At 64.0% G+C, this 53,318-nt stretch carries 63 protein-coding genes and 1 tRNA gene (2 of these 64 only partly in view); 34 read left to right on the top strand and 30 right to left on the bottom strand.

Annotated features, from left to right (window positions below; genetic code table 11):
- Nucleotides 1-655: the 3' portion of an amino acid ABC transporter ATP-binding protein gene (locus tag HSRCO_RS11370; RefSeq protein WP_259517760.1), read on the top strand. The gene continues 110 nt to the left of window position 1, outside the view; only the last 655 of its 765 coding nucleotides appear in the window; its start codon lies off the left edge, out of view; its stop codon occupies nt 653-655.
- A 47-nt stretch (nt 656-702) separates the two neighbouring features.
- The gene (locus tag HSRCO_RS11365) at nt 703-1,392 is read left to right on the top strand and encodes a TOBE domain-containing protein (protein ID WP_259517759.1); all 690 of its coding nucleotides are present in this window, start codon (nt 703-705) and stop codon (nt 1,390-1,392) included.
- A gap of 431 nt (nt 1,393-1,823) precedes the next feature.
- Here HSRCO_RS11365 and HSRCO_RS11360 read toward each other — a convergent pair whose 3' ends face one another.
- The gene (locus HSRCO_RS11360) at nt 1,824-1,991 is read right to left on the bottom strand and encodes a hypothetical protein (RefSeq protein ID WP_259517758.1); all 168 of its coding nucleotides are present in this window, start codon (nt 1,989-1,991) and stop codon (nt 1,824-1,826) included.
- A 246-nt stretch (nt 1,992-2,237) separates the two neighbouring features.
- Here HSRCO_RS11360 and HSRCO_RS11355 point away from each other — a divergent pair, with 246 nt between their 5' ends.
- The 4 genes from HSRCO_RS11355 to HSRCO_RS11340 all read left to right on the top strand — a co-directional run bounded on the left by HSRCO_RS11355 (nt 2,238) and on the right by HSRCO_RS11340 (nt 4,059).
- Complete coding sequence (locus HSRCO_RS11355; protein WP_259517757.1) at nt 2,238-2,771, top strand: cob(I)yrinic acid a,c-diamide adenosyltransferase; 534 nt, start codon at nt 2,238-2,240, stop codon at nt 2,769-2,771.
- A gap of 313 nt (nt 2,772-3,084) precedes the next feature.
- A complete protein-coding gene (locus HSRCO_RS11350) occupies nt 3,085-3,342 on the top strand; it encodes a hypothetical protein (protein ID WP_259517756.1) in 258 nt (85 codons plus the stop codon).
- Between the two features lie 38 nt (nt 3,343-3,380).
- Nucleotides 3,381-3,455 (top strand) — tRNA-Val (locus tag HSRCO_RS11345).
- 304 nt (nt 3,456-3,759) lie between these two features.
- Nucleotides 3,760-4,059, top strand: a complete 300-nt coding sequence (locus HSRCO_RS11340) for a winged helix-turn-helix domain-containing protein (protein WP_259517755.1) — start codon at nt 3,760-3,762, stop codon at nt 4,057-4,059.
- A 1-nt stretch (nt 4,060) separates the two neighbouring features.
- On the opposite strand, the gene HSRCO_RS11335 is transcribed toward HSRCO_RS11340, so the two are convergent.
- On the bottom strand, nt 4,061-4,693 hold the full coding sequence (locus HSRCO_RS11335) for a helix-turn-helix domain-containing protein (protein ID WP_259517754.1): 633 nt from the start codon (nt 4,691-4,693) through the stop codon (nt 4,061-4,063).
- Between the two features lie 141 nt (nt 4,694-4,834).
- Between HSRCO_RS11335 and HSRCO_RS11330 the strand changes: the two genes are divergently transcribed.
- Nucleotides 4,835-5,266: an SRPBCC family protein gene (locus HSRCO_RS11330; protein WP_259517753.1), complete on the top strand. Its 432-nt coding sequence runs from the start codon at nt 4,835-4,837 to the stop codon at nt 5,264-5,266.
- Here the strand turns inward: HSRCO_RS11330 and HSRCO_RS11325 are convergent.
- From HSRCO_RS11325 to sucC, 13 genes are all read right to left on the bottom strand, one after another.
- Nucleotides 5,263-6,042 carry a HEAT repeat domain-containing protein gene (locus HSRCO_RS11325; RefSeq protein WP_259517752.1) on the bottom strand — a complete coding sequence of 260 codons (780 nt, stop codon included), beginning with the start codon at nt 6,040-6,042 and terminating at the stop codon, nt 5,263-5,265. The two genes, HSRCO_RS11330 and HSRCO_RS11325, sit on opposite strands and share 4 nt — an antisense overlap.
- The gene (locus HSRCO_RS11320) at nt 6,039-6,908 is read right to left on the bottom strand and encodes a phosphate ABC transporter permease (RefSeq protein WP_259517751.1); all 870 of its coding nucleotides are present in this window, start codon (nt 6,906-6,908) and stop codon (nt 6,039-6,041) included. The genes HSRCO_RS11325 and HSRCO_RS11320 overlap by 4 nt, the downstream gene beginning before the upstream one ends.
- Entirely contained in the window at nt 6,905-7,564 is a 660-nt protein-coding gene (locus tag HSRCO_RS11315) for a molecular chaperone TorD family protein (RefSeq protein WP_259517750.1), read from the bottom strand. Before HSRCO_RS11315 ends, HSRCO_RS11320 begins: the two co-directional genes overlap by 4 nt.
- Nucleotides 7,561-8,385 carry an ethylbenzene dehydrogenase-related protein gene (locus HSRCO_RS11310; protein WP_259517749.1) on the bottom strand — a complete coding sequence of 275 codons (825 nt, stop codon included), beginning with the start codon at nt 8,383-8,385 and terminating at the stop codon, nt 7,561-7,563. The genes HSRCO_RS11315 and HSRCO_RS11310 overlap by 4 nt, the downstream gene beginning before the upstream one ends.
- A gap of 171 nt (nt 8,386-8,556) precedes the next feature.
- Nucleotides 8,557-9,600 (bottom strand): 4Fe-4S dicluster domain-containing protein, encoded by a 1,044-nt coding sequence (locus tag HSRCO_RS11305; RefSeq protein WP_259517748.1) that lies wholly within the window; start codon nt 9,598-9,600, stop codon nt 8,557-8,559.
- Entirely contained in the window at nt 9,600-12,458 is a 2,859-nt protein-coding gene (locus HSRCO_RS11300) for a molybdopterin-dependent oxidoreductase (protein ID WP_259517747.1), read from the bottom strand. The genes HSRCO_RS11305 and HSRCO_RS11300 overlap by 1 nt, the downstream gene beginning before the upstream one ends.
- A complete protein-coding gene (locus HSRCO_RS11295) occupies nt 12,455-12,640 on the bottom strand; it encodes a hypothetical protein (protein WP_259517746.1) in 186 nt (61 codons plus the stop codon). The genes HSRCO_RS11300 and HSRCO_RS11295 overlap by 4 nt, the downstream gene beginning before the upstream one ends.
- On the bottom strand, nt 12,633-13,952 hold the full coding sequence (locus HSRCO_RS11290) for a cytochrome bc complex cytochrome b subunit (RefSeq protein ID WP_259517745.1): 1,320 nt from the start codon (nt 13,950-13,952) through the stop codon (nt 12,633-12,635). Before HSRCO_RS11290 ends, HSRCO_RS11295 begins: the two co-directional genes overlap by 8 nt.
- A 2-nt stretch (nt 13,953-13,954) precedes the next feature.
- A complete protein-coding gene (locus tag HSRCO_RS11285; RefSeq protein ID WP_259517744.1) occupies nt 13,955-14,548 on the bottom strand; it encodes a ubiquinol-cytochrome c reductase iron-sulfur subunit in 594 nt (197 codons plus the stop codon).
- On the bottom strand, nt 14,541-15,110 hold the full coding sequence (locus HSRCO_RS11280) for a hypothetical protein (protein WP_259517743.1): 570 nt from the start codon (nt 15,108-15,110) through the stop codon (nt 14,541-14,543). Before HSRCO_RS11280 ends, HSRCO_RS11285 begins: the two co-directional genes overlap by 8 nt.
- A 257-nt stretch (nt 15,111-15,367) precedes the next feature.
- Nucleotides 15,368-16,015, bottom strand: a complete 648-nt coding sequence (locus HSRCO_RS14555) for a helix-turn-helix domain-containing protein (RefSeq protein WP_310795436.1) — start codon at nt 16,013-16,015, stop codon at nt 15,368-15,370.
- 402 nt (nt 16,016-16,417) lie between these two features.
- On the bottom strand, nt 16,418-17,287 hold the full coding sequence (gene sucD, locus HSRCO_RS11270; RefSeq protein WP_259517742.1) for a succinate--CoA ligase subunit alpha: 870 nt from the start codon (nt 17,285-17,287) through the stop codon (nt 16,418-16,420).
- A complete protein-coding gene (gene sucC, locus HSRCO_RS11265) occupies nt 17,284-18,429 on the bottom strand; it encodes an ADP-forming succinate--CoA ligase subunit beta (protein WP_259517741.1) in 1,146 nt (381 codons plus the stop codon). The genes sucD and sucC overlap by 4 nt, the downstream gene beginning before the upstream one ends.
- 213 nt (nt 18,430-18,642) lie before the next feature.
- On the opposite strand from sucC, the gene HSRCO_RS11260 reads away from it, so the two are divergent.
- The 5 genes from HSRCO_RS11260 (at nt 18,643) to HSRCO_RS11240 (ending at nt 24,734) form a co-directional block, all read left to right on the top strand.
- Nucleotides 18,643-20,040, top strand: coding sequence for a sodium-dependent transporter (locus HSRCO_RS11260; RefSeq protein WP_259517740.1), 1,398 nt, complete (start codon nt 18,643-18,645; stop codon nt 20,038-20,040).
- Between the two features lie 61 nt (nt 20,041-20,101).
- Nucleotides 20,102-21,646 carry an acyl-CoA carboxylase subunit beta gene (locus HSRCO_RS11255; protein ID WP_396266432.1) on the top strand — a complete coding sequence of 515 codons (1,545 nt, stop codon included), beginning with the start codon at nt 20,102-20,104 and terminating at the stop codon, nt 21,644-21,646.
- The gene (locus HSRCO_RS11250) at nt 21,627-21,884 is read left to right on the top strand and encodes an acc operon protein (RefSeq protein ID WP_259517739.1); all 258 of its coding nucleotides are present in this window, start codon (nt 21,627-21,629) and stop codon (nt 21,882-21,884) included. Before HSRCO_RS11255 ends, HSRCO_RS11250 begins: the two co-directional genes overlap by 20 nt.
- Nucleotides 21,885-21,959: 75 nt before the next feature.
- On the top strand, nt 21,960-23,744 hold the full coding sequence (locus HSRCO_RS11245; protein WP_259517738.1) for an acetyl-CoA carboxylase biotin carboxylase subunit: 1,785 nt from the start codon (nt 21,960-21,962) through the stop codon (nt 23,742-23,744).
- Nucleotides 23,745-23,795: 51 nt separating this feature from the next.
- Nucleotides 23,796-24,734, top strand: a complete 939-nt coding sequence (locus tag HSRCO_RS11240) for a biotin--[acetyl-CoA-carboxylase] ligase (RefSeq protein ID WP_259517737.1) — start codon at nt 23,796-23,798, stop codon at nt 24,732-24,734.
- Between the two features lie 20 nt (nt 24,735-24,754).
- On the opposite strand, the gene HSRCO_RS11235 is transcribed toward HSRCO_RS11240, so the two are convergent.
- Genes HSRCO_RS11235 through HSRCO_RS11225 form a run of 3 tightly spaced genes read right to left on the bottom strand, consistent with a single transcriptional unit; the run spans nt 24,755 to nt 27,527 of the window.
- Nucleotides 24,755-25,198 carry a universal stress protein gene (locus HSRCO_RS11235; RefSeq protein ID WP_259517736.1) on the bottom strand — a complete coding sequence of 148 codons (444 nt, stop codon included), beginning with the start codon at nt 25,196-25,198 and terminating at the stop codon, nt 24,755-24,757.
- A 30-nt stretch (nt 25,199-25,228) separates the two neighbouring features.
- Complete coding sequence (locus HSRCO_RS11230) at nt 25,229-26,257, bottom strand: amidohydrolase family protein (protein WP_259517735.1); 1,029 nt, start codon at nt 26,255-26,257, stop codon at nt 25,229-25,231.
- A 25-nt stretch (nt 26,258-26,282) separates the two neighbouring features.
- Nucleotides 26,283-27,527: an HD domain-containing protein gene (locus HSRCO_RS11225; RefSeq protein WP_259517734.1), complete on the bottom strand. Its 1,245-nt coding sequence runs from the start codon at nt 27,525-27,527 to the stop codon at nt 26,283-26,285.
- A gap of 76 nt (nt 27,528-27,603) precedes the next feature.
- Between HSRCO_RS11225 and HSRCO_RS11220 the strand changes: the two genes are divergently transcribed.
- Genes HSRCO_RS11220 through HSRCO_RS11200 form a run of 5 tightly spaced genes read left to right on the top strand, consistent with a single transcriptional unit; the run spans nt 27,604 to nt 31,511 of the window.
- A complete protein-coding gene (locus HSRCO_RS11220; protein WP_259517733.1) occupies nt 27,604-28,350 on the top strand; it encodes a hypothetical protein in 747 nt (248 codons plus the stop codon).
- Nucleotides 28,351-28,382: 32 nt separating this feature from the next.
- Nucleotides 28,383-29,375, top strand: coding sequence for a 2-phospho-L-lactate transferase (gene cofD / locus HSRCO_RS11215; protein ID WP_259517732.1), 993 nt, complete (start codon nt 28,383-28,385; stop codon nt 29,373-29,375).
- Complete coding sequence (locus HSRCO_RS11210) at nt 29,375-30,109, top strand: tRNA-dihydrouridine synthase (RefSeq protein ID WP_259517731.1); 735 nt, start codon at nt 29,375-29,377, stop codon at nt 30,107-30,109. The genes cofD and HSRCO_RS11210 overlap by 1 nt, the downstream gene beginning before the upstream one ends.
- Nucleotides 30,106-30,951 carry a triphosphoribosyl-dephospho-CoA synthase gene (locus HSRCO_RS11205; RefSeq protein ID WP_259517730.1) on the top strand — a complete coding sequence of 282 codons (846 nt, stop codon included), beginning with the start codon at nt 30,106-30,108 and terminating at the stop codon, nt 30,949-30,951. The genes HSRCO_RS11210 and HSRCO_RS11205 overlap by 4 nt, the downstream gene beginning before the upstream one ends.
- Nucleotides 30,948-31,511: a DUF447 domain-containing protein gene (locus HSRCO_RS11200; protein ID WP_259517729.1), complete on the top strand. Its 564-nt coding sequence runs from the start codon at nt 30,948-30,950 to the stop codon at nt 31,509-31,511. The genes HSRCO_RS11205 and HSRCO_RS11200 overlap by 4 nt, the downstream gene beginning before the upstream one ends.
- 211 nt (nt 31,512-31,722) lie before the next feature.
- Here HSRCO_RS11200 and HSRCO_RS11195 read toward each other — a convergent pair whose 3' ends face one another.
- On the bottom strand, nt 31,723-32,370 hold the full coding sequence (locus HSRCO_RS11195) for a helix-turn-helix domain-containing protein (protein WP_259517728.1): 648 nt from the start codon (nt 32,368-32,370) through the stop codon (nt 31,723-31,725).
- Between the two features lie 234 nt (nt 32,371-32,604).
- Between HSRCO_RS11195 and HSRCO_RS11190 the strand changes: the two genes are divergently transcribed.
- The 4 genes from HSRCO_RS11190 (at nt 32,605) to HSRCO_RS11175 (ending at nt 34,551) form a co-directional block, all read left to right on the top strand.
- Nucleotides 32,605-32,799, top strand: a complete 195-nt coding sequence (locus tag HSRCO_RS11190; RefSeq protein WP_259517727.1) for a hypothetical protein — start codon at nt 32,605-32,607, stop codon at nt 32,797-32,799.
- A gap of 81 nt (nt 32,800-32,880) precedes the next feature.
- Nucleotides 32,881-33,060 (top strand): 30S ribosomal protein S17e, encoded by a 180-nt coding sequence (locus tag HSRCO_RS11185; protein WP_259517726.1) that lies wholly within the window; start codon nt 32,881-32,883, stop codon nt 33,058-33,060.
- A gap of 53 nt (nt 33,061-33,113) precedes the next feature.
- A complete protein-coding gene (asd, locus tag HSRCO_RS11180; protein WP_259517725.1) occupies nt 33,114-34,145 on the top strand; it encodes an aspartate-semialdehyde dehydrogenase in 1,032 nt (343 codons plus the stop codon).
- A gap of 58 nt (nt 34,146-34,203) precedes the next feature.
- Nucleotides 34,204-34,551 carry a DsrE family protein gene (locus HSRCO_RS11175; protein ID WP_259517724.1) on the top strand — a complete coding sequence of 116 codons (348 nt, stop codon included), beginning with the start codon at nt 34,204-34,206 and terminating at the stop codon, nt 34,549-34,551.
- A gap of 8 nt (nt 34,552-34,559) precedes the next feature.
- Here HSRCO_RS11175 and HSRCO_RS11170 read toward each other — a convergent pair whose 3' ends face one another.
- The gene (locus tag HSRCO_RS11170; protein ID WP_259517723.1) at nt 34,560-35,519 is read right to left on the bottom strand and encodes a D-2-hydroxyacid dehydrogenase; all 960 of its coding nucleotides are present in this window, start codon (nt 35,517-35,519) and stop codon (nt 34,560-34,562) included.
- A gap of 132 nt (nt 35,520-35,651) precedes the next feature.
- Here HSRCO_RS11170 and HSRCO_RS11165 point away from each other — a divergent pair, with 132 nt between their 5' ends.
- The 4 genes from HSRCO_RS11165 to HSRCO_RS11150 all read left to right on the top strand — a co-directional run bounded on the left by HSRCO_RS11165 (nt 35,652) and on the right by HSRCO_RS11150 (nt 38,279).
- Nucleotides 35,652-35,897 (top strand): hypothetical protein, encoded by a 246-nt coding sequence (locus HSRCO_RS11165; protein ID WP_259517722.1) that lies wholly within the window; start codon nt 35,652-35,654, stop codon nt 35,895-35,897.
- 750 nt (nt 35,898-36,647) lie between these two features.
- Nucleotides 36,648-37,118, top strand: a complete 471-nt coding sequence (locus HSRCO_RS11160; protein WP_259517721.1) for a type II toxin-antitoxin system death-on-curing family toxin — start codon at nt 36,648-36,650, stop codon at nt 37,116-37,118.
- 43 nt (nt 37,119-37,161) lie between these two features.
- Nucleotides 37,162-37,302 carry a hypothetical protein gene (locus tag HSRCO_RS11155; protein WP_259517720.1) on the top strand — a complete coding sequence of 47 codons (141 nt, stop codon included), beginning with the start codon at nt 37,162-37,164 and terminating at the stop codon, nt 37,300-37,302.
- A 746-nt stretch (nt 37,303-38,048) separates the two neighbouring features.
- Nucleotides 38,049-38,279 (top strand): ribbon-helix-helix domain-containing protein, encoded by a 231-nt coding sequence (locus HSRCO_RS11150; RefSeq protein WP_310795454.1) that lies wholly within the window; start codon nt 38,049-38,051, stop codon nt 38,277-38,279.
- A gap of 658 nt (nt 38,280-38,937) precedes the next feature.
- Here the strand turns inward: HSRCO_RS11150 and HSRCO_RS11140 are convergent.
- Genes HSRCO_RS11140 through HSRCO_RS11130 form a run of 3 tightly spaced genes read right to left on the bottom strand, consistent with a single transcriptional unit; the run spans nt 38,938 to nt 42,067 of the window.
- Nucleotides 38,938-40,107 carry an ABC transporter substrate-binding protein gene (locus HSRCO_RS11140; RefSeq protein WP_259517718.1) on the bottom strand — a complete coding sequence of 390 codons (1,170 nt, stop codon included), beginning with the start codon at nt 40,105-40,107 and terminating at the stop codon, nt 38,938-38,940.
- A gap of 5 nt (nt 40,108-40,112) precedes the next feature.
- Complete coding sequence (locus HSRCO_RS11135) at nt 40,113-40,922, bottom strand: ABC transporter ATP-binding protein (RefSeq protein WP_259517717.1); 810 nt, start codon at nt 40,920-40,922, stop codon at nt 40,113-40,115.
- Nucleotides 40,922-42,067: an iron ABC transporter permease gene (locus HSRCO_RS11130; RefSeq protein WP_259517716.1), complete on the bottom strand. Its 1,146-nt coding sequence runs from the start codon at nt 42,065-42,067 to the stop codon at nt 40,922-40,924. The genes HSRCO_RS11135 and HSRCO_RS11130 overlap by 1 nt, the downstream gene beginning before the upstream one ends.
- Nucleotides 42,068-42,204: 137 nt before the next feature.
- Here HSRCO_RS11130 and HSRCO_RS11125 point away from each other — a divergent pair, with 137 nt between their 5' ends.
- The 3 genes from HSRCO_RS11125 to HSRCO_RS11115 all read left to right on the top strand — a co-directional run bounded on the left by HSRCO_RS11125 (nt 42,205) and on the right by HSRCO_RS11115 (nt 44,703).
- Nucleotides 42,205-42,948 carry a hypothetical protein gene (locus HSRCO_RS11125; RefSeq protein WP_259517715.1) on the top strand — a complete coding sequence of 248 codons (744 nt, stop codon included), beginning with the start codon at nt 42,205-42,207 and terminating at the stop codon, nt 42,946-42,948.
- Between the two features lie 587 nt (nt 42,949-43,535).
- Nucleotides 43,536-43,853 (top strand): RPA12/RPB9/RPC11 RNA polymerase family protein, encoded by a 318-nt coding sequence (locus HSRCO_RS11120; protein WP_259517714.1) that lies wholly within the window; start codon nt 43,536-43,538, stop codon nt 43,851-43,853.
- A 139-nt stretch (nt 43,854-43,992) separates the two neighbouring features.
- A complete protein-coding gene (locus tag HSRCO_RS11115; RefSeq protein ID WP_259517713.1) occupies nt 43,993-44,703 on the top strand; it encodes an iron-containing alcohol dehydrogenase in 711 nt (236 codons plus the stop codon).
- 26 nt (nt 44,704-44,729) lie between these two features.
- On the opposite strand, the gene HSRCO_RS11110 is transcribed toward HSRCO_RS11115, so the two are convergent.
- Nucleotides 44,730-45,059 (bottom strand): helix-turn-helix domain-containing protein, encoded by a 330-nt coding sequence (locus HSRCO_RS11110; RefSeq protein ID WP_259517712.1) that lies wholly within the window; start codon nt 45,057-45,059, stop codon nt 44,730-44,732.
- 135 nt (nt 45,060-45,194) lie between these two features.
- On the opposite strand from HSRCO_RS11110, the gene HSRCO_RS11105 reads away from it, so the two are divergent.
- The 4 genes from HSRCO_RS11105 to hisD all read left to right on the top strand — a co-directional run bounded on the left by HSRCO_RS11105 (nt 45,195) and on the right by hisD (nt 47,810).
- The gene (locus tag HSRCO_RS11105; RefSeq protein WP_259517711.1) at nt 45,195-45,866 is read left to right on the top strand and encodes a helix-turn-helix domain-containing protein; all 672 of its coding nucleotides are present in this window, start codon (nt 45,195-45,197) and stop codon (nt 45,864-45,866) included.
- A gap of 62 nt (nt 45,867-45,928) precedes the next feature.
- Entirely contained in the window at nt 45,929-46,279 is a 351-nt protein-coding gene (locus tag HSRCO_RS11100; RefSeq protein WP_259517710.1) for a HalOD1 output domain-containing protein, read from the top strand.
- Entirely contained in the window at nt 46,279-46,461 is a 183-nt protein-coding gene (locus HSRCO_RS11095) for a hypothetical protein (protein ID WP_259517709.1), read from the top strand. Before HSRCO_RS11100 ends, HSRCO_RS11095 begins: the two co-directional genes overlap by 1 nt.
- Nucleotides 46,462-46,541: 80 nt before the next feature.
- Nucleotides 46,542-47,810, top strand: a complete 1,269-nt coding sequence (gene hisD / locus HSRCO_RS11090) for a histidinol dehydrogenase (protein WP_259519800.1) — start codon at nt 46,542-46,544, stop codon at nt 47,808-47,810.
- A 6-nt stretch (nt 47,811-47,816) separates the two neighbouring features.
- Here hisD and HSRCO_RS11085 read toward each other — a convergent pair whose 3' ends face one another.
- Genes HSRCO_RS11085 through HSRCO_RS11070 form a run of 4 tightly spaced genes read right to left on the bottom strand, consistent with a single transcriptional unit; the run spans nt 47,817 to nt 50,329 of the window.
- On the bottom strand, nt 47,817-48,020 hold the full coding sequence (locus tag HSRCO_RS11085; protein ID WP_259517708.1) for a dodecin: 204 nt from the start codon (nt 48,018-48,020) through the stop codon (nt 47,817-47,819).
- Between the two features lie 31 nt (nt 48,021-48,051).
- On the bottom strand, nt 48,052-48,708 hold the full coding sequence (locus HSRCO_RS11080) for a hypothetical protein (RefSeq protein ID WP_259517707.1): 657 nt from the start codon (nt 48,706-48,708) through the stop codon (nt 48,052-48,054).
- The gene (locus HSRCO_RS11075; protein ID WP_259517706.1) at nt 48,708-49,352 is read right to left on the bottom strand and encodes a hypothetical protein; all 645 of its coding nucleotides are present in this window, start codon (nt 49,350-49,352) and stop codon (nt 48,708-48,710) included. The genes HSRCO_RS11080 and HSRCO_RS11075 overlap by 1 nt, the downstream gene beginning before the upstream one ends.
- Before the next feature lie 23 nt (nt 49,353-49,375).
- Nucleotides 49,376-50,329: a metal-dependent hydrolase gene (locus HSRCO_RS11070; RefSeq protein WP_259517705.1), complete on the bottom strand. Its 954-nt coding sequence runs from the start codon at nt 50,327-50,329 to the stop codon at nt 49,376-49,378.
- 96 nt (nt 50,330-50,425) lie between these two features.
- Here HSRCO_RS11070 and HSRCO_RS11065 point away from each other — a divergent pair, with 96 nt between their 5' ends.
- The gene (locus HSRCO_RS11065; RefSeq protein ID WP_259517704.1) at nt 50,426-51,604 is read left to right on the top strand and encodes an alanine--glyoxylate aminotransferase family protein; all 1,179 of its coding nucleotides are present in this window, start codon (nt 50,426-50,428) and stop codon (nt 51,602-51,604) included.
- Nucleotides 51,605-51,622: 18 nt separating this feature from the next.
- Here the strand turns inward: HSRCO_RS11065 and HSRCO_RS11060 are convergent, their stop codons facing one another.
- Complete coding sequence (locus HSRCO_RS11060; RefSeq protein WP_259517703.1) at nt 51,623-51,931, bottom strand: hypothetical protein; 309 nt, start codon at nt 51,929-51,931, stop codon at nt 51,623-51,625.
- A gap of 55 nt (nt 51,932-51,986) precedes the next feature.
- Nucleotides 51,987-52,226 (bottom strand): DUF5816 domain-containing protein, encoded by a 240-nt coding sequence (locus tag HSRCO_RS11055; RefSeq protein WP_259517702.1) that lies wholly within the window; start codon nt 52,224-52,226, stop codon nt 51,987-51,989.
- Nucleotides 52,227-52,331: 105 nt separating this feature from the next.
- Here HSRCO_RS11055 and HSRCO_RS11050 point away from each other — a divergent pair, with 105 nt between their 5' ends.
- Nucleotides 52,332-53,318, top strand: partial view of a bifunctional UDP-sugar hydrolase/5'-nucleotidase gene (locus HSRCO_RS11050; RefSeq protein WP_259517701.1) — the 5' portion only. It continues 387 nt past the right edge of the window; 987 of the gene's 1,374 nt are visible here — the first part of the coding sequence; it begins with the start codon at nt 52,332-52,334; the stop codon falls past the right edge of the window.

Here is a 53,318-nt window from a genome sequence, read left to right as displayed (position 1 = left end):
TGTTGGGAAGACCACTGTACTGAACCTCCTTTCGCTCACGACTCGACCCGACGACGGAACGGTCCTATTCGACGATGTTGACGTCTGGCAGACGGATGAGTCGGCTCGACTCGAACTACGACGGCAAATCGGGATGGTCTTCCAGGATGCGAGTCTGTTCGACGCCAGCGTCGCCAGAAACGTGGAGTACGGCCTTCGGGTACGACGGCCATGGTCTGATCGCTTACGGGACGAATTGCGATCGATCGGCGGAGACTTCGAACCGCCCGAAGCGGTGGTAGACGCACTGGACATCGTCGGCCTGGGGGACAGGGTCGACCAGCACGCTTCGTCACTCTCCGGTGGCGAGGCCCAGCGGGTATCGTTTGCGCGTGCGATGGCGTACGACCCCGACGTCCTCCTACTCGACGAACCGACGTCCGATCTGGACCCGCGGAACACCGCAATCATCGAGGAGGCGATGACGGAGGCGAGTGACCGCGGTATGGGCGTCGTCGTCGCGACCCACGACATGCACCAGGCGGAACGGGTTGCCGACCGGGTCGCGGTACTGCTCGATGGTGACTTCAGCGAAGTCGGACCGACAGATCGAGTGTTCGAGAATCCCGACTCCGATCGAACCCGGAAGTTTATCGATGGTGAGTTGATATACTAAACCGACATGAGCGCTCCCGATCCGGGGCGGTCCGTCGGACCCCATCAATGACTGTCGAGGATAGTTTCGAACCATTGCTGTCAGATGGCGAGACGACGGTCACCGAACGAGACGTTCGTATGCTCCGTGCCATCGATCGTACTGGATCGATGTCCCAGGCCGCTGAGGAACTTGGGCGGTCCTACCCCCATCTGCAACGGCGAGTCGTGGAACTCGAAGCGGTGTTCGGCGACCTGACGAGCCGAAGTCGTGGCGGCCGGGGCGGGGGCGGGACCGCGTTGACGGAGGAGGCTCGAACCCTCATTCGTCGATTCGAGCGATTGCGATCGGAACTCGGCGGCGTGACTGCTGTCGCGGAATCGGTCATCTCCGGAACGGTCGTCGAACGCCACGGCGAACTGGCCATCGTCGATACCGATGCAGGCACTCTCACCGTCCGCGCACCTGCGAGGGCCGAGCGAGTCGAAATCGCCATCCGGGCCGACGCCGTCGTGCTGGTGGATTCGGATTCCCCTTCCGAGACCCGAACCAGCCTTCGAAACCAGCTCACGGGAACGATCAGTTCGATCGACCGTCGAGAGACCACTGCGACTGTCACCGTGGACGTCGGTTCGGGGGTCGAGATCGATGCCGTCGTCACGACCGAGAGCGTCGACCGTCTCGGCCTCGAGGTCGGGGCCCCAGTCGTCGCGGCCTTCAAATCGACGGCAGCTCGCGCGACGCCAGCCGACGTGTAATCGAACATTTACTTTCGCCGGTTCCTCGTCAACTGTCGGGCAACTGCCAATGCCCTATTTTTCGTCATCTCTCGGCTGCGGACGTCCGTTTGCCGTGCTCTGCTCACTTTCTGATTTCGGGTTTGCTATCGCGGCATGTGATTTATTTGCGCGTGGTTGAGCACTGCTTCTCCTCTGGAATACCTCTCGATACTGCCGGGACCGGATTCAGGAGTCGGACCGCAAGGAGTCGTCACTTCGTCGAATTCGGATGTGGGAATCTGCTCAGCGATAGGGTGGTGTGAGAATCGACGTCGATGGTCAGTGAGTGGAATCGGACCTATCTGAGAACGATCGACACCTAGAGTCGACAACGTTCGAACGAAGGGGGAATCTCGTGCTTGAACACAGTCACTCGAGATGGCACGCGGAGAATGTGCAGTGCCCGGGAATCAGGCCGTCGCCGTCGAATCGATGCCGTTGATCTTGATGAGCTGGTAGTCACACTCCGTGCAGTACCACTTCGTCTTCTCGCCGAGGTGGACCATCGTGCTCGCCGATTTCTTGAAGGTCCGATCCGCAGCGCAGTCCGGGCAGTAGTGTTCCATGTCGCTGGCCATACGAGGGAGTGTTTCATCGAAGACATTGAAGATTCGGGTTTCCCCGCCGGTCATTTATATAGTGAATCGTATTCTGCGATACGAAAAATTCGTCCACGTGATTGGTTTCCTCGGATTCGGGTGGAAAAATACCTGCACTGGCCGATTTCGGCTGTATACGGGGCTCTACAGACGTCCAAATTGGTCGACGCTGTTGGGACTTGGACCTTGCCAACATCTATGTCGACGAGAACCGCAGTGTGGGATATGACCATCTACACGGGCCGTGGCGACGAGGGAATGACGGATCTGGCCGACATGTCCCGCGTCCCGAAGACGAGCCCGCGAATCGAGGCCTATGGGACGGTGGACGAACTCAACGGACTCGTGGGGACGATTCGACCCACTGGGTACCAGGACCTCGACGAGCGTCTCGTCTCGGTCCAGAACCACTTGCATATCGTGCAGGCGGACCTCTCGAATCCCGACCCCGGGGACGATGCGCCGGTAGTCACCGAGGAACACGTCGAACGACTGGAGGACTGGATCGACGAGGCCCAGGCCGAGGTCGGACCGCTCCAGCGCTTTATCATCCCGAGTGGCGGGAACGCGGGCGCGCCACTCCATCACGCCCGTGCGGTCTGTCGACGAGCGGAACGACGGGTGATCGAGGCGGCCGAAGACGAGACTCTCAACGAATCTATCGTGGTCTACCTCAACCGACTCTCCGACGCACTGTTCGTGTTCGGTCGGGTGGCGAACCATCGCGACGGCATCGAGGAACTGGAGCCTCGCTACTGAAACGGTAAAGAGCGGGAGCATCCACGAAACGGGCGACCTGAGGGGGGTGGGACGGTGGGTGTCGCCCCGAATGCTGGACGTGGGGTGGGTGGGTGAGTCAGTCGTTCCGGGTGTCGAACGACCGCTTCGTGGGGCCTCGATCGGTGGGTGACCAAATCTCGGTGACCACTGATGGGGCAGGCGACTTCGGACGTCGCCTGGCTTTAGGTATGCCTAAACAATAGTTAGACGTTCCGGTGCCGGCAGAATCCCCCGGTGGGATTCTGTCCCTTCGGACACAACAGTTATCTCCGCGGGCGGCGTTGGGAGGCGTATGAACAAACACTTCGAAGATAGCCGGTATTACCTCGGGCGAGCAGTCGAGACGGCGGCACGGGGCGTTCGCGAGGAACTGGACCCCGTCGAGGAGCGGGTCCGGGCGATGATCGGTCGAGAGAAGGAACCCGAAGCTGGACGCCTCCAGACCGTGCAGGCGGACCTTCTGAATTTGGAGCGGCGTGCTGAGGGTGAGGCCCGCGAGGCGATCGGGACCGCGCGACGGCAGATCTCGGGATTCCGCAGCGCTCAATAGGCAAGTCTTAAGTTTTCGCTGCCGGTAAATCGGGCTACGGGCCGGTGGTCTAGTCCGGTTATGACGGCTCCTTCACACGGAGCAGGTCGGCGGTTCGAATCCGCCCCGGCCCATTTTTCGAGCGGCCTGCGAGAAAAATGGGTAGCGGTTCGAATCAGGGAGCAGATCTTCGATTTGCGACCGTGGTTCGAATCCGCCCCGGCCCATTTTTCGAGCGGCTTGCGAGAAAAATGGGTAGCGGATTCGAGCCCTACCACAAGCGACCGAAGGGAGCGAAGTGATTTCGGTTCGAATCCGCCCCCGGTTCATATTCACGACAGCAATGCGACGAGCGTCGCGAACCAGCGCCGCCCGCACCGTCGCTGGGAGGGAACAACCTAAACTCCGGGGGGACGTATTACTCGACAATCGCCCACGATGAAGCTCGCACTCCCAACAGATCTCGAAATACTTGAGGCCCTGGTGGACGGGAAACGAAATACCGCCGCCAACCTCTCGTACGAACTCGAGAAAGACCGCTCGTATATCAACACACGGCTCCCTGTCCTGGCCGATTACGGGTTGCTGGAGCGGATAGGCCCGGCCCCCAACAGTGGCCTCTACGAGATTACCGAGAAAGGTATGGTCGTCGCGGAACACGGCGACAAATACGAACACGGGGACGTCGACTTCGATTCGTTCGTCGAGGACCGACTCGACGGTCGAAACGAGACGTGAGCTATCGGCCGTCGTCGATCTGAAACTCTTTGACGATCTTACCCTCGGCGCGGTGGAGCGTCTCACTGCACGTTGATTTCGCGAGTCCGACGTCTTCCGCGAGTTCGGTCAACGTACACTCGCGTGGGGTGTCGTAGTAGCCCAGTTCGATGGCGCGATCGACGAGTGATTCCTGGCGCTCGGTGAGTAACTGCTCGGTCTGGAGGTGATAGTGTATCTCCTCGACGGTGAACTGGATCCCGAAGGCGTCGAGCTGGTCGCCGAGTTCGGAGAGCCGGTCCTGGGAGGTTGTGACCTCCCACACCGCTTTCCCGTCAACGATGTCGAAGGGCATCTCGAGGGGGATGCCGGAACTCATGATGGGGAACAACAACAGCGGGTCGGTCGTCTCGAACTGGACGAGTGCGGTGTCCTCGTGACGTTTGAGGAGGTTCAACTGTTCGACCTCGGTGGTCTCGTCCACGGCCTGGACGACCTCGGATAGCGTCGATGCGGTGATCTCCACGAGTCCGACGCCCGTGTCCTCGCCGGGGATCGCCGAGAGGATACGGAATCGCGCATCGGGGTACTCCCGGGAGATGGCACCGATCCAGACGGTCCCGGGGACGGTGATGGTGAGCGTCGCGCGAGGCATCGAGAGTACCGAATATATTCGGGGAACGGGTTTGAGTGTTCCGAGACCGAAGGGGTGGGCGGTACCGTTCCGGGTCGGTTCGACACCGGGAGCGAACGTATTCGGGGACGCGTTCATCGTACGGGATGCTGTGGTTGGCGTATGGCACGAGTGCGCGAGTCACGGACATTCGCGGTTCCGCCAGCAGAACTTAGCGGGCTCATCGAGCGCGACCTCGAGTCGTTTGTCGGTGCCAGCGGTGTCGATTCGGTTTCGATGACTGGCGACCGCATCGCGCTCGCCAGCCGTCTCGGTCTGGCGTCCATCGAGTTGGTCGTTCGGATCGACAGGGAGGCGGACGCGGTCCTCGCGTTCGACGCCGTTGACGGGATGTTCGAACGGATGCGGACGGAGTACACGGTCGAGGCGACCGACCCCGGATCGCGGCTCGTCGCCTGGACGGAGTTCACGCTCGGGGGCGTCATCGGCACGGCGCTGGACGAGACGCTCGTCTCGATGCAGCGCAACCGCGAGTTCGAATATCAGTTCGATTACCTCGAAACGCTGCTCGACGCCGAGGCGGTCGGCCCCTAGCGGTCGGGGACCTGGTTCAGCATGTGATCGCCGGCCATTTCCGTACCGGACGAGCCTTCCACAAGCGAGTCGACGTCCTCGCCGCGGGCGCCCAGCGAGCGCGCGGCCGTCTGCTTGACGATGTCCACCTCGTCTTCGTCCTCGAGGACCGCCTTCAGGGCCGTTTCGACAATCGGATCGTCGTCGAACGTGCCCAGGAGTTTCGTCGCCCACTCGCGCACGCGGTCGTCGGGGTCCTCTACCGCTGCGACGAGGTCGTCGCGGACATCGTCACCGCGGATCCGCGTGAGCGAGATGAGTGCGTTCCGACGCACACCGACGGCCTCGTCGTCGAGCAATCGTTCGAAGGTGTCCTCGTGGGCCGCCCGATCTAGTCTGTCGAGGGCGACGGCGGCCTCCGCGCGAACCCACTGGTCCGCGTCCGATTCGAGGAGGTCTCTGGCGACTGCTGGGTCGCCGTCCTGCTTCGCTATGGCCTCGATGGCGAACTGCCGGACTTCGTCGTCCGGGTCGGTCCGGGCGAGCGCCTCCAACTGGCGGACGACGACGGGTGGACAGTCCCGTTCGGCGAGCGCGAGGGTCGCCCGACGGCGCGTCGGCGCGTCTGCGGCGGTGAGTTGCGCCTGGAGGTCGTCGATGGAGTCGTCCTCGACGGGCGTCACGTCCGCCGCAGTGTAGTCCTCCTTTCGTGCGGTCCCGAGGGTGATGTCACGGATTTCTTCGACGCCGTCCGCGCCCTTCGCCGCTCGTCGTTCAGGTTGGTTGCCGTCAGTCATGGGTCCGTCCGAGTTCGGAGGAGTAGTGCGAGTCCGAGGAGCAATGCGAGACCCCGGGGCACCGTTGCGGGGACGCCAGCCGTCAGGAGCAACAGTCCCGCCAGGGCCGTCTCGATGGTTCGTCGCTCGATGCCGGTCGCAACGAGGGTGGTGCCACCGACCGCGGCGACGGTGAGGACCGGTAGCGAGACGCCGACGATGGCTCCCCCGACGAGACTCGTAGCGCCGGTAACGAACGGTGCAGAGAGGCCGAAGCCTGCCACGGCGGCCCCCGCGAGTGCGCCGACGAAGACCGAGCGGTAAGTCCACTCGACGAACACCGGTGCCCCGGCGATGGCGAGCAGTGTCGCGGCCGACCCGAGCCGTCTGGTGGTCGCGGGTTCGAAACCGAGACTGCCGGCCATCGAGAGCGCGACGCCGGCGACGAAGACGACACCGACCAGCGTCTCGGCGACCTCGTCGGGGGAGAACGGTCGGCGGGCACGAGCGACGACTAGCAGCCCAGTGGTCACCACGAGGACGACTGACGCCGGGAGGGTGGCCGGTCGAGCGACCGCGCTCAGCAGGCCGAAGACGCCAGCGAAGGCAAGCGCGACCCGTCTGAGGTCGTCGTCCGTGGTGACGCCGACGATGACCGCTGCAACGGCCGGCCCCACCAACGCCAGTGTCGCGATCGGGTCGTACAGCGTGCTATACGGGAGTCGGGGCGCGGACGGCGCGTTGATACCGACCCGGACGAGGAGTATGGCTGCCGTCGGCAACAGGGCGAGCAGTCCGGCGAGCCGTCGTCCCCGCTCGGGGTCCGTCCCGAGGATAGTCTCCGTGGGAGGGGCGGATACCCGGACACGGGTCGGTGCGTTCGTCACGCCCGGGACACCTCCACGTCGAGTCGGGAGTCCAGGTCGGCCAGGTCCGCCGCGACGAAGCCGTTCGTGAACTCGACGAGGTCGTCGTAGATGCCGGTTTCCACCTCGTCGTCCATGGCCTCACCGATCTCCTCCACGAGTGGGGCGAGGTGCCGGTCCAGGAAGTCACGGCGCGCGCGGCGGACCGCGTCGTCGCCCTTCATCGCCGCGAGCCGTGACAGATAGCCGGCGAACTCCAGTTCGAGCTGGAGGTGGTCGTGGTGTTCCCGTCTGGACTCGTCGACCTCGACCCCAAAGTAGTCGTACGCACGGGCCAGGTCGAGGTTGATCTCCTCCCATTGGCCCTCGCTTTCGTATTCGGATTCGTACAGTGCCACCGGCGGATCGGGGTAGCCGATGGCAAAGATATCGTTGAACCGTGCACACAGCAGTTCGTAGTCGTCCGCCGTGACGAGCGGGGGTGCCGCGACGTCGAGGTCCGCGTGCTCTATCAACCGGTCGATGTCGGCGGCCAGCGTCCCGTCCGAGAGCCCCTCGTACGTCTGCTCGGTGGGCTCCTCGAAGAGGCTGGCGAGCGTCCCGTAGACGGTGCCACGGGCTGCCGCGACCGGGTCGTCGATGGATTCCGATGTGGTCGGTCGATCCGGGTCAGTCATGATTCTCTGGAACTCCTGACGGCCATTACCGTGACGACCAGCGCGACGGCGATAGCGATGCCAGCGATGGCCCACAGCAGATACTGGTAGGACGGACCGGTGTCAGTGGGGCCGAACGGGTAGGTGAACCACTCGCTCACCGCGTGATGACCGGACCGTTCGCCGTTCGCCCCGTCCCAGACGGCGAAGGCGACGTCGACGTCGGAGCCGGTGTCGAGGGCGGCCCTGTTCTCATCGTCGACGGCCAGCGAGCGGTGCATCACCACGGTCCAGGTGCCGTCCTCGTGGACGGCCTCCGTCTCGACGGTGCTCTCGCTCATCTCCGTGATGGACCCCTGTCCACCGGCGAGTAGCTCTTCGGTCCCCCCGTCGGCGCTCCAAAACCAGACGTTGACGGGCGTTTCCTGGCTACCGAGTGCGATGTCGGGTTCCGATTCGGCGTCGACCGGGATCTGCATCGCGACACCGTCGGCGAAGGCCTGGATTTCGTCGGCGCTGGTGTTCTCCGTCGCGTCGTCCCACTCCATCCGGACGTACAGCTCCGAGTCGGTTCGTGCCGCCTGGACGTCCACGGCGTCGGTGGCCACGCTACCGGCATTCGGGAGGCCAGAAGGCGCACTCGCCATCGGGACCTCGGTGCCTTCGGCATCCTCCCACGTGTCCGCCGTGGGCGAGGCAAGCGTGTCGCCCTCGCCGGGCATGTCGGTGACCGGGACCTGGTTGGCCGGGACGCCGCCCGCTATCGAGGGGAGGGCGACGGCGGCCACCACGAGAGTGATCGCCAGAACGCCCACGGCCGCGACCGTCTTCCGATGGCTCATTCGTCGAACACCTCCCAGAGCGGAGCGCTGGTAAGCTCGACGAATTCGCTCACGCTCATTCGTCGAACGAGTCCGGACCTACGGTCCGGCCGGCTCGACGAAATCGATTCGCTCATTCGTCGAACACCTCCAGAACGCGTTCTGGAGAGCTCGACGAATTCCACGCACGGCTCATTCGTCGAACACCTCCAACCGATACTGCTGGGCCGGATTCTCGCTCGTCAACATTTCCATCAATTCGCTGTCGCCGCCACGGTTAACCTTGGCGCGCTCTCGCTCGATGGTATCCATGGCGTCGTGAATTCCGTCGCCGAAGAGGTCTTCGAGGTACGACATGGGGATCCGATCGAACTCCGTCGTCTCGCCCTCCGCGTCGATCTGCGGCGGCGCGAACGGCGGGATGTAGTAGATGTTCGGGTCGGTCTGGTACTCCGGATGGAGCGGCAGTGCCACCTCGTACTGTTCGACGAGTTTGTAGATGGGCCCCTCGCGGTCGTCCAGGTACCCGACCATCCGGAGTTGGGTGGTACACTCCTCCGCACAGACGGGCGCTTTCGTCTCGCCATCCGGTCCTTCGCCTTCGATGCGGGGGTAACAGAAGATGCACTTCTCGGAGGTCTTCTTCACCGCGTTGTAGTAGACCTTCTTGTAGGGACAGCCCTCCACGCAGTAGCGATAGCCACGACAGCGGTCCTGGTCGACGAGGACCACGCCGTCTTCGGAACGCTTGTACAGCGCCTTCCGCGGGCACGCCTCCACGCAGGTCGGGTGCGTGCAGTGGTTGCAGATGCGGGGTATGTAGAAGTACTGGGAGTTCGGATGTTTCCCAGCACCCTGATCCTCGTCCCAATTCGGTCCCCACTCGGGATCCTCTCCTTGCGGACGCAAGGCCTCGGTACTCGGCGAGAAGAGGGCCTCGTCGTAGTTGAACTCCCAGGGCCGACCGTAGTCCTCTTTGGGCGGTAATTCGCCATTGTTCAGTTCGGACCGGGATTCGGATTGCCACCCCCCGCCTTTCTGTTCCCAATCTCTGGGATACCCCTTGCCGGGCTTGGTCTCGACGTTGTTCCAGTACATGTACTCGGTCCCCTCTCGTTCCGTCCACGTCGTCTTACAGCCCACCGTACACGTCTGGCAGCCGATACACTTGTTCAGGTCCATGACCATCGCGACCTGATGGTCGATCCCTTCTGCGAGGCTAGTACTCTGGCTCATCACCGCTCACCCCCTTCGGCCAGCTCGATCTGCACGCGTGCGTCGCTGTTGACGCCGGTGGGACCCCAGAAGTTGGGGAAGAAGTGGAGGTGCTCGCCCGTGTCTTCTGGATACTGGACGATCTGGGTCGTCTTCAGATCCATGGACGTGACGCTGTTGAAGTTCCCCTGATCCGGGAACTGGTAGTCCTCCCAGGAGAAGTTCATCCTGACGCTGCCGCGCTGACTGCTGGGGTAGTATTTCGCCATTGCGTGGATCTCCGCGAGGTCGTTGTAGATGCGGACCGTGTCGCCGTCCTCGATGTCCCGTGACTCGGCGTCGTCGGGGTGAATATACAACACCGGTTCGCCGCGGTTCAGACGGAGCATGTACTTGTCGTCCCGCCAGGTCGAGTGCATCGACCACCGGCCATGCGGTGTGAGATACCGGAGTGGGTACTCGTCCGCTTTCTCTTCTCCGAGCGGTTCCTTGTAGGTGGGTAGCTCTTCGCCGTCCTCGAGATACCAGTCGTGATCGATGTAGTACTGCTGGCGTCCCGAGAACGTCGGCCACGGCTCCTTGTCCTGCACGAAATCCTTCCACGGCGCGAAGGCCTCGCCCTCGTTGAGGTCCGACGTCCAGTGCCCGCCGTTGGCGAGGAACCGCTGGGGCTGCTCGACCGTGTCGTCGAAGGTGATCTGCTCGTCACTATCCGGCGGGTTCGTCTCGCCCGAGTTGCGGAGGATAAACTCCGCGGCGGCTTTCCCGTTCTCCAGGGCGCCCGCTTCGTCGTCGAGCCAATCCTTGACGTAATCGTCGTACACCGACGCCGGTTGGATCGTGCGGTCGAACGACCGGTCCTCGATCGGGCCGACGCCGCGTTCGCGAGCCAGTTCCTGAATGCGCGCTGCGAGATCGCGGAAGACCTCCCAGTCCGGTTTGGACTCCCCGAGCGGTTCGATCGCGGGGGTGAACGGATGGATCCACGTGTGCATGTCCGTCATCGAGAGGTCGTGTTTCTCGTAATGGGAGGCCGCTGGAAGGACGTAATCGGCGTTTTTCGCCGTGGTATCCATCCGGAAGTTGATGTCGACGACGAGATCGAGTTTCTCCCAGAGAACGTCGCGAACCGGCTTGTTGCCCTTCGCCTGGTTGTAGAAGTTTCCACGCCAGACGAAGAAGATACTCGGGGAGGGTCGGCTACCGTCCGAGCGCTCCTCGGGATACATTGGCATCCACTCTTTCTCGAGTGACTCCTCGATTCGCGACTCCAGTTTCGGATCGCTCTCGGTGATGCCGGAGTGGTAGTACGTCCAGAGCGTCGTCGGCATTCCACGGGGGCCAGTACCGGTCTTGTCGAGGTGCGGGAAACAGAGGTGTTTCCAGCCGTTGACCGTCCAGATTTTCTCCTGGCCGACGTAGTGGTCGACGTTGGTCCCGTTCCGACCCATGTTTCCGGTCAACGTCGCGACGAGCTGGATCGACCGATTACCGAGGTCGTTGTGGAACCAGTCGTTGACGCCTTTCCCGTGGATGATCTTGCCCTTCTCGACGTCAGCAAATTCACGGGCGATCCGCTGCATCGTCTCGACGCCCACGCCCGTAATCTCGTAGACGTCGTCTGGCTCGTAGTCCGAGAGCTGCTCTCGAAGGCGCTCCCAGACGGTCCGGACGCGGACGCTGCCGTCGGTCGTATCGACCGTCTGGTCGACGGATAGCTGGGGATCGAAATCCAGTTCGATCGAGGAGTCGGGGTCGAACTCGCCCGCTCGAACCCCCAGCGAGCCGGGCGCCGTACGGATGGCCCCCGCCTCGTCGAGCATGACCATCGTCTTCTCGTTGCCGGAGAGGCCGGTGACCTCCGACGCCCGGAGGAATTTGCCCGTATCCTCGCGGACGAGAAGCGGCATGTCTGATTGCTCTTTGACGTGGGCTTCGTCGTAGAGCCCCTCTTCGATAATCGTCCGCGCCATCCCCAGCGCCAGTGCCGCGTCCGTCCCGGGGTCCGGGCTGATGAACTCGTCCGTGTGGATGGCGGTCTGTGAGTAGTCGCTGAAGACCCCGACCGTCTTCGCTCCGTCGTACCGGGACTCCAGAAACATCTTCGCGTCCGGAATCCGGGTGACGTTGATGTTCGACCCCCACGCGATGATGTAATCGGCGTTGTACCAGTCCGCACTCTCGGAGTTGTCGGTCTGGAACCCGTACGTCTGGGGCTGCCCCGGTGGCAGATCCGAGTACCAGTCGTAGAACGAGTGGCTGACGCCACCGAGCAGATTGATCATCCGGGTCCCGGACGCGAACGATACGGGGCTCATCGCGGGGATCGGCGTGAACCCACTGATGCCGTCGTAATCACCGGCTTCGACCGTATCGAGCACTTCTTCGGCGATCTCGTCGAGGGCCTGGTCCCAGGAGATGCGCTTCCATTTCCCCTCGCCGCGTTCGCCCGTCCGTTTAAGCGGATATTTCACCCGCTGGGCACCGTGGACGTAGTCCTTGTAACACGCGCCCTTGTTGCAGCCGCGCGGGTTGGGGTCCGGGAGATCCTGGTTGATCCGTGGATAGTCGGCGGCCTGCTCTTCGCGCCACACCTGGCCGTTTTTGACGTACACGTTCCAAGAGCAGCTGCCGGTACAGTTCACGCTGTGCGTGCTTCTGGCGATCGAGTCCCAGTCCCACTGATCGCGGTAGAGATCCTCCCACTCGCGGTAGGGGTAGTCTCCGATGGGGTCGTCGACCACCTGGAGGCGGTTCATCTGTGCGGCCTGGCTCGCCGCACCCAGGCCGCTCGCGCCGACCGCTGCGGTCGCGCCGAGCCCCTTCAAGAAGTCGCGACGTCTCGAGTCGATGTCTGTGGATTGCTGTTGTTCGCTCATCGAGTTTCCTCCGTGACGAAGACGGTGCTGACGCCGAGAACCGCGCCCGCGAGTGCGAGCGTGGCGCCCGGAGCCGATGCGATGCCCAGTTCGAGTGCCCCGACGAGCAGGGCGACGCCAGCGAGTTTCGTCGCTACGTCCAGGAACCGATACGTTCGACCGGCGAGGGCGACGTCAGTCACCCCGCCCACCTCCTCGGGCCGGGGCGCCGGACGCCAGGATGTAGGTTCCCACGCCGGCCAGAATCGGGACCACGACCACGAGGACCGTGAGAATCGGCGTGACTGCGCCGGTGCTCACCCCGAGTGCGCTCGCCAGCAGGTTGTTCATACCCGCCAGCGAGGCGACGAGGATCATGACGACGCCGGCGACGCCGACGGCCGTCGGGAACGGTCGCGACAGCGGATCGGCGCTGAAGTGTCGTTCCCCGTCGGTCCGGTCGAGGAACGGCCAGAGTATCAGCAGGCCGAAGACGAGACCGGAGAGGAACACGCCGCCCCAGAACTCGGTGTTGAACTCCACGCCGGCGACGTGGAACGTGAACCACGAGGGGATGATCTTCAAAAAGCCGTACAGCCACATCAGGAACCAGTCCGGCATGACGATGGCAGGGGTCCCAGCGGGGTCGTTCGGGCCGTAGGCCGCGACGTTGTGGACCGGCAGGAATCCGGCGAGCAACGCGAGCGTGGCCGCGGTGAGGAAGAAGACCACCATCGAGACCGCCGCCTGGTTCGGGACCAGCGGCAGGCCGATGACCACGGAATCGTCGTCCTCGTCGACGCCCGCCAGTTCCGCGTCCTCGGTCGAGCGTCGCCCCTCTGTATGTTTCTGTTTCACCAGGACGAGCATGTGGGCCGCGAGCAGGCCCGCGATGGCAAGCGGGATGACCACGACGTGCAAGAAGAACAGCCGGGGGATGGTGCCGCTAGCGGGGAACTCCCCGGCGAAGACGAGCTGGGCCAGGAAGTCGCCGACGAGCGGGACCGCGAGGGCGATGTTGTAGCCGATGCCCGTGGCGGTGGTCGCGAACTCGTCGTAGGGGAGCGAGTACCCCGTGTAACTCGCGAGCATCGCGAGGATCGCCAGCAAACTCCCGATCACCCAGTTGATCTCCCGAGGGTTGCGGTACGCGCCGGTGAAGAAGACCCGGAGCATGTGCAAGCCCAGCGAGGCGATGAACAACTGCGCGCCCCAGTGGTGAAGCCGTCGGACGAACATGCCAAATGGGACGCCGTAGGTGATGTGGAGCACGCTGACGAACGCCGCCGGCATCTCGTCGCCCTGGAACTGGGAGACCGCACCCTGGTAGGTGACCTCGGCAGAACTCGGTTCGTAGAACGCCCCGAGAAAGATGCCCGTCAGGACGATGATGACGAACGAGAACAGGGCCACCTCGCCCAGCAGGAACGAGTCGTCCGCCGGGAAGGCCTTCCCGAGCATCCGCCGTTCGCCATCGATCTTGAGTCGGTCGGTGAGCCAGTCTGTTGCGCCCATCGTCACTCACCCCCAGGGCCGATCGGTCCCTCGAAGTTGTCCGTAGCCATGAGATAGCCGTCGCTCGAGAGCGTGATCGGTAACTGGGGGAGCGGTCGTGGTGCCGGCCCACCCGTGACCGCCGCCCCGCTTCGCGGATCGAACTCCGCGAAGTGACAGGGACAGACGAGCGTCCCGTTCTCCGCTTCGGAAACCATACAGCCCGCGTGCGTACAGACCTTCGAATAGGCCGCGTAGCCGCTGACGGTGAACGCCAGTTCGGTTGGCGGGGCGTATGCGTTCTCCTCGTATCGCACGAGCAACGTGGGTGCGTCGCTAGCGCCGGGATTCGTCTCCGGGAAGACGGTGGTCCGGGTACCGAACTCCAGGGCGTCCTCGGTGACGCGGTCGCCGTTCTCGTCGACCAGGTAGGTTCCGTCGGTGTAGATCTCTCCCGTGAACCCGCGCTCGGCGACCTGGGTGAGCCCGCTGAGCGGGACCGCCAGCCCGCCGATGGCCGACACCCCGCCGAGCCCGATGGCCGCCCTGGCGACGTCCCGTCGCTCCCAGCGGCCGAGGAACAGGTCCTCCCGTCGCTCGTCGTCGTTCTCAGTCATGGTATCGGTCCTCCGCGACGTGGACGTGTGGCAGGAACCAGGCGTAGTACGCGGCCGTCATTCCCGCGAGTGCGAGGAAGATGCCCCCGACGTAGAGGCCCACGTACTGGGTGCGCGCGAGCGTGAAGAACTCCACGACCACGAGCACTGACAGGACCACGGTGAGCGCCGACAGCGCCAGGATGGCGAACACCCCCTCGTCGCTCTCCGCCGAACCGACGTACTCCGCCACCCAGCGATGCTCGGTCTGGAACCAGTCGAGTGCGCCCCCGTCGGCAACCGCTCTGGGGCCGCCGCTGGGTCGCACCAGCCGATCCATGAACCGGTGGAACCCCGCCAGGACGGCCATCAACGCCCCCAGCGCCAGCCAGATCACGACGCCGACCTGTGCCGGCGTCATCGCCTCCGGCGTATCGACGATGGACTGGAGTGGTCGCATGTCGGTCTGCTCGGTGTCGATACCTACCTCCTCGGCGTGCTCGACCGTCTGGATCGCGGTGAACCAGGTGGGGAGCAAGACGACGAGCACGATCAGGAGGATGCCTATCGTCCGTGTTCGCATGGTTCTCGTTGCATAGTTCGGGAGTACGGGTGGTATCCGCGGCTGCGATGCGCCTGCCGGTGCTCGACTGCACCGTTCTCGCGACGGTCGACCCGCCAGCGACCGTGAACCGAATCGATCTCTTCACTCACGTTCGAAGAAGTGTCGAACAGCCGGGTATGGCTGATTCTGCATATTACAGACTTTTATGCCTGGTCCGAAAAGCGCCGCTCTGACTGGTGGAAATCGCCATTCTGGGAATGAGGGACCACCGGCGCTCAGCGGTCCGTGACCAGCGCCGTGACGAGCTTCGTCTCTACCGCGGTGAGTCGCTGGGAGATGGCCGAGCGAGTCACGCCCAGCCTGTCGGCGAGGTCGGCGAGCGAGACGGAACGCGGTGTCGCGTAGTAGCCCATCTCGACAGCCGTCTGCACCGCCTCGCGTTGCTTCTCGGTGAGGGTGACGGGCTCCATCGCTTCGTGGCGCCACTCCTCGGCGCCCATCGGTCGGTTCGCGGTCGTGAGCCGTCGGAGGCGGACGTGGGCCGCCTTCTCGCGAACCTGTGTCATCACTTCGGCGAGTGTCTCTCGCGAATCGGCGTACGCCCCGATAGCGAGTGAGCCGTCGTCGACCGCGATCACTTCGGGGACGCACCCGGGTCGACAGAACGACGGACAGATACACTCCGCGTCGACGTCGGTCGTGTACGTCTTGACCTCCTCGGTGACGTCGCCACCCGCCGTCGACAGCGACACGTGACAGCTGTCGTTGACCAGCTGGACCGACCCGGAGACGCCCGTCTTTTCAGGTCCGGCGAGGGGACACTCGGCGTCCCCGTCAACTTCGACCCCTATTTCGATCCACAGCGTCGGCCCTTCGCCGCCCTCGATAGCGGCCGAGACGGGGACCGGACGGTCCGTGGACATGGAGATGGTAGTACGTGTGATCGTGTCAAAAGTGTTGTCTAGGTTTCACGATTCTGGGAATCGGTCGAATCGACCCGGGCGCTTTCTGCGGTCTCCCGTCCTCGACCGATCGGTGTTGTGGGACGGTTCTTTTCCCACAACCGTCAGATTCCGTCGATTCGACCATCGACGTCCGCATCGGACCCCGTCCGATGGCCGTCTCAGTCCCCTCGACGCGGATCGATTCCGCCACCGTGCCGGGGTCGACTGTGCGCTCGGCCACACTGTCGGCTACGAGACGGCTCTCCGTCCCCCTTGTCCCGAATATGTTCGCGCAGCCGGGCGCTCGCTGGTGGACCGACGAACGCACGGAGAATGGAGTGGTTCGAACCCGCTACTCGTGGGGGTGGACAGTTCCGGTGCTCAGAGCAGGTCGGCGACGTGTTCGGCGACCTCTTCGGGCGTGTCGCCCACCGGGACGCCGGCGTCGTTCAGCGCGTCGATCTTGCTCTGGGCGGTGCCGGTGCCGGATCCGGAGACGATGGCGCCAGCGTGGCCCATGCGTTTGCCCGGCGGGGCCGTGCGGCCGGCGATGAAGCCGACGACGGGGGTGTCCATCTCCTCGTCGATGAAGGCCGCGGCCTCCTCCTCGTCCTCGCCACCGATCTCGCCGGTCATGACGACGACCTCGGTCTCCGGGTCGTTCTCGAACGCGCGCAGCGCGTCGATGAAGTCCGTCCCGATGATGGGGTCGCCACCGATACCGATGGCAGTCGTCTGGCCGATACCCTCGCTGGTGAGGTTATCGACGATCTGGTAGGTAAGCGTCCCCGAACGGGAGACGAGCCCGACGTTCCCCGGTTCGAAGATGTTCCCGGGCAGGATGCCGAGTTTACTCTCACCGGGCGTGATGATGCCCGGGCAGTTCGGGCCGATCAGTCGGGTGTCGACCTCGCTCAGGCGCTTGTAGACCTTCGCCATGTCCTGGGTGGGGATGCCCTCGGTGATGGCGACGACCAGGTCCAGGTCGGTGTCGAGCGCCTCGAAAATGGCGTCCGCGGCGAACGCCGGCGGGACGAAGACGACGGAGGCATCCGCGTCCTCCTCCCGGACGGCCTCGTCGACGGTGTCGTAGACGGGGATGCCGTTCACTTCCTGGCCACCCTTGCCGGGGACGGCACCGGCGACCACGTTCGATCCGTACTCGACCATCTGTTCCGTGTGGAACTTGCCCTCGCCGCCGGTGATTCCCTGCACCACGACACGGGTGTCGTCGTCGACGAATACACTCATGCTTCCACCTCCGCTGCGTTCTCGACCGACCGTTTGACCGCGTCCTCCAGTGTCTCTTCGACCGTGACCAGTTCGTCGTTGAGGATCTCGCGACCCTCCTCGGCGTTCGTGCCCGCGAGGCGGACGACGACCGGTTTCGGGATCTCGTCGAACTGATCGAGGGCCTCGTTGATGCCCTTGGCGACCTCGTCGCCCCGGGTGATGCCACCGAAGATGTTGAACACGATGGCGTCGACGTTCGGGTCGGCGAAGACCATGTCGAGCGCGTTCGCGACGCGTTCGGCCTTCGCACCACCGCCGATGTCGAGGAAGTTGGCGGGTTCGCCGCCGTAGTAGTCGACCAGGTCGAGCGTCGTCATCACGAGACCGGCGCCGTTCCCGATGATGCCGACGTTACCGTCGAGTCTGACGTAGTCGAAGCCGTACTCGCTGGCCTTTCGCTCGAGGTCGTCCTCGTAGGACTCCTCTTCGAGTTCCGCGAGTTCCGGCTGGCGGAACAGCGCGTCGTCGTCGATGTTCATGACCGCGTCGGCGGCGACGACGTCGCCGTCTGCCGTGACCATCAGCGGGTTGACCTCGATGTCGCTCGCGTCGCGGTCCTCCCAGAGCTGGTAGAGCGTCTGGAGGACGCCGGCGACGTCGAGGGCGACCTCGTCGGGAACGCCCGCGTCGTAGACGGCCTTCCGAGCCTGGTAGGGATGCATCCCGAACGACGGGTCCACGTGGACCCGGGCGATCGCTTCGGGGCTTTCCTCGGCCACTTCCTCGATGTTGACGCCGCCCTTCGAGGAGACCATGGCGACGGGTTTGCCCTCGCCACGGTCCATGGTGACACCCACGTAGAGTTCGTCGGTGAAGTCGACCGCTTCCTCGACGAGCACCTTATCGACCGTGTAGCCCTTGAGGTCCATCCCGAGGATGTCCTCGGCAGCGGCGCGTGCCTCCTCTGCGTCGTCTGCGAGTTTGATACCGCCTGCCTTGCCACGTCCACCGACGTGTACCTGTGCCTTTACCGCGACCGGATAGCCGAGGTCCGATGCCATCTCGACGACCTCGTCGACGGAGGTGGCGAGCGCCGATCCGGGCGTGGGGATGCCCGCGTCGGCGAAGACATCCTTGGCCTGGTACTCGTGTAACTTCATGCAGTCAAAGCACGGTACTGGCGGCGCTTAAACCCCGCTCATTTAGTGTGCACAATTGCCGTTCGCTCGTGGGACCCGATGGAACGGGCCTCGCAGATTGCTCCCGATTGTGTACGTGGATTACGACGTGTCAGGATCCCTGTAGTAATATTTCGTCGCATCGAACGCCGGTCTTCGACAGGGTTTTAGCCCAGTCAGACCCAGTGCGAATTAATGACACGCGAGTCCTGGAACACCCGTGTCGGGTTTATCCTCGCCGCGGTCGGGAGCGCGGTGGGACTCGGCAACATCTGGCGATTTCCCTGGATGACCGCCGACAACGGTGGGAGTGCGTTCCTCGTCGTGTACCTGCTCATCGTGGTGTTCGTCGGGGTCCCGGGCCTGCTCGGCGTACTGGTCATCGGTCGTCGCTCGAAACGAAACCCGGTCGGCGCACTCGAATCGCTCTCGGGGTCACGGCGGTGGGGGTACGTCGGCCTGTTCGCGGTGCTGACCTCGATGTTCCTGTTGACCTTCTATAGCGTCGTCGGGGGCTGGACACTCAGGTACACGGTCGAGAGTCTGAGTGGCGCGTACTTCGCCGACCCGGCGGCGTACTTCACTGCGGTGAGTTTCGGCCCACCAGCCGTCGCCTACCACGTGGTGTTTCTGGGACTGACTGCGGCGATCGTCTTCGCCGGGGTCCGCGACGGCATCGAACTCGCCACGAAGCTGATGATCCCCGCCATCGTGGTGCTCCTCGGTGGGCTCGCCGCCTGGGCGATGTCCCTGGACGGGGCGGCTGCCGGACTCGACTTCTACCTCTCCTTCGACCTCGCGTACCTGCGGGCCAACTTCATCGACGTCCTCGGCGCCGCGGCGGGGCAGGCGTTGTTCACGCTCTCGGTCGGTGCCGGGACGATGATCACGTACGCCTCCTACATCTCGGAGGACCGCTCGCTCCCCTTCGACGGAATGAGCATCGCCGTCCTCAACACCACCGTCGGCTTCATCGCCGGTCTCGTCGTCTTCCCGCTCTTGTTCACCCTGGGGGTCGATCCTGGCTCCGGTGGCGCGGGTGCCGTCTTCATCAGTCTCGCCGGTGGGTTCGCTCGTCTGCCCTTCGGCGAGGGAATCGCCCTCGTCTTCTTCGGCGTGCTGGCCCTCGCCGCGCTCTCCAGTTCCATCTCGATGCTCGAGGTACCGGTCTCCTATCTCGTCGACGAACACGAGATAACCCGTCGACAGGCGACCGGTTCGTTGTTCGCGATCTTTCTGGTGACGGGGTCGGTGAGTGCGATGCGTCCCGCCATCTTCGGATTCATCGCCGACACCCTCGTCGACCTGATGCTGACCGCGGGCCTCCTCGGGTTCCTGTTGTTTGCCGGGTGGGTGCTCGGCCGGGACGCCATCGCGGAGTTCGAGATGGGGGCGGGCACCATCGGGCGGGCGGTGAGTCGCCCCTGGCTGTCGGCCATCGCCGTCGTGTTGCCACTGTTCCTCGGATTCACGCTCATCTCGGGGATCCTCGGTGCGGTCGGCATCACCGTGGAGGCGATCCTGGTGCTGGCGGTCACCGCCCTCCTCGGTGGGGCCACCTTCATCGGGCTCAAACGACCGGATTCGGCCTGAGTCCCCAACTCGGAATCCTTTTGCGGATGCTCGCTGAAAGGTGTCAGTAATTGCCATGACGATGGAAGAGCGCATCGAGGAACTGCGCGAGCTGCGTGAGCGGGCACGGCTGGGGGGCGGAGAGGAGCGGATCGCGTCTCAGCACGAGCGCGGGAAGAAGACTGCCCGCGAGCGCATCGAGTACCTTCTCGACGACGGGACGTTCAACGAGTTCGACCAGTTGCGGACCCACCGGTCGCACAACTTCGGGATGGAGGAGCGACAGATCCCCGGGGACGGAGTGGTCACGGGATACGGCGAGGTCAACGGCCGGACCGTCTTCGTCTACTCCCACGACTTCACGGTCTTCGGTGGCTCGCTCGGCGAGGTGTTCGCCGAGAAGGTCCAGAAGGTCAACGAGAAGGCGATGGAGGTGGGCGCGCCGGTCGTCGGCATCAACGATTCGGCGGGGGCCCGTATCCAGGAGGGCGTCTCCTCGCTCGCCGGGTACGGCGAGATATTCCGCCAGAACACGGAGGCCAGTGGCGTCGTCCCGCAGATATCGGCCATCATGGGTCCCTGCGCGGGTGGGGCGGTCTACTCGCCCGCCATCACGGACTTCGTGTTCATGGTCCAGGACACCTCGCACATGTTCATCACCGGACCGGACGTCATCGAGACGGTCACCGGCGAGGAGGTCTCTCACGACGAACTCGGCGGGGCGACGACCCACTCGGCGACCTCCGGGGTCGCCCACTTCGCGGAACCCTCCGAGGAGGCGGCCCTCGACGACATCAAGCGGCTGCTCTCGTACATCCCCCAGAACAACATGGCCGACCCGCCCCGGGTCGAGCCGTGGGACGACCCCGAGCGCGAGGACGAGGCGCTCCGCTCCACCGTTCCCGACCAGCCACAGAAACCATACGACATGGTCGACGTGATCGACCACGTGGTCGACGAGGACTCGTACTTCGAGGTCCAGCCCGACTTCGCCCGGAACGTCACCATCGGCTTCGCGCGACTCGACGGCCGGTCGGTCGGCGTCGTCGCGAACCAGCCCCGGGTCAACGCCGGCACACTCGACATCGACGCCTCCGATAAGGCCTCCCGGTTCGTGCGCTTTTGTGACTCGTTCAACATCCCAATCGTCACCTTCGTGGACGTCCCCGGGTTCATGCCCGGGACCGACCAGGAACACCAGGGTATCATCCGGCACGGCGCCAAACTCCTCTACGCGTATTCCGAGGCGACGGTCCCGCTGCTCACCGTCATCACGCGCAAGGCCTACGGTGGCGCCTACGACGTCATGGCCTCGAAGCATCTCGGCGCAGACGTCAACTATGCGTGGCCCACCGCGGAGATCGCGGTCATGGGGCCGAAGGGCGCGGTCAACGTCCTCTATCGGGAGGAACTCGCCGAGGCCGAGGACCCGGAGAGCCTCCGAGAGGACCTCATCGAGGAGTACCGCGAGGAGTTCGCCAATCCCTACACCGCGGCCGACATGGGGTTCCTCGACGACGTCATCGAGCCACAGACGACCCGACCCCGCCTGATCGAGGACCTGGCGATGCTCGAGAGCAAGCGCGACTCACTTCCGGAGAAAAAACATGGAAACCTCCCGCTTTGATATCGCGATCCCGGACGCGGCAGACACCGAGGAAGCGGCAGCCATCGCTGCGGCGATCGGCGCCCACCTGAACGACCGGGCCCGGGCGGCGGCCGCGACCGACGAGACGCCCTCCTGGCACGGCCGAGAGTGGGCGTTCGCCGGCAAACTCGAGCGGACGACCGCCTGTTCTCGACGCGTTCCGAAGACGGCCCCGACGGACCCCTGGAGTGCGGCCGGGCGGTCGGATCGATTCTGAGGGGCCGTCTCCGCCCGTGAGACCTCGTACCGAACCGACAAAGTGAGTAGGGGGGTTCCCCAAAATATTTGCAAAATGTTCGATACCGTTCTCGTCGCCAACCGAGGGGAGATCGCGGTGCGTGTCATGCGGGCCGCGACGGAACTCGGGGCGGACACGGTCGCGGTGTACAGCGAGGCGGACAAACACGGCGGCCACGTCCAGTACGCGGACGAGGCGTACAACGTCGGTCCCGCGCGGGCCGCGGACTCGTACCTCGATCAGGAGGCCATCATCGAGGCCGCCAGGCGCGCGGGCGCTGACGCCATTCACCCTGGATACGGATTCCTCGCGGAGAACGCCTCGTTCGCCGAGCGCGTCGAGGAGACCGAGGGGATCACCTGGGTCGGCCCGTCGTCGGCGTCGATGCGGGATCTCGGCGAGAAGACGAAGGCCCGCCAGATCATGTCCGCGGCCGACGTTCCGATCGTGCCAGGGACGACGGAACCGGTCAGCGAGGCCGAGGAGGTCGAGGCCTTTGCCGCAGAACACGGCTACCCCATCGCGATCAAGGCAGAGGGGGGTGGCGGCGGCCGCGGGATGAAGATCGTCGAGTCCGCCGACGGGATTGCGGACAAACTCGATTCGGCCATCCGCGAGGGCGAGGCGTACTTCGACAACCCCTCGGTGTACGTCGAGCGGTTTCTCGAAGCACCGAAGCACATCGAGGTGCAGATCATCGCCGACCAGGCTGGCAACGTCCGCCACCTCGGGGAACGGGACTGCTCGCTGCAGCGCCGCCAGCAGAAGATCATCGAGGAGGGGCCGAGTCCGGTGCTGGACGACGACCTCCGCGAGCGTATCGGAGCGGCGGCCCGCCGCGGCGTCCGCGAGGCGTCCTACGAGAACGCCGGGACGGTCGAGTTCCTCGTCGAGGACGGCGAGTTCTACTTCCTCGAGGTGAACACCCGCATCCAGGTCGAACACACCGTCACGGAGGAAATAACCGGCATCGACATCGTCAAGTGGCAACTACGGGTCGCGGCCGGCGAGGAACTGGCCTTCGAGCAGGACGACGTCGAGGTCGACGGCCACGCCTTCGAGTTCCGCATCAACGCGGAGAACGCCGCGAAGGAGTTCGCCCCCGCCAGCGGGGGCACCCTCGCGACGTACGACCCCCCGGGTGGGATCGGCGTCCGGATCGACGACGCCCTGCGGCAGGGCGACGAACTCGTGACCGATTACGACTCGATGATCGCGAAACTCGTCGTCAGCGGGGAGGACCGCGAGGAGGCCATCGCCCGCAGCAAGCGTGCGCTCGCCGAGTTCGACGTCGAGGGCATCACGACGGTCATCCCCTTCCATCGACTGATGCTCACCGACGAACGCTTCGTCGCGGGGACGCACACGACGAACTACCTCGACGAGGAGTTCGACACCGAGCGCATCCAGGCTGCTCAGGAGCGCTGGGGCCACGAGCCAGCCGAGGCCGGTGAGACGGCCGAGACGATCGAACGGGAGTTCACGGTCGAGGTCGACGGCAAACGGTTCGAGGTCGACCTCGAGGAGCGTGGCGCGGCGGAGTTCGCCGTCCAGTCGGGCGGGCAGGCGAGTCCACCGAAGCCCGCGGGTGGCGAAAACGAGGATACCGGCGTCGCGGCCGCCGACGGCGAGGTCATCACGGCGGACATGCAGGGGACCATCCTCTCGGTCGACGTCGAGGAGGGTGCGGAGGTCCAGGCAGGCGACGTGCTCTGCGTGCTCGAGGCGATGAAGATGGAAAACGACGTCGTCGCCTCCCGGGGCGGGACGGTCTCGCAGGTCCTCGTGGAACCGGACCAGTCCGTCGACATGGGCGACACCCTCCTGGTCATCGACTGACCGGGCCGTCGTGGCGAATGGTTCTTTGCCGACGGGAGGCTACCCGCTCACATGCAGGCGACCAGGCGGGCGATTCTCTCGGAACTCGCGGACGGTCCCGTCACGGGTCCCGCTCTCGCTGACCGACTGGACGTGTCCCGCGCTGCCGTCTGGAAGCACGTCGAAGCCCTCCGCGAGGACGGCTTCACGATCCGCGGTACTGAGACGGGGTACGAACTGGCGTCGATCCCGGAGTACGGCGATGCTGCGGTCGAATTCGGTCTCGATGCCCCCTTCGACGTGGAGTACCACGAGCAGGTGGACAGCACGAACGCCATCGCTCGCGAACGGGCCGCAGACGGGGCCACCGACCTCGTCGTCCTCGCCGACGAACAAACCGGTGGCCGTGGGCGCCGCGCTCGGGCCTGGGACTCGCCGAGTGGTGGCGTCTGGATGAGCATCGTCGTCACCCCCGATATCCCGCCCGCGAGGGTCCCACTACTCACCCTCGCCGGTGCCGTCGCGGTGACCGAGGCCGTCCGGGACCGCGGGGTCGACGCGGCGATCAAGTGGCCGAACGACGTGGTCGTGCCGGGCGACGGCGAGCGCGGCGGGCGGAAACTCTGTGGCATCCTGACGGAGATGGCCGGTGAGTCGGGGCAGGTCTCGTGGGTCGCTGTCGGCATCGGCCTCAACGCGAATATCGATCAGGCATCGGTGCCCCCCGACGCGACCAGCATCGCGGCGGAAGTCGGTCCGGTCGACCGTCGATCGCTCGTCCAGGATATCCTCGAGCGGTTCTCTGTCCTCTCCGAGCGGCCGTCAGAGACGCTCGACGCCTGGGTGGCGTCCACCGACACCCTCGGACAGCACGTCCGGATCGAGACCGCAACGGCGTCGTTCGAGGGGGAGGCCATCGACGTCACCGAGACCGGCGCGCTCGTCGTGCGAACCGATGGCGAAAAACGAGTCGTTCACGCTGGCGACTGTGAACACCTGCGGCCGGCCTGAGAACCTGTCCGAGTCGGCCCCTACTCCTCGTCGACACGCACCGTCAGTACGGGCACCGTCGACGACCGGACCACGCGTTCGGCGACGCTGCCGAGGAGGAGACGGTCGATTCCGCCCCGACCGTGGGTGCCCATCACCACGAGGTCGCAGTTGGACTGCTCGGCGTAGCGAACGATCTCACGGGCCGGCGATCCATCTAGCTGGACACGCTCGACGGGAACGCCACGCTCGTTCGCGGCCCCTTCGACCGCGTCGAGCGCCGCGTCGCCTTCGCGTTCGAGCATCTCGGAGACCCCCTCGACCGACGACTCCGTCGGGATGCTGGCGAAACTCGCGGTGTTGACCACGTAGAGGGCGTGTATCGTCGCGTCGTGTGCCGCTGCCAGGTCCACCGCCTCGACCACCGCCCGCTCGGTCGCGTCGGAGCCGTCGGTCGGGACGAGGATGCGGTCGTAGAGGCCCATCGACTGTGCTCTCCTACTGGGCCCCCATCCTTAACTGTTGGCAGGAAGCACGACCCGGTCCACATCGGCGACACCGGCTCGGCGGACGACCGCTCGCACCGGGTCGCGGTAGCCGACGAGGTTGTGAGAATCTCCATCGAGGACCAGGAGTCTCGCCGGGGCGCCCGGTTCGATGGCGCCGCCATCGAGACCGGCCACCGCCGCACCGTTGACGGTCGCCATCCGGAGGACCGTCTCGTCCGAGACGTCACAGCACTTCGTTGCGAACTCCATCTCGCGGAACATCGAGGGGCCGTTGAGCATGACGTTGTCCGTTCCCAGTGCGACGGTCGTGCTGTCGACCAGGTCCGCCAGTGGCGGCAACCCGACCCCCGTGACCAGGTTCGATCGCGGGCAGGCCACGATGGGAACGCCGGCGTCCGCCACGCGGTCGAGATGCAAGTCGGTAGCGTGGACCATGTGGACCAGATGGTCCGGGTTCAGGTCGAGAGCCGGATTGACGTCGGTGGCATCGCGTTCACCGGCGTGAATGCCGAACGGCTTGCCCGCCCTCCGTGTGGCGTTCCTGATGGCACTGAATTCGGCGTCACGGGCGCCGCTCGCCCCGAATCCGTCCGCGACCTCGAGGACTGCTTCGTCGTCCCGCCCGAAGGCCACGGCTTCGATGTCCAGGCCGGCGGCCGCCTCGCGGAGGGCCTCGACGCCGGCGACCCCGCCCTCGCGGAAGTCGAGGAAGGCGCCCGTTCCGGCCCGCTCCATGTACTCGAGCGAGTGGTGCATGGCCGCTATCTTCTCCGCTTCGTCCGCCGCCCGGAGGAGCTGGTGCTTGAGTCCGTCGGGCGGAGCGACGAGTTCATCCAGTGAGAGGTCACGGCCCGCCCCCTTCGCGACGGAGTCGCCGACGTGGGTGTGTGCGTTGACGAAGGCGGGGAGGACGATGTCCTCACCCGGGTCGGTCGACGTCTCCTCGACGGCGACGATGATCCCGTCCTCGACCACCACGCGACCCTGGATGGGGTCGAGGTCCGGGCCACGGAGGACGGTCCCACTGAGTTCCATACCCAACACCAGCAACCGGTACCTCTTAATCCTGCCCGAAGTCCCCCAGGGTCGCGTACCGTCCGGGCGAGTCGTTCTCGGCGATGAGCGCGCCGTCGGTCTCGAGTCCGAGGACGGCCTCGGCCGCGCGCCCGACGCGACTGGTCTCCCGTTCGGGGGCGTAGACGCCGAGTCGCCACTGCTCGCGCTGGGTCATCTGGATCGCCCGGACGAGCGTGGACTGCTCGTCGAGACGGCGAACGTCCCCGTTGACGAGGACCCTGCTCGTCGATTCCCTCATCGATGGACGGCCCTGGACGTCCACGATTACGTGCCCCGGTTCCACACCCGCACGCTCGGCGATGTCCCTCTCGTAGCCCGCGATGGTCTCTGGGTCGGCGTCGAAGAGGTCGTCGTCGAACGGGTCGCCGACGTCGCCCATCTCGGCCCAGACGGCCCGCTTGTACAGGCGCCGGTCGGCGAGCCGTCGTCCGAGATCGGCCGACCCGTCGTGTGTCCGGAGGGCGACCTGCAGTTCCGGGTCGTCCATCCGCCGGATCGTCTCGGCATCGTACTCGCCCGTCTCGATGAGCGACTCCGTCGCGCGCCGGAGCATCGCCTTCGAGATGCGGGCGACGTGATGGTTGTAGACGGTGGGGTTCATCAACGCGCGAGCGACCAGGAGGCTTTCGGCGCTCTGGACGTTGCCTTCCTCGAGGACCAGGTGCCCGTCGACGAACCGGAGCGCGCGAACCAGCCGCTGGTGATCGATAGTCCCGTACGGAACCCCCGTGTGGTGGGCATCGCGCACCAGGTAGTCCATCCGGTCGACGTCGAGTTCGCCGGCGACGAGCTGGCCGAGAAGTCCCTCCCCGTCGATCAACTCGACGACCCGGTCGGGGGCGATCTCGTGGGCGTCGAGCGCTCGTGCGACCGCCCCGGTCGTAACGATGTCGTCGACGTCGTCGTGGTAGCGACCGGTCCGGCGGTGGATGAGGTCCTCGACGTTGTGACTGAACGGCCCGTGGCCCACGTCGTGGAGGATGGCCGCGGCACGGACAGTCTCGGCGCGCCTGCCGTGGATATCCAGGTGCTCGAGAGCCAGCGCCGCCAGGTGGTAGACGCCGAGGCTGTGTTCGAACCGGGTGTGGTTCGCCGACGGGTAGACCAGCGACGCCGTGCCCAGCTGTTTCACGCGTCGCAGTCGCTGGACCGGCGGCGTGTCCATCAACGCGGCCGCCACGCCCGTGACCTCGATGTGGTCGTGGACGCTGTCCTTGACGGTGGTCATCGACAGGACATTGCCCGGCTTCCCATAAAAACCGTCGTTCGTAAGGAGTATCCCTCCGGGTCCGAACCGGTTGTGTATGCACGCACGGACACGTTCGATCGCGATCCTCGCCCTGCTCGTGGTGACCGCGGGGTGTCTGGGGGCACCCGGTGTCGGCGATTCGCCTGGCACGGGTATCGACGCCGCTCCCGACGGTGACACCATGGCGACGGCTCACCAGGACGGACTGGCAGCAGCCGGTTCGTACACCTACACGGCCGAAGCGGGCGCCACGGTCGATGGTCGGAGCGCCGGTAGCTCCACCCTCTCGGCGGCCGTCGATCTGAACGCCGATCGCACCCTGGTCGAGACGGACACCGCCCTCGGGCCGGCGACGACGTACGTCGAATCCGGCACCGCATACCAACGGGTCGGCGCCGAGGAGCCCCAGTACCGAACGCTCGACGTCAACGCGAGCGCGGGCGAGGTCGTCTCGACCGACGTCGCCCCCGTCATCGCCAACCACACGTTCGAGGCCAACGGGACCGGAACGGTGAACGGCCAGCAGGTGCGCACGTTCGAAGCCCGGGCGACTGGTTCGAACGCCACGCTTCCGACCGACCTCGGTGCGGGGATTACCGTCGAATCAGTGACGGTGGTCCTCTCGGTTCGTGAGGACGGAGTGATCGTCGAGCAGCGGACGCAGGCCGAGTTAGCGCTCGACGGCGGCGAGACCGATGGAACGTACACCAGGACGGTCACGTACACGGACGTCGGCGACACCGACGTCGCCGCGCCGGACTGGGTCGACGACGCCCGCGAGGCGGGCAGTGCCGACGCATAAGCGTTTACCCACTCCGGCACACACTGGCCAGCATGACCGTCTTTCTCGCCGGCGGCACCGGGACGCCGAAACTCCTCTCCGGTGCCGAGGACGTCATCGCCCCCGCGGACACGACGGTCGTCGGGAACACCGGCGACGACGTCGAACTCGGCGGCCTGTTCGTCTGCCCGGACATCGACACCGTCCTCTACGAACGGGCCGAGGAACTCGATCGCGACCGCTGGTGGGGTATCGCCGACGATCCGACGACCACCCACGACGAGATCGTCCGCCTCTCGGCTGCGGTCGATATCCCCGCCACGCCGCGCTACCTCCCCGACGACCGCCAGACCGACGGTCGCGACATCGCCCGCTGGCGGCGCTTCTCCGCGGCCGGGGAGTTCATGCACATCGGCGACCGCGACCGTGCCGTCCACCTGTTGCGCACCAGTCTCCTCGACGAGGGCCGGACGCTCACCGAGGTGACCCGCACCCTCGCCGACGCCTTCGGCCTCCTGGTCGAGGTGGTGCCGATGAGCGACGATCCGGTGGCGACCATCGTCCACACCGCAGCGGGTCCGATGCACTTCCAGGAGTTCTGGGTGGCCCGCGGCGGCGAGCCGGCCATCGAATCGGTCGAGTTCCGGGGCAGCGAGGCCGCCCAGGCCACGGCGACCGTTCTCGAGGCGATCCGGGAGGGACCGGTCGTCGTCGGCCCCTCGAACCCGGTGACGAGTATCGGCCCGATGCTCGCCCTCGACGGGATCGAGGCCGCGCTCCACGAGACCAGCGTCGTCGCGGTCTCGCCCTTCGTCGAGGACAAGGTCTTCTCGGGCCCCGCTAGGGACCTGATGGAAGCTGTCGGGTACGAACCGAGCACTGCCGGCGTCGCCGACGCGTATCCCTTCGCCGACGCCTTCGTCCTCGACGATGCGGACGGAACGGACCTCGACCGGCCGGTCGTCAGGACGGACACGACGATGGACGACCGGGCTGCTGCCGAGCGGGTCGCTCGCGCGGTCGGGACCGCACTGGAGGGGATTTGATGTTCGAGCCCCGTCTCGCGCTGGCGAGCCTGAGCGGCGAATCGGACGCCCAGTGGGCCAGGGCCGGCGTCCCGTACGCCGGTGGGGCGTTCCTCGGCGGGCTGTCGCTCGACGAACCGACGCGCGAGGCCGCAGAGACGATGGTCGCCGACCGGGACCGCGATGAGTTCCTGCCGGCGGCCCCCCTCGAGTTCATGCGCGAGCAACTCGACGCGCTCGTCGACGTACCGATTCGACCGGGATTCAACGTCCGGGCCGTCGGGCCGGGTGCGATTCGGCCTGCCGCCCGGATCTGCGCCGAGCGGGGTGCCATCCTGGAGATCAATGCGCACTGTCGCCAGGAGGAGATGTGTGCGGCTGGTGCCGGTGAGACGCTCCTCGGGCACCCGGAACGACTGGCGGCGCAGGTCGACGCGGCCGCCGACGAAGGGGCGACGGTGAGCGCCAAGGTCCGTGCGGAGGTTCCCGACGTCGACCTCCCCGCTCTCGCCGCTCGGCTCGAGGCGGCCGGTCTCGACGCTATCCACGTCGATGCCATGGACTCCGAGGCCGTCATCGCGGAGGTCGTCGACGCCACAGACGCGTTCGTCATCGCGAACAACGGGGTTCGTGACGAGCGGACGACGCGCGAGTATCTCGCCTACGGCGCGGATGCGGTCAGCGTCGGTCGGCCGAGCGACGACCCCGCCGTGCTCGAACGCGTCAGCGGGACGGTGCGGGAGTGGTTCGCGTGAGCCCGCGGACGCCGGCACAGAATGCCGAACTGGCGCTTCTGCTCGAGGTCGCCGGCACGCCGAAGCCGGGGAACGTCGACCGACATCGCGACTTCGAGGACCTCCGGTTCGAGCACTTCCTGGCGGGGGCGGTCGGTGCCAGGCCGGGGCTGGCGGCCGCTGCGGCGGGCGACCCGGTGGGGGACGCATTCGAACGCGCGGTGGCGGGGATGGCCGAACAGGAGGGCGGCAACACCCAGTTCGGCGCCCTCCTCTTGCTCGTGCCGCTCGTCGCGGCGACCGATGGGGCCGGGCCGCCGACCCGCGCGGCCGTCTCCCGGGTGTGCTCGGAAACGACCGTCGCGGACGCCGCAGCCTTCTACCGGGCCTTCGACCACGTGGACGTGTTCGTCGGTGATCCGCCACCCGACGCGCCGGAGCTCGATGTCCGACGGGGGAGTGACGCGGTCCCGGACGTCGAAGCTCGCGAGGAAACGCTCGAAGCGATCATGGAGCGTTCCGCTCCTGGAGACGGGGTGGCACGAGAGTGGGTGCGTGGATTCGACAGGACGTTCGAGACCGCCGACCGTCTGCTGGCGGCCGATGGACATATCCTGGATCGGACTGCGGATGCGTTTCTCGAACTGCTCTCGGAGGAACCGGACACGCTCGTCGCGACGCAACACGGAGACGCTGTCGCCCGTGACGTCTCGGAGCAGGCGGCGGACCTGCTCGACGCGTCGCGCGCAGACGTGGAAGCCTTCGCCGACGACCTTGTCGAGCGTGGCGTGAACCCGGGAACGACCGCCGACGTCACCGCGGCCGGTCTGTACGTGGCTCTCCAGGGGGGTCTGTCCGTATGACGGACTGGCCCGTCGACTTCGACGGCATCGCGGAGACGGTGACGCTCACTCCCGACCCCGACGACCGGTGGAACGTCGCGGCACTCGGTGTACGCGCCGGGGACCCGGCGACCGCTCGCACCTGGGGGGAGACGATCACCCGACAGAACTTCGAGCGAACGGGGACTGGCGTCGTCACGTTCGTCGAGGACCCCGTCCTCTTCGTGGAAGCGGCGTTGACCGAGCGGAAGGCCGAGGGACGCGATATCGACGGTGTGGCGGCGTGGGTCGAGGTTTCCGTCGACGAGCGTGAACGGGGTACCTCTGGCGGGACGACCTGGGTCGACTGGGCGCTGGCCCCAATCGATGGGGAAGTCGTCCGTCGCTCAGTGCCGGTGACGAATCGCGGGTTCAATGCCGTCGTCGAGATGACCGTGGCCGCCTCGCGACTCGGCGTGCCGGTCTACGATGCGGAAACTCTCAGAACGCGACTCGCGTACTTCGAGGAGGTCGTGGCGACCTGCGGAGGCGAACGCGAAGAGCAGGCACTCGAGAAACTTCGCGACGTCGCCGACTGGTAGGTCGATCGAGTGAACCGAGCCGTTTTCGGCGAGAGAACGCGCTTCGAGGTAAGTGGGTCACCACTCGCCTCTCCCCCCACCCTCCCCGTCTCTTTGCTTCTCGGTCGTGTCAGGGGCTCAGGTCGTGGAGCAGGAACTGCTCCATCGGTATATACTCACACTATTATATAATGGTTGTACATGCCGGCAGTCGTCGCCGGATACCGGCCCCTCACCGCTCCGAGAGAAGGAGCGTGTTCTCGACCAGGTTGATGATGGCGCGACGGAGGCGTTCGGTCATCGCCTGATCGGAGATGTCGAATTCTGCCGCCAGTTCCTGCGTCGATATCTCTCTCGGAATAGAATAGTATCCGGCCTCGACGGCCCGCGAGAGCGCCGTGCGCTGCATGGTGGTGAGTCCATACCACGGGCCAGCGTCCGGGTCGGTCGGATTGTACAATCCCAAGACCTCGATGGCAATTCCATGATCGATGCAGTAATCTTGGAACGTCGAGAGCGCGTCGTGGGAGGGGAACCTGAGTTCGAATCGCCAGTTTCGTTCGATTCCCCTCGCCTCCAGGATCGTGGCCTTGGTCGCCATGATCCCCCCGAAGAAGGCGTCGTCCGAGGCGTCCCAGTCCAGCGCGTAGATCGTCTCTTCACCGTTCGCACTCACAACCTGGATGTCCGACACTGTCCGATGCTCGCTAACAGCGCTCTCGAAGGACTCGCGTGCGCCCTGGACGCGGAAGAACGGGACCGATCGCCCGCCGAGTGGGACCAGGGTCTCCAGCACGATGTTCGTGTCCCCCTCCATCGTGAGGATCCGTCCCAGTTCGAACTCGTGGGACGGGATGGAGAGTTCGACGATGACATTCATATCCCTGTTGAGAAGACAAAGACGGTTAAACCCTCCCGGGTCGGCCGCTCGCCGTTGCATGGTGTATCATGCTAATCGGCACAACTTTCTGTAGTGGGGTCGACGGTGTTGATAGAACGACGCGTCCGCGCGGGAAAAATCCCCTCCGAGCGGACGACCCGACGTGCCACTTCCGAGCGGACGACACGGCCTGCCGCTGGAGGGTGATCGGGTAGACACGCCACATCGATCCCCATGAGCCACGATACATCCGACCCACTCGACGACACGATAGAGAGCGTCGCGGAATTCGAGGCGGCGCTCCACCAGTTACTGATACTCGCAGACCAGAACGACGTCGACCCAGTCGGCGCGTGGGAGTATCGCAACGGCCAGTCGGTGCCGGACTGGGAGGTCGTGGTGTCGGAACTGGCGAAGCAGGACGACTAGCGGTGACTGTGGGCTTCACTCTCCTGGGAGTTGCATAGACGGAACGAATGGTTTTAACCCGAGCAGGGCAAACTCGCCCGCATGGCCATCAAGCCCGACTACGTCAAGAAGACGGGGACCATCCTTATGGACCGATACCCCGACGCGTTCCAGGCGGACGACTTCGAGCACAACAAGGAGAGCGTGACCGAACTCACCAACATCGAATCCAAGTCGGTCCGTAACCGCATCGCCGGCTACGTCACCCGCAAGCTCAACTGACAATTCCTTCCCGCAACCGAAGGCCTTACTCCCTCTACCGCCCAGGGTCGAGTATGATTCGCGTAGGCATACTCGGTGCTACCGGTGCAGTCGGCCAGCGATTCGTCCAGCTCCTCGACGGACATCCGGCGTTCGAACTGGCGGCGGTTACCGCCAGCGAAGACAGTGCCGGGTCGTCGTACCGCGACGCGGCGAAGTGGCGGGTCAGCACCCCTATTCCGGACGACGTCGCGGAGATGACCGTGACGTCCACGGACCCCGACGAGGTCCCCGACGACGTCGACCTCCTCTTCTCATCGTTGCCCTCCGGCGCGGCCGAGGTCGTCGAACCCGAGTTCCTCGAAGCCGGCTACGTGGTGTCCTCGAACTCCTCGAACGCGCGCCTCGACGACGACGTTCCCCTCGTCATCCCTGAGATCAATCCGGACCATCTCGACCTCATCGAGGTCCAGCGCGACAACCGCGGCTGGGATGGCGCGCTCATCAAGAACCCGAACTGTTCGACTATCACGATGGTACCGGCACTGGCCGCCCTCGACCAGTTCGGCCTCGAACGTGTCCACGTCTCCACCCTGCAGGCGGTCTCCGGTGCGGGCTACTCCGGCGTGACCTCGATGGAGATCATCGACAACGCCATCCCCCACATCGGTGGCGAGGAGGAGAAGATGGAGACGGAGTCCCGGAAGCTCCTCGGCAGCGTGGGCGAGGACGGCGTGGACTGGCACGACGCGAGCGTCTCGGCGTCGTGTAATCGCATCGCGACCATCGACGGCCACCTGGAGAACGTCTTCGTCGAGACCGAGGCCGACCCGACCATCGACGAGGTGGCCGAAGCGTTTCGGGCGGCACCGTCCCAGGACCTGCCGTCCGCCCCTGACCCGCTCATTCACGTCTTCGAGGATCCCGACCGGCCCCAGCCCCGGCTGGACCGGATGGTCGGCGACGGGATGGCCATCGCCGTCGGCGGCATCCAGACGACCGATTCCGGCATCCAGTTCAACGTCCTCTCACACAACACCATCCGCGGTGCGGCCGGGGCGAGTGTCTTGAACGGCGAACTGCTGGCGGACCGCGGCTGGCTCTGAACCCCGGATCGCAGTAATCATCCACAACTTTTTTACTGGTAATCACGTCCAGAACGCTATGACAGAACAATCCGAACTCGTCGTCCTCTGGACGAGCGGCGACAAGGAGGTCGCCGAGAACATGGTGTTCATGTACACGCTCAACTCGGCGGTGAACGACTGGTGGGAGGACGTCAGACTCCTCGTCTGGGGGGCTTCCACCGGGCTGTTGCGCGACGATCGAGACCTGCAGTACTGGATCGACCAGCTTCACGACGCCGGCGTCCACGTCGAGGCGTGCAAGTCATGTGCGGAGAACTACGGCGCTGTCGAGGCGCTCGAGGACCTCGATATCGAGGTCTACTACATCGGTGAGACGCTAACGACGTACTTCAAGGACGACGACCGCTACGTGATGACGGTCTAACCCGCCACTCAGACGACCTGGTTCTCGAGTTCGTCGTACGAGCCCGTCTCCTCGATCCGTTCCAGATTGCGCGTCAGGATGTCGGCCAGCCGATCGAAGTACTTCGGGGTGTGGCCCGCGTTGTGAGGCGTGATGAGCACGTTGTCGAATCCCCAGAGTTCGTGGTTTTCGGGCAGGGGCTCGGGGTCGGTCACGTCCAGGGCCGCCCCACGGATGCCGTTCGACTGGATGGCGTCGACGAGGGCATCCGTGTCGACGATGGGTCCACGCCCGACGTTGACCAGCACCGAGTCAGCGGGCATCGTTCGGAAGGCGTTCGCATCGACCAGCCCCTCGGTGAGATCGGTGAGGGGGGCAGCCAGGACCACGTAGTCGCTTCGGCTGAAGGCGGCATGGACGTCGTCCTCGTCGTAACTCAAGACCTCGTCGGTCGGTCCGCCCTTTTGCGGCGAGTGACGGATGCCCAGGGTCTCGACGTCGAAGGGCTCCAGGCGATCCGCGATCGTCTGTCCGATGGCCCCGAGGCCGACGATGGAGACTGTACTGCCCTGGAACTCGCGACCGGGGTACGAGCGCCATTCCCGGCGTTCTTTCTGTCGCCACGCGAGGTGGAACTTCCGCGTGAACGAAAGGATGGCTCCGAGTACCCATTCGGCCATGTTCGGGCCGTGGACGCCGGAGGCGTTCGTCACGCGCACGCCGTGGTCTTCGAGTGCGTCCATCGGCAGGTGGTCGGTGCCCGCGAACGCGCAGGCGAACAGTTGCAGGTTCTCGGCCTCCTCCAGCACGTCGGGATCGATCTGGTACCCGGCGGCGACCGGTACCTCCTTCAGGAGTTCGCGCTCCTCTCGGGGCGTGGTGGCAACGGCGATCTCGTACGTCGGCAGCCGTTCTCGGAGGATGGCCGCGTAGTCCATGGCGTCCTGTCCGTGAATCTTCTGCCGCAAGACGGCGATATCTGGGCTCATGGACTGGAGTACCAGCACCACTCCCTTGAGTGCACCTCTCTCGAGACGGACTGCGAGGCCACGGTTTGCGGGGTCATCACCGTTGTCGCCGGTTCGCCAAGGGTTTTTGCCCGGGGACGGATAGAGCGGGATATGTGTGAATCGGGGACGCTGTCCTGTACGGGCAAACTCGCGAGAGTCGTCCTCGACAACCGTGGCCCGCTGTCCCCGAGCGAGATCGCCGCCGAGGCGAACATCAGCGTTCCGGAGGCGAGAAAGGCGGTCGAGGAACTCGAGACGACCGGATTCGCGAAACCGGTCTGTGGTCTCTGTGCCAGCCAGGAGGAGGTCTATACGCTGACCGAGACCGGCGAGGCCTTCGAGGACGAGTCCGAGTGACGGGCCGTCACCCTTAATCACGCTGCACTGCTATTCCGACCTGCGTACCGCAGTCCCCGCCAGAGCACGTCCACGAGGACGCGATGATTCGCGGAGAACCCCGGTACGCGACAGACTGGGGCTTTGCCCCCGCCCGGCACGAGGGTTTCCCGGCCGACACGGCACGCCGCCAGGGATGAGGCCGGTCGTTAGTGTTCCGGGCGTACACTTCGACCTTTTACGCTGCGCGCTGGCGAAGCCAGCGCTCGGTAAAAGCTCGGCCATCGCCAGAACGCCCAGCGTTCTGGCTGTTCAGCCAGAAATCGACGATTTCTGGCGACAAAAGCCCGTCACGACCCCCTTCGGGAGTCGCTCGGGCCAGCGCGCAAAGCGCGCTGTGAACCGGCGACCGTCCCGCGAACGAAGTGAGCGGGACTCAGCGAGGGCTCTGCTCTCGCGCGATTCCGGGCTCTCCGAGCCGTCCTCAGAACGGCGCCGCCGTTCTGATGTCGAGGCGAATCGAAGATTCGCCGACCATTGGAGAGCGTTGCTCTCCAAGAGGCTGCACAAGAGCTCCGCTCTTGTGAACGCTCGGTCGCCGGATGCTCGTCCCTGATTTTTGTCCCACCCAGATTTTATATCGGACGTGTTATCGAGAGAACATTCCTTCGACAGTGTTCTGTTGTCGATAGATCTGAGGTGAGGTAACCCCAGACCCTCGTTCATTCACAGAGAGAAAACGATAGGGTACTTGGTTGTGAACTCCCGATAATGACCGACCCGCTTTGGTATCCGTCGGTCGAAGACGTCCTCGATATCCACGAGGACATCGTCTCGGAGTATCCAGACACCAGCTCAGGGGTCCAGAATCGCGGAGATATCGAATTCGCACTGGAGTACGTCAGTGAGGGAAGTTTCGGGTCGGTTCCAGAGACGATTCACGAGAAGACGTTCCATCTGCTTCGGCTCCTCGTCGCCAACCACCCATTCGTGGACGGCAACAAGCGTACTGCACTCAACACGACGTCGGTGTTCTATCTGCTCAATGGGTATCGATTCGAATATGACGACGAGATTAGAAAGATACTGAAACGGCTTGGGACGGACGAGACTACAGTCGATGAGGGTCACGTGCTTGACTATCTCCGAACGCATACGACGGAGGTTAATTTGGACGAAGTGGTCGAACAGTGGCGCGGCGATCTCGTCGAGTTCGGATTCGATCAACTGTCCGACGAGTGATCGGACCCGAACGATTAACCGGTCTCGTGGTCAAGAGAGAAATATGGCGACGGAAGAGAAGACTGGGGAACGAACGGCGCTCGACGACGTGATGGACGACATTCGTCGAGAGCTCGTATTACGTGTCGCCAAAGTAGATCGAGACGAACACCGCGAAATATTCGACGCGCTCGAACACGAATAACGATCTCAGAGTTCTCTGCTTTCGATTCGTAAGGACGAGCGTTTCACTTCCATCGAGCCTACTAGTAGAATCTCCCCCGGTAGTGTTCCGGGCGTACACAACGACCTTTTGCAGCGCTCGCTCCGCTCGCTTGCAAAAGCTCGGCCAAAAGGCCGGCCAAAAGCCGTCCTCGCTCCCGTTAGTCGCTCGTCGGCCTCGCGCTCACGTACGTTCGCGCGAGTGAATCGGCGTCTTTGCGAGCGATAGCGAGCAAAGGCTCGGGAGACGACCAAAGGGAAGTCTCCCGGCGACCGTCCCGCGAACGAAGTGAGCGCGACTCAGTGAGAGCTTCGCCCTCACGCGATACCGAGTCCTTCGAGCCGTCCTCAGAACGGCGCCGCCGTTCTGATGTCGAGGCGAATCGAAGATTCGCCGACCATTGGAGAGCGTTGCTCTCCAAGAGGCTGCACGAGAGCTCTGCTCTCGTGAACGCTCGGTCGCCGAACACTGGGTCGTGATACCTTCACAGAACCTACTAGTAGAAACTCACTCTTTAGCATCGGAACCCATCGCTCGACAACCTCGTCGCGGTTGACTAACTCTGCTTCGCCGTCGCGTGTGTGTGCGTTCGCTCGCGGATACCACTGAAAACCGAAGAACTCGGCGACCATCGTCCGTCGGTTCGACCGAAGGCACTCACGTGATACAAGCGTATCACATAATATGAGCATTGACAGTGACGCCGGCGGTGACGGAGAGATGGATAAATTAACGTCCGAGTACCGACGTCGCTGCTGTCACAAATTGACGAGGTCTGGGAGGAACGGGGCTACGCGAACAAGTCCGAGTTCATTCGAGACGCCCTTCGAGACGCCGTCAATCCCCCCCACGCAACTCTCCGAGGAAGCGCTGGAGCATCTGGCCGAGAGCCGCGAACAGCGAGAGCAGGGCGAGACGGTGTCGCAGGACGATGTGAAGGATCGGCTGGGCATCGATGACTGAGGTCGAGTGGACGCCGAAAGCCCTCGATTTGCTGGACGGACTCGAATCAACCGCACAGAAGCGACTGGTGAAAAGCTCGACGAGGCGAGAGACTGGACCTCACATCGTCTCGAAAAGCTCACTGGGTATCCGTACTACAAGCTTCGTGCCGGCGACTACCGCGCAATCATCACGTGGGATCGTGCGGACGACGTCCACGTTGTCGAAGCGGTCGGTCACCGGCGGAATATCTACAACCGCCACCTCCCTCCCTGATCACCCACGACTGAAGTTGGAAGTTTTTCTAATCGAATCACGGTGACGGCACAAGGTAGATCCGCTGTATCATTCCCGTCGATTTTGTCAGAAGTCGGGCAGTTGATGTGGGTGCTGCTGAATACATCGCGCGAATTCAGCATGATGGTTTGCCTCAATTGACGAAGATACCAACAGAGTCGAGAGACACCGGCTTTCGATGAATGTAGAGGCCTCCTTGACAGTCATTTACTTTGGAGATAAAAGAGGCTTAAGTCGTTCGCACACTGCACCATGTCGGTTTCGACACCCTTGGTTGCTGATTTCGATTTAGCAACGACAGAAGGGGCAGTTTCTTAATGGAGTCAAATGAGCCTGCAATGGGTTCAGTCCATACAGTTCAAATCCCGATTATAACGCTTAGAAATTACCCTTCACGGCGTCTGCGACCGCTTTCCGGTCGAACAGTTCCTCCGAGCCAGTGAAGGTATCCGGGTAGAGCTGTTTCGCCAGGATTTCGATCTGGAAGAGGTTCATAATCGGACCCTGATCGACGAATCCTCCCCGATAGACACGATCGTTTTGCACGGCCGAGAGCTGACGGCCGACCGAGTGCTTTTCCATCGGAGCGATCCGTTCTTCTTCGAACTCTTCGCGGGTGAAATCTCGGAGGTTGTTGTGGTAGAAGATGGTGTCAGGATCGACTTCGAGGAGGAGTTCGTAATCGATATCGCCACGGTAGCCGACATCGAATCCCTCGAAGGCGTTCGGGACTTCGAGATCGCGGTACTGCTTGTTCTCGTATCCGACCGCAGTTGGATCGCCGGCTCTGAAAGCACTGCTCTTACCGTCCCAAAGGAGGGCCGCATTCGGGGTCTCCTTCGGCGTTGCTGAGTCTATGGTTTCGACGAGATCCGAATGTATTCGCTCGAATTCCCCATATTTCTCCTCGGCCTGGAATACCTTCGCGATCTTCTCGAACACTTCGTACAGGGTCATGAGATACTCCGAGTTGTAACCCCGGTCGCGCCGCGCGTGGCTCCCGAAGAACGCCGAGATGTTCTGTTCTAACTCCGTGACATCACTCTCATTCCAGTCGAAGTGGTGCTGAGCGAAGACGGGGTCAATGAGATGTATGTCCGCGTCCATCTCGTAGAAAACCTCCTTGTCCACTGAATCCCCGCCACCTCTGAGATCGAGAATATCGGAGGTATCAATGGAGACGTCCGGCAGTTCACTGTAAAACAGTTCGTTTGCAGACGTCGCGTGACGACCTGGCCGATTCATGCCGAGCAATCCATCTAATTCACCCAGTGCGACCCCGATGTCGGCATACCCGGCGTGCCACGTGACCCAGGTTTCGGGAACGGCGTCGAATTGCTTGCATCCCGCCGGCTCCATACAGACTTCGTAAGTCTGTGTCTCTGTCGTGGGCTGGGTGGTTGTGGAGGGCGACTCTGTCGACGTCGTAGTCTGTGGATCCTCGCTTTTGGAGCTAAGGCAGCCTGCAACCCCTATTGTCGCTGCTGTCGATCCGATTGCTTTGAGGGCTGTCCGCCGATCTATCGTGGTGATATCGTCTTCTGTCATTGGTGTTACCGTGGTGATTTCGCGTGAACGAGCGGTCCGTCGGATATCGGGTCAGTCGTGATAGTGGCCTCGATCTCGAAGACGGTTGCAAGCAGCTCTTCGGACAGGAGTTGTGCGGGGCGCCCCGAGTCGTATATCTCGCCATCGGTGAGGGCAATCATGTAGTCGGCATGGCGAGCTGCCTGATTGATGTCGTGAAGAACGATCACGATGGTTACGTCGCGTGTCTCGTTCAATCGTGCGACGACATCCATGACTTTGAGCTGATGGTGAAGATCAAGGAAGGTCGTCGGCTCGTCGAGCAACAGGATATCGGTATCCTGGGCCAAGATCATCGTGATCCAAGCCAGCTGTTTTTGACCGCCGCTCAGACTGTCGAGTGTTCGATCGCGCAGATCCTCAATGCCAGTCAGTGAGATCGCGCGCTCGACCTTCTTGACGTCCGTCTCTGTAACCCCCTCGAAGAAGCCCCGATGCGGGTATCGACCGTAATATACGAGGTCACGTACTTCAAGCTGTCCAGGTGACGTGTTCTCTTGAGAGAGTAACCCGAGCTTCCGTGCCCGCTCTTTCGAGGAGAAGTCACCGAGTAGCTGACCATCTAGGAGGACTCTTCCATCTCGGGGATGAAGTTGTCGAGCGAGTCCTTTAAGAAGCGTACTCTTGCCGCTCCCATTCGGACCCACGATTGCCGTTATATTTCCTGCAGGAATTCTCACTGTCTCACCGTCGATGATGGCCTCGTTTTCGGCATAGCCCAACACCAGGTTCTCACCGTGAAGTTTATGCCCGTGCTCTGAATCAGCGTTCATCATTAGATTTCACCGAGCTTTCGCTTCTTCCGCATGAGATAGAGGAAGTAGATGCCGCCGACAATTCCGGTAATGATGCCGACTGGGAGCTGAACCGGGTTCAACAGTAGTCGAGCAATCACGTCTGCGACCATCATCAGTGCCGGGCCGACGAAGATCGCGGCGACGAGGAGCCGCTTGTGATCGTTACCGACGATTGTACGGGCAATGTGGGGGACGATCAAACCGACAAATCCGATGATACCACCGACGGCGACACTGGCACTGGCTGCGATGATGGCAATAACAGAGAGCGCGAACCGAGTGATTTCGACGTTCATTCCCAGGGAGGAGGCCGTCTCTTCGCCCAGTAGGAGGATGTTGAGTTGTCGGGATCCGACAAGCGCCAGTATGACCGAGAGAAGCGTCCAGGGCGCGGCCATCTGTACCTGCCCCCAGTCAGTTCCTGTTATTGACCCAGTCAGCCACGCGAGCGCATTCTGGATGACGCCAACTTGGTCGGTGAAGAAGAACATCGCATTAGACACTGAACCGAGTATCGCACTGACGATTACCCCCGCCAGAACGAGTCTAACCGGGTTCGTTCCCCCATTCCAGGCGATAAGGTACACGACGAGGAATGCGAGGCCACCACCAATCGATGCCGAGATTGGGAGCCAATCGGCGAGCGTCGGGAAGAAGACCAGTGTGAGCAGTATAGCGACGCCTGCCCCGTTGTTGACGCCCAAAACGAAGGGACTGGCCATTTCGTTCCTGGTTACCGCCTGGAAAATCGCACCGGAGACGGCTAAATTCATCCCAACAAGGACTGCCAAGATAATTCGCGGTAAGCGAATATTCCATACGACGAGTTCAGCGTTTGATTCGATGAACGTCGGGAATTCCAACACCGCGGTATCGACCGGGACCCTTCCCGTTACTACACCGGTGGCCGCCGTTTGAATGGGATGGAATAAGGACTCCCAGGATTCGAGAATGGTCATCGAATACGCACCGAACGAGACCTGAATCAGCCCGAACACGACCACTACGACTGTGCAAACACTCGCAACACTGACAAGTTTCGTATCAACCCAGGCAAATAGGCCAGGTGATTGAAACGAAAACGACCCCGGGCCGTCCTCCGACTGGTCTCGTTGTGTCTGCACAGATATAACGACATTCTAGCCCTTAGTTAAAGATTTTGAACCGTCGTCACTGAATACGAGACAGAGTAGCGAGATCCAGCTGGGGGATCGGGTTTTGATACCAGAACTTCCATAGTCTGATCGGGAGGAGTGAATCCATGCAGAATAGCGAGAATCTTTTGTCGGAGGAAACACTCCTCGTCGCAATTGATGACACCGACACAGTGGACAGCGAATACGGGACTGGGAAAGTGAGCCGGTTTCTTGGGGCTCACCTCGAATCTGAGCTGGCACCGCTATCCTACCTCGGGAGCGTCCGACAGCAACTCCTCATCGATCCCCGGGTGCCCTATACGACCCACAACAGCGCTGCCTGTCTCGTTATCGAATGGCCGGAAGCCCAAATGCCAGACCAGGTCATCTCGACGGCAGCAACTTTTCTATCGGATATCGCGGCCGATGGCTCCGATCCAGGACTCTGCGTGAGCCGAGTCGAAGACGTGTCCGAGCCTATCCGTGAATTCGGTCTCGAAGCTGGGGATGAAGTGGTCGAAGAGTCACGTGCCTACCGTCTTGCAGCAGACACTGAGATATTCTTAGAAGAGTACGGTGGAACTGGAGAAGGTGTGATTGGTGCGTTAGCAGCTGTCGGACGGACAGCGACTGGAATGCACGGCCGATTCATCGACTTCAAAGAGATTCGCTCGCTCAAAGGGTCGATCCCGATTGCGACCGTTCGTGAGCAGGGAATTGAAGTGCGTAATTCTGATGGGGATGAAATCCACGAAGGAACCCTTGATACCGGTGACTGGGTTCGCCCCGAAATGCGTACCGGAAGCCCGATACTTGAAGTAAATATTCAGGATACAGGAAACTATCGGGCGACCAACCTCGATGAATAAACCGCTGTGACTCGTAAACGCAATTGTAGAGGCATCAGGCCGTCGTTCGAAGGCATCGGAAAAACGGGAGCGCATCTTCTTGACGAAGAGGATTGCAGGTCGAGTTCTTCGAGCGGTGCGTTCTCGAAACGTGGGAGTTACCGACCAGATGGACCGGGCAGTGGAGTTCTATGCTTGGAACAACGCGCCAGCACCCTCTAGCGACGATATGAGTGTACTCGAAGCGGGTTTCGATAGTGACCTGAGAGACCGACACCGTGACATCGAAGACTTACGCATGGACGCATAACTGGGCTAAACTGCGAAGAGATTCGATCGTTTTCCGTACTTTTTGAATGAGAACGACTAATCACTCTGGATAGACGGTCTCTATTCAGCAGGCGATTGCTGACGGCGTGTCGCGGAGAAACGACATCGCCGGCTCGTAGGACATGCAACCCAAAATCATCCGGTCGATGTCAGGCACGATCGAACAGTGCCTGTTGGCGCTTGGATACCCCAGTATAGTCATCAGTGGCAGCTGCGCGTAACCCACGACGGATCGGATGTTAATACATATATCCGACAACCGTGCATTCCTACGGTGTATGCAATTCTGCGAGGAGTGTGGGTCGATGATGCACACCGAGGGCGACACGTGGGTGTGTCGTTCCTGTGAGAACGAGGAGTGGCGCGACTCGGAAGCAGAAGCGGCGATGGCGACCCAGGATGTACAGCGGGACGACGGGGCACCCGCCGTGGCCGACGCGACACGGGACTCCACCGAGACGACGCAGGAGCCCTGTCCGGCGGACGACTGCGACAGCGACCGGGCCTACTACGAGATGATGCCGAAGCCGGGCGGCTCCTACGAGGTTCGGCTGTTCACCTGCGTCGAGTGCGGCCAGAAGTGGCGCGAGTCCTGAGGGCACATGTCGGGAACACCGACAGGGAAACACTCCGCCATCTGTCGATTTTCACACGGAAAATATCAGGACGCTAACGGCTCTCCTTCGACTGCCGAACGTCTCGAGGGTTCAGGCGTGAGGGGCCGAATTCGAGGGATTGAATACTGTCACATCTGGTGGTTTTTATAGACTTGAGGGTCCGTGCCGAATAGAATGCTCGATCTGGGATTCTTCCTCGGTCGAATCAGCATCGACTGTTTCAAGCACCAACGTTACGCTGTCGGCCCTGGCGGGGTCGGCGATGAACGGGTTCGACAAGGGCATCGAGACCATCTATGCGAGCACCGCCTCGCCCATCACCGACGCCACGGCCGTCCGCGGGCTTCGGCTATTGAGTGAGGCCCTCCCTCGGCTACCGGACGACCCCGCCGCGATGGAGCACGCCGTGGTGGGGATGATCCTCGTTCAGTACGAACGACAGCCGTCGTTCGTCCACGCGTTCGGACACGGCTTCGCCGAGCGGTACGACGTTCAGCAGGGCGTCGTTCACGGGGTACTGGTCCCGCACGTCCTCCGATACCTCTTCGAGCAGGTCGACGCGCGGCGGTCGGTTCTGGCGGAAGCGTTCGCTATCGACACCTGGTCGATGGACGATGCGGCCGTGGCCGAGGCGATCGTCGAGGCGGTCGAGGCCGTTCGGGACGCCCTGGACCGCCCCACTCGGCTCCGGGACCTCGACCCCGTCCGGGAGGCGAACCTTCCGGCCATCGCCGGTGCGGTCATCGACGACCGGATGATGCCACGAGCCCCGTCTGCGCTTGCCCCGACAGTCGACGACATCGAGGGCGTGCTCAGAGCGGCGTGGTAGGGGTCACGAGGCCACAGCAGGGTCCGTCAGTCGAACGATTCGATCAGGTCGAGGACCTCTTCGGTCGCCTGCTCGTCCGCGAGTCGCACGCGCTTCTTCTCGGGTCGGTGCACGAGACCGACCGACTCGAGTTGCGGGAGGTGGACGTGATGGAGTGCGACAGCGAGGTGGTGGCGGTCGTCCGGATGGTCACCGATGTGTTCGTCGAGTGCTTCCACGACCTCATCGACCGACACCGTCTGGTCCCCCGATCGTGCGAGTGTCTGGAGTATCCGTCGCCGTTTCTCGTTCGCGACCGCCGAGACCACCTCGTCGTCGATGGACGACGGACCGGATCCTGGGTCGAGTGCGGTCATCCGATACCACCACGAGTCGCTCCCCCTGCCGTTCTCCCCCTGTGCATGCTACTTTCTAGGAATTCTAACGGTATCAACACTATCCATGGTGCACCAACCCTGCAAGATAATGGGCCGGTATCCCGAAGTGATGGTATGGCATCCGTTATGGAGTTCGGGCTTCCGGCGACGGAGTTTCCGCTGGGGGGAATCTTCGAACACTTCTCCGAGGTGGTAATCGAACTCGAACGGTTGATCCCACACCAATCGCTGGTGATCCCCTACTTCTGGGTTCGCGGTGCCAGTCCAGATGACATGGCTACCGTCTTCGAGGGGCACCCCGGCCTCGTGAGTGTCGTGGAGGTCGATCGAATCGAGGACGAGTATCTCATGAAGGCCGAATGGGAGCGGGCTTACACCGGCATCCTGAGTGCACTTGCGGAGTCGAACGTCGTGGTCCTCTCCGGCGTGGGCTCGAGCGACGGCTGGCGATTCGAGGTCCGCGGCGAGGAGCGCGCAGATATGGGCGACCTGCAGACCTACTGTAGAGACCACGACATCCCTATCGACATCGTCTCCATCCACGCACTCTTGCCGGTCAGGGACGAACGGTTCGGGCTGACCGACACCCAACGGGAAGCGCTCGTACTGGCGTACGAACGGGGATACTTCGATACGCCACGAACGACCTCGCTCTCGGAGATCGCCGACGAACTCGACATCACCCAGCAATCCCTCTCCTCTCGGCTCCGCCGTGGCCACCGTCGACTCGTCGAGGCGACGCTGATCGGTTCCACGAAAGCGTCGGATATGCCGGACCGTACTTGAACTTCCTGTATAATCAGTGGTCGAGTTGAACTGTCGGAGCGCAATACCTAGAGGTAACCATCATGCTACACGCCAACTCCGGGATCGAACTCACGTCGATGGAACGAGATCCCGCGTCCGGTGAGCATCGTCTCCGATACGATCCGGAGACGACGCCGACGAGTCTGGCAGTGGTGGCCGCTACGGCCACGGTCTCGAACGTCGAGACCACGGACCTCGACCCGCTCTTCGAGAGCGTCGATCCAGACGCTCTCGATGCCCTCACCACCAGCCAGGATAGGGAGACGACAGGACTCCGAATCTCGTTCGACTACGAGGGACGGACCGTCACGGTCGACGGCCATGGGTGGGTGCGGATCGGCGAACAGGCCCCTGAATCGACCGAAAACCATCACGCGATGGTCTCCGACTGATGCCCGATCCACCGGGGGACGTCGACTCGTCCGAGTCGTTCAACGCGCAACTGAAAGCCCTGCTTCGGGAGGCACACGCTGCCGGCGTCGACGTTCCCGGCGGCTGGACGTGTCGGAACGGAGCCGAGCACCCCGACTGGGACGTCGTCATCACCGAAGTCACGAAGCCGGAATCGGACTGAGCAGTCGTTTCTGACCCACGGTGATCGCCTCTCGAAGCGGTGCGTACATGGCCCTCCCGGTCGAATCGCCAGCCATGACCATGGAACCGGAATCCCTGGAGGACCTGGGGCCGGACCGTCGTCGAGCACTCTTCGAGCGTGACGCCGGCGTGGACGCCGTGCGTTCACAGGTCCGCGACATCGTCGACCGCGTTCGTGAGGAGGGCGACGCCGCCATTCGGGCCTTCTCGAGCGATTTCGACGACGTCGAGGTGGGGAACATTGACATCACCGATCAAGTCGAACGTGCGGCCGAGGCAGTCGATCCGGACGTCCTGGCGGCCATCGAGACGGCCGCGGCGAACATCCGCGAATTCCACGAACAACAGGTGCCCACCGACTGGCGGGACGACTTCGGCGGCCGGGAACTCGGTCGCCGCTTCCGCCCACTCGAACGCGTCGGCGTGTACGCCCCGGGTGGGACCGCGGCGTACCCCTCGAGCGCGTTGATGGGCGTCATCCCGGCGAAGGTGGCCGGCGTGGAGCACGTCGCCGTGGCCACACCGCCCGCGGAGCAGATCAACCCAGCCACGCTCGCGGCCATCCACGTGGCCGGGGCCGATGCGGTCTACAGCGTCGGCGGTGCCCAGGCCGTCGCAGCGCTGGCGTACGGCACCGAGACGGTGACCCGCGTCCAGCAGGTCGTCGGCCCGGGGAACCGATGGGTGACGGCGGCGAAGGCCGAAGTTCGGGGCGACGTGGAAATCGACTTCCTCGCCGGCCCGAGCGAGGTGCTTGTCGTCGCCGACGAGACCGCCGACGCGCAGTACGTCGCGGCCGACGTCCTGGCGCAGGCCGAACACGACCCGAACGCGAGCGTCGTCGTCGTCACCGACGACGAGAAGACGGCCCGAGCGGTCAGCGATGCGGTCGACGACCGTGTCGAAGCGCGTGACCGCTCCGCGGTCATCGGCGAGGCACTCGCCCACGACGCGTCCGGGGTGTTCGTCGCCCGGTCGATGAGCGAGGCCGTCCTCTTCGCGGAGGAATACGCGGCCGAACACCTCTCTATTCAGGCGACCGATGACGAAGCGCTTCTCGACCGAATCGACAGTGCCGGAAGCGTCTTTCTCGGGCCCTACACGCCGGTGGCGGCGGGCGACTACGCGACGGGGACCAATCACGTCCTCCCGACCAGCGGGACGGCGAAGGTGACCGGCGGTCTCTCGGTGGACACCTTCCTCAGGGAGACGACGGTCCAGCGACTCGACGAATCGGGACTGGCCGACCTCCGCGAGACGATCACTACGCTCGCGACGGCCGAGGGGCTGGAGGCCCACGCGGATTCGGTCGAGACGCGCTTCGAGTGACGCGGGTTATTCTGGCGATTCGAGTTCGAAGGCGACCTCGAGCTCTACCTGGTACTCTCGGTTCCCGCCGGCGAGTTCGACGCCCTGGTCGAGGACCTCTGCCCACTTCACCTTATCCAGGGTCTCTTCTGCGCGGTCGAGGGCCTCGTCGGTTGCGGCTTCGAAACTATCGCTTGACGTTCCACGGAGGACGATCTTCTTGAAGACCATGTGACTGGTTTCGTCCGTTACCGTGATAAATTTACCCACGGTTCTCGAGGACACGCCCGATCGCCTCGGAGACGTCAGTGAACCGGGTGACTCCCCAGAGAGCCACGACGACCGCACCGACGGCGTCGAAGAGCAGATCCTGCATCGTGTCGGCGACGCCGTACTGGGTGAGGACGGCCTCGGTCCCGAGCGCGTCGGCGAGTTCCGCCAAGCCGAATTCGACGATCTCCCAGAGTACCCCCAAGGCGAGGGTCAACAACAGGATGAACGCGAAGAGAAATCTGGACGGAAAATCGAGGTCCTCTACGTGCGCGTCGAGGGCCCGGGCGGTCGCGTACCCGGCGCCGGCGACGAGCGAAGCGGACACGACGTGCGTGAGGTTGTCCCACCACCAGATACTGGCGTAGACATTCTGGTCCATCCAGGGGAGTCCGACCGTTCCGAGTGCGTGGAGGAAGACGGCCGCCGTGATCCAGAGGGTCAGCCCTGGGTCCATCGGGATGTCGTACTCGCGTTCGAGGATCGACGGCAACCTGGTGACGAGCAACGCGATGCCCGCGTTGACGATCACGCCGAGCCGTAGATCGACGATACCGAGGAGGACGAAGCCGAACAGCGAGGCCCGCATCGAACGGTTCGCGAGTCGCTGGTGGGGTTCGGTGAGGCCGATGCGGTCGCGAAGCCTCATTACTTCCCCTCGCCGCTCGCGCCGAGCGGGGTCAACCGGGTGTCCGAGCGCTCCCTGAAGTAGAGTGCGAAGACCAGGCCACCCAGGAGGCCAGCCGCCGTGGCGGCGACGAAATCCCACATCAGTGATTCCAGTGCGGCCTCGTCGACGGCCGGGCCCACTGGTGGCGAGGTCGGATAGATGAACGTGGTTCCGAGATAGATATCGGAGAGCCACTGGACGACGGCCCAGCTACCGGCGGTCGCCATGGTCGCGATGACCACGAAGACGACCGCAAAGGAGGTAGTCATCCGAACCGCCGTGAACACGTCGAGTTCCACGGCGATAATGAGTGCCACGGCCGCGACGGAGAGGTAGGCTGCGACCTGCCCCAGCGTCCCCGGGCCGGCGAGACTCCTGGCGAGCATCGGGAGCGTCGCCAGCAACAGTACTTCCCAGGGGACCATTACGCGTGCGCTCCGGTAGATGACCGCCGGCAGCGCGGCGAGGACGACGACGAACGCCGAGATGACTACCCAGACCCAGTCGGTGTCGAGGACGCTCTCGAGGGTGGCGACGGCGACGAACGCGAGCAGGGCCCAGCCGATACCGGCGTTGACCCGTCGGTCCTCCAGGAGGGCGTCCAACTGCCCACTCCGAGCCATGACGATCTGTAGACGCTATGCGTTTAGAAAGCTTGGCTTGCCTGTGCGAGGAGTGGGGCCGCATCGAGTGCCACGTACGCGACGAGGTACGCCACCCCAGCGACCGTCACGCCGGCGAGTCCCGTCGTCACGGCGGTCAAGCCACTGGGGAGGCGTCGTCGGATGGGCACCACGCCGACGATACCCACGGCGAGGACGCTGAAGACGAACAGGTACGAGCCATCCACCGTCGGGGCCGGCAGGAAGAGCACGGCGGTCGCGTAGGCGGCGCCCAGGGTAGCACGCGGACGGACGTACGTGCGCAGTCGGGTTTCACGGAGGGCCAAGAGGGTGAACACGGCCAACCAGATGGCCGCCAGTTCGACGCCGAACGCACCCAGGAGATGCAGCGTCGGATCCGGCGATAACAGGACCCGGCCATCGAAGACGGTGACCGCGAACGGGTAAAGGAGGTCCGGCGGCTGGCCGGTGAGGAGGTCCCCGAAGGGGTGGGTCACGAGACCGACTAGTGCGGTTGTCGCCACGGCGGCGGGTGGGAGTCCGTACGCCGCGGCCCCGCGGCCGACGAGGAGGCCAGCGACGACGAACGCGGCGCCGACGAGTGCCGTGACCGGTCCGGACACGATGCCCGCGAGGACGACGATTCCAGCACCGACGAGGACTGCCAGCACGCTCCCGACGCGGGACCGGCCGGCCAGCGTGAACGCCACGACGGCCGGGACGGCGATTACCAGCGAGTGCGTCATCGAGCGGTGGACGACGGTGGACGCCGACCAGAACGACTCGGCCAGGGTGAGGGGACCCCCCAGCGGGACGCCGGCGAGACCCGTGAGGGCGTAGACCATGTCGACGTCGGGCACGGTCGCGAACAGCCCGGCCACGACGGCCAGTGCCGTCGCTCGCTCCCGTTCCACCCCGGCAGCCAGGCAGACGAGCCCGACGATGGCGAACGCGAGGGCTCCGTGGCCGACGAACATCGAGTCGAGATACGCTCTACCACCGGATAAGTAACACGGGTGTGCTACTCGCTCGGTATCTGAAGCTTTTTGGCACGACCAACGGAAGATGCTCGTATGGAGTTACCAGACGTCGGTGAGTTGACGCCGCCGAATCGGACGCTCATGGGACCGGGACCGAGCGACGTCCACCCGCGCGTGCTCAAGGCCATGAGTACGCCACTGGTGGGCCACCTCGATCCGTCGTTTATCGAGATCATGGACGAGGTCCAGGACCTGCTCCGGTATACGTTCCGGACGGACAACCAGTGGACGATCCCTGTCAGCGGTACCGGATCCGCCGCGATGGAGGCGGCCTTCGGCAACCTGGTAGAGCCGGGAGACACCGTTCTCGTCCCGACCAACGGCTACTTCGGGGGTCGGATGGCGGAGATGGCAGAGCGCGCCGGCGGCGAGACCGTCACCGTCGACGCACCCTGGGGCGAGCCGCTACGACCCGACGACGTGGCGGCCGCGTTCGACGAGCAGCAGCCGGACGTCTTCGGGTTCGTCCACGCGGAGACGAGCACCGGCGCCCTCCAGCCCGACGTCCCCGAACTGACCGCCATCGCGCACGAACACGACGCCTACGTCGTCGCCGACACGGTCACTTCGCTGGGTGGGGTCGAACTCCGCGTCGACGACTGGGACATCGACGTGGCGTACTCCGGCGGCCAGAAGTGTCTGTCCACCCCGCCGGGTGCCAGTCCGCTCACGCTCAACGACCGGGCGATGGACAAGATCCTCTCCCGCGAGGAGTCGACACGCTCCTGGTATCTCGACCTCTCGTTGCTCGAGGGCTACTGGGGAGACGACCGTTCGTACCATCACACGGCGCCGATCACCAACGTCTACGCCATCCGCGAAGGGCTCCGCCTCATCGCGGAGGAGGGTATCGAGAACCGCTGGGAGCGTCACCTGGAGATGGCCGGGGCGATCAAGGCGGGCGTCGAGGCGATGGGCCTCGAACTCAATCCAGAGGACGAGTACTGGTTGCCCAGCCTCAACGCGGTCCGCGTCCCCGACGGCGTGACCGACGGCGAGGTCATCGAGTACCTGCTCTCCGAGTACGACATCGAGATCGCCGGCGGTCTCGGCGACCTCTCGGGGGAGATCTTCCGTATCGGCTGCATGGGGCATAGCTGCCGACCGGGTAACGTCGCCTACCTGATGACCGCGTTCGCCGACGCCCTCGAAACCCTTGGCGCCGACGTGGACGCAGAAGCGGGAATCACGGCGATGAGAAACGAACTCTGAGCGGGCTATCGAACGCCCTCAGGACACCGGGGGCGCCCGGGTGACCTCGTAGTCGCCGTCTTCGGAGACCCCGATGACGGCCCACTCGAATCCCGGGTCTTCGCGTCGGAGCGTCTCCTGGAGTGCCTCGGAGTGTTCGGACCAGGTGACGAAACACCGATAGCGTCCCCCTTCGAGGGGGACGCTCGTATCTGTTACTGCGGAGACGTGAACTTCCTTCCAGTCGCGTCTCGCGGAGAATTCGGCGCCGGTGCCGGCAACCTCGTAGCCGAGGCCATCGAAGATCGACCGGGCCTGCTCGTCAGGCGGGGTGCGAATGGTCCCCATACACTGTGTCAGTCGTCCGCACACCTAATAAGCGTTCGCTCCTGACAGATCCCTTTCACTCGTGGGCCGCGTCCCACTGGTCGGGTTTCCGGAGGTTACCACACTCGTTGCACTTGAGCCGTCCCATCGTGTCCATTGCGTTGTCGAGTGACCCACAGTGATCGCAGTACCAGCCGTACCGGTCGGTGCGCTTCGGCGACCGGTAGGCCGCGAGGAAGGGACCGGCCTGTCCGGAGAGGCGCTCGTCGTTTGCGACGTAGAGTGTCGACCCGTCGGCCATCGATACCGTCTGCATGGTCTCCCCTATGGGGCCAGGAGGCAAATAGGTGATCGATGGTGTGCCGATTGCCGCCGTTCGCCCGGTCGACATCGATAAATGGGCTCGCTAGCGACTACCATCGTGTCGCTGCGACTGCTCCACTACTCCGATCTGGAGAACGCCTACGACGACCCCGAACGAGCGGCGCGGATCGCCGGTCTCGTCCGCCGGTTGCGAACCGACGACGGCTCGGCCCCGATCGTCCTCGGGTCCGGGGACAACACCGCTCCCGGGGTCGTCTCCCTGGTCCACGACGGTCGGCAAGCCCTCGACCTCTACCGGACGCTCGACCCGGACGTCGAGACGTTCGGCAACCACGATTTCGATTACGGCCTCGAGGCGGCCCGGGACATCGTCGCCGAATCGCCACAGACCTGGGTCTCGAGCAACGTCACCCTCGACGGCCGCCAGTTCGGGGCGTCGGTCGGAGTGCAACCGTGGACCGTCGTCGAACGAGCTGGTACCCGTGTCGGGATCTTCGGGGTCCTCGACGACGCGACGCCCGCGTTGAACCCCGCCGCAGAACCACTCGACGTGACCCATCCGATTGCGGCGGCCAGGGAGGCCACCCGGGACCTACGCGAGCAGGACGTCGACGCGATCGTCGCGCTCTCTCACCTCGGAACCGGCGACGAGGAACTCGCCGCGACCGTGGACGTCGATGCGGTCCTGGGTGGGCACGTGCCCAGCGAGCGTATCGAGCGGATCGACGGAACGATCCTCACACGACCGGGATCCGGTGGCGAGGTCCTCCTCGAGATCGATCTCGAGGACGGAAGCGTCACTCGACACGCGGTGGCTGATGCACCCGTCGTGGAGTCGGTCCGCGACCGGTTGCGCGAGCGCCTCTCGTCGGCCGGCCTCGACGAGGTGGTCGGCCACGTCGACGAGCCGATCGTCCGGACCGAGACGGCCGTCTTCCGGGGCGAGAGCCGGATCGGGAACTTCGTCGCGGACGCCTATCGCTGGGCCGCCGATGCGGACGTCGGTCTCCAGAACAGCGGTGGTGTCCGGGATGGCCCACCGCTCGAAGGGGCGGTGACCGTCGCCGACCTCGTGAGCGTCGTT

Source organism: Halanaeroarchaeum sp. HSR-CO (genome assembly GCF_024972755.1).
Lineage (GTDB): Archaea > Halobacteriota > Halobacteria > Halobacteriales > Halobacteriaceae > Halanaeroarchaeum.
The sequence above is the reverse complement of the archived record's forward strand: the minus strand, read 5'-3'. Positions and strand labels throughout refer to the sequence as shown.

Bases quoted from the DNA above. Each gene is read 5' to 3' on its own strand.
- HSRCO_RS11110 (WP_259517712.1), bottom strand. From the start codon at position 45,059: ATGACCGCACTCGACCCAGGATCCGGTCCGTCGTCCATCGACGACGAG.
- HSRCO_RS11100 (WP_259517710.1), top strand. From the start codon at position 45,929: ATGCTACACGCCAACTCCGGGATCGAACTCACGTCGATGGAACGAGAT.
- cofD (WP_259517732.1), top strand. From the start codon at position 28,383: ATGACCGTCTTTCTCGCCGGCGGCACCGGGACGCCGAAACTCCTCTCC.
- HSRCO_RS14555 (WP_310795436.1), bottom strand. From the start codon at position 16,015: ATGTCCACGGACCGTCCGGTCCCCGTCTCGGCCGCTATCGAGGGCGGC.
- HSRCO_RS11140 (WP_259517718.1), bottom strand. From the start codon at position 40,107: ATGACAGAAGACGATATCACCACGATAGATCGGCGGACAGCCCTCAAA.
- sucC (WP_259517741.1), bottom strand. From the start codon at position 18,429: ATGAAGTTACACGAGTACCAGGCCAAGGATGTCTTCGCCGACGCGGGC.
- HSRCO_RS11210 (WP_259517731.1), top strand. From the start codon at position 29,375: ATGTTCGAGCCCCGTCTCGCGCTGGCGAGCCTGAGCGGCGAATCGGAC.
- HSRCO_RS11225 (WP_259517734.1), bottom strand. From the start codon at position 27,527: ATGACCACCGTCAAGGACAGCGTCCACGACCACATCGAGGTCACGGGC.
- HSRCO_RS11235 (WP_259517736.1), bottom strand. From the start codon at position 25,198: ATGGGCCTCTACGACCGCATCCTCGTCCCGACCGACGGCTCCGACGCG.
- HSRCO_RS11300 (WP_259517747.1), bottom strand. From the start codon at position 12,458: ATGAGCGAACAACAGCAATCCACAGACATCGACTCGAGACGTCGCGAC.
- hisD (WP_259519800.1), top strand. From the start codon at position 46,542: ATGGAACCGGAATCCCTGGAGGACCTGGGGCCGGACCGTCGTCGAGCA.
- HSRCO_RS11330 (WP_259517753.1), top strand. From the start codon at position 4,835: ATGGCACGAGTGCGCGAGTCACGGACATTCGCGGTTCCGCCAGCAGAA.
- HSRCO_RS11325 (WP_259517752.1), bottom strand. From the start codon at position 6,042: ATGACTGACGGCAACCAACCTGAACGACGAGCGGCGAAGGGCGCGGAC.
- HSRCO_RS11075 (WP_259517706.1), bottom strand. From the start codon at position 49,352: ATGGCTCGGAGTGGGCAGTTGGACGCCCTCCTGGAGGACCGACGGGTC.
- HSRCO_RS11350 (WP_259517756.1), top strand. From the start codon at position 3,085: ATGAACAAACACTTCGAAGATAGCCGGTATTACCTCGGGCGAGCAGTC.
- HSRCO_RS11220 (WP_259517733.1), top strand. From the start codon at position 27,604: ATGCACGCACGGACACGTTCGATCGCGATCCTCGCCCTGCTCGTGGTG.
- HSRCO_RS11310 (WP_259517749.1), bottom strand. From the start codon at position 8,385: ATGAGCCATCGGAAGACGGTCGCGGCCGTGGGCGTTCTGGCGATCACT.
- HSRCO_RS11240 (WP_259517737.1), top strand. From the start codon at position 23,796: ATGCAGGCGACCAGGCGGGCGATTCTCTCGGAACTCGCGGACGGTCCC.
- HSRCO_RS11085 (WP_259517708.1), bottom strand. From the start codon at position 48,020: ATGGTCTTCAAGAAGATCGTCCTCCGTGGAACGTCAAGCGATAGTTTC.
- HSRCO_RS11160 (WP_259517721.1), top strand. From the start codon at position 36,648: ATGACCGACCCGCTTTGGTATCCGTCGGTCGAAGACGTCCTCGATATC.
- HSRCO_RS11250 (WP_259517739.1), top strand. From the start codon at position 21,627: ATGGAAACCTCCCGCTTTGATATCGCGATCCCGGACGCGGCAGACACC.
- sucD (WP_259517742.1), bottom strand. From the start codon at position 17,287: ATGAGTGTATTCGTCGACGACGACACCCGTGTCGTGGTGCAGGGAATC.
- HSRCO_RS11290 (WP_259517745.1), bottom strand. From the start codon at position 13,952: ATGGGCGCAACAGACTGGCTCACCGACCGACTCAAGATCGATGGCGAA.
- HSRCO_RS11245 (WP_259517738.1), top strand. From the start codon at position 21,960: ATGTTCGATACCGTTCTCGTCGCCAACCGAGGGGAGATCGCGGTGCGT.
- HSRCO_RS11230 (WP_259517735.1), bottom strand. From the start codon at position 26,257: ATGGAACTCAGTGGGACCGTCCTCCGTGGCCCGGACCTCGACCCCATC.
- HSRCO_RS11335 (WP_259517754.1), bottom strand. From the start codon at position 4,693: ATGCCTCGCGCGACGCTCACCATCACCGTCCCCGGGACCGTCTGGATC.
- HSRCO_RS11105 (WP_259517711.1), top strand. From the start codon at position 45,195: ATGGCATCCGTTATGGAGTTCGGGCTTCCGGCGACGGAGTTTCCGCTG.
- HSRCO_RS11260 (WP_259517740.1), top strand. From the start codon at position 18,643: ATGACACGCGAGTCCTGGAACACCCGTGTCGGGTTTATCCTCGCCGCG.
- HSRCO_RS11195 (WP_259517728.1), bottom strand. From the start codon at position 32,370: ATGAATGTCATCGTCGAACTCTCCATCCCGTCCCACGAGTTCGAACTG.
- HSRCO_RS11285 (WP_259517744.1), bottom strand. From the start codon at position 14,548: ATGACTGAGAACGACGACGAGCGACGGGAGGACCTGTTCCTCGGCCGC.
- HSRCO_RS11365 (WP_259517759.1), top strand. From the start codon at position 703: ATGACTGTCGAGGATAGTTTCGAACCATTGCTGTCAGATGGCGAGACG.
- HSRCO_RS11080 (WP_259517707.1), bottom strand. From the start codon at position 48,708: ATGAGGCTTCGCGACCGCATCGGCCTCACCGAACCCCACCAGCGACTC.
- HSRCO_RS11315 (WP_259517750.1), bottom strand. From the start codon at position 7,564: ATGACTGACCCGGATCGACCGACCACATCGGAATCCATCGACGACCCG.
- asd (WP_259517725.1), top strand. From the start codon at position 33,114: ATGATTCGCGTAGGCATACTCGGTGCTACCGGTGCAGTCGGCCAGCGA.
- HSRCO_RS11125 (WP_259517715.1), top strand. From the start codon at position 42,205: ATGCAGAATAGCGAGAATCTTTTGTCGGAGGAAACACTCCTCGTCGCA.
- HSRCO_RS11165 (WP_259517722.1), top strand. From the start codon at position 35,652: ATGTGTGAATCGGGGACGCTGTCCTGTACGGGCAAACTCGCGAGAGTC.
- HSRCO_RS11190 (WP_259517727.1), top strand. From the start codon at position 32,605: ATGAGCCACGATACATCCGACCCACTCGACGACACGATAGAGAGCGTC.
- HSRCO_RS11175 (WP_259517724.1), top strand. From the start codon at position 34,204: ATGACAGAACAATCCGAACTCGTCGTCCTCTGGACGAGCGGCGACAAG.
- HSRCO_RS11355 (WP_259517757.1), top strand. From the start codon at position 2,238: ATGACCATCTACACGGGCCGTGGCGACGAGGGAATGACGGATCTGGCC.
- HSRCO_RS11155 (WP_259517720.1), top strand. From the start codon at position 37,162: ATGGCGACGGAAGAGAAGACTGGGGAACGAACGGCGCTCGACGACGTG.
- HSRCO_RS11280 (WP_259517743.1), bottom strand. From the start codon at position 15,110: ATGCGAACACGGACGATAGGCATCCTCCTGATCGTGCTCGTCGTCTTG.
- HSRCO_RS11070 (WP_259517705.1), bottom strand. From the start codon at position 50,329: ATGTTCGTCGGCCACGGAGCCCTCGCGTTCGCCATCGTCGGGCTCGTC.
- HSRCO_RS11170 (WP_259517723.1), bottom strand. From the start codon at position 35,519: ATGAGCCCAGATATCGCCGTCTTGCGGCAGAAGATTCACGGACAGGAC.
- HSRCO_RS11055 (WP_259517702.1), bottom strand. From the start codon at position 52,226: ATGCAGACGGTATCGATGGCCGACGGGTCGACACTCTACGTCGCAAAC.
- HSRCO_RS11095 (WP_259517709.1), top strand. From the start codon at position 46,279: ATGCCCGATCCACCGGGGGACGTCGACTCGTCCGAGTCGTTCAACGCG.
- HSRCO_RS11060 (WP_259517703.1), bottom strand. From the start codon at position 51,931: ATGGGGACCATTCGCACCCCGCCTGACGAGCAGGCCCGGTCGATCTTC.
- HSRCO_RS11360 (WP_259517758.1), bottom strand. From the start codon at position 1,991: ATGGCCAGCGACATGGAACACTACTGCCCGGACTGCGCTGCGGATCGG.
- HSRCO_RS11135 (WP_259517717.1), bottom strand. From the start codon at position 40,922: ATGATGAACGCTGATTCAGAGCACGGGCATAAACTTCACGGTGAGAAC.
- HSRCO_RS11255 (WP_396266432.1), top strand. From the start codon at position 20,102: ATGGAAGAGCGCATCGAGGAACTGCGCGAGCTGCGTGAGCGGGCACGG.
- HSRCO_RS11340 (WP_259517755.1), top strand. From the start codon at position 3,760: ATGAAGCTCGCACTCCCAACAGATCTCGAAATACTTGAGGCCCTGGTG.
- HSRCO_RS11200 (WP_259517729.1), top strand. From the start codon at position 30,948: ATGACGGACTGGCCCGTCGACTTCGACGGCATCGCGGAGACGGTGACG.
- HSRCO_RS11305 (WP_259517748.1), bottom strand. From the start codon at position 9,600: ATGAGCCAGAGTACTAGCCTCGCAGAAGGGATCGACCATCAGGTCGCG.
- HSRCO_RS11065 (WP_259517704.1), top strand. From the start codon at position 50,426: ATGGAGTTACCAGACGTCGGTGAGTTGACGCCGCCGAATCGGACGCTC.
- HSRCO_RS11120 (WP_259517714.1), top strand. From the start codon at position 43,536: ATGCAATTCTGCGAGGAGTGTGGGTCGATGATGCACACCGAGGGCGAC.
- HSRCO_RS11185 (WP_259517726.1), top strand. From the start codon at position 32,881: ATGGCCATCAAGCCCGACTACGTCAAGAAGACGGGGACCATCCTTATG.